Here is a 55,411-nt window from a genome sequence, read left to right on the forward strand (position 1 = left end):
GTCCATTGATGAAACTCCTCTGCGTTTGCTTGGCGGCTCACGCTCCGGAGTTTCATTGATGGACCGCCCGATACGTCGAACGTCTACTGCCTCCCCGGCAGAGCCGGGGGGTCTCCCATCGGACTAGAAGGACACAACGCACCGGGCAACGTACCTCGCCGTTCGCTCGTCATCTGCAACACGGTGGATCGCGTCACCTCCGTCTTCGACGCATTGTTTCGAAAGCAGGAAGAGGGAGAGCTTCAAGGCGTTGACGTGGTTTTGCTCCATTCCCGGTTTCGGCCAGCGGATCGAAATTCTCAGACAGCCCGACTGAAGCCGAAGTATCTTGAGAAGTATCCCAACGGGCAGATCGTCGTTTCCACGCAAGTCATCGAAGCCGGCGTGGACCTCTCCAGCGGCATTCTCTGGAGTGAAGTCGCTCCGCTCTCGTCCCTAGTGCAACGCCTGGGACGGCTCAACCGCACCGGGGAATTTGGATCGATTGGAACCGCATGCTTCGGGTGGGAACCTGTACCAATCTTTGTCGGCATCGCATTAGAGGCCCCGCCCCCGGCCGAGAAAGCTGAAGAACGCAAGAAGCGTGAAACAAAGAACGAACGTGCGTATCTTCCATACGACCGGCGCGTCTGCGACGAAGCATGGAACACGCTGCCCGAACTCAACTGTGACGCTTCCCCCGCCGCGCTTGAATCGATCCGCGATGCGATAGAGGCGTCCATCGAACGGTGCCCCTACTCCCTCCAGCGCCACGAGTTGCTGGACTTCTTCGACACCGACAGCAATCTTTCCCTGGGCTACACGGACGTATCCCCCTTTGTTCGAGGCCTGGACGAAGACACCGACGTTTATGTCCTGTGGCGGGAATGGACGGGCGATCCCAACGACCACTTCAGGGGGGATATTGGACGCGACGAATTGTGCGCGGTGCCAATCGGCCGCCTGACGGGAAAGGACAGCTTTAGCAACTGGCGGCAAGACGGCTGGCTATGGGTCCGGCAGGAACGCGAAGGAAAAGGCGGGTGGGTTTCAGCCGGGGGGCAGGGGATCTCTCCCGGAGCTACTCTTCTCCTGCGTACCAGCGCGGGAGGCTACGCTTTGAATCGCGGCTGGACCGGAAAGAGTGACGACAAGCCGGCCGACCTATATCAACCGACCGAGCATCCATCGGATGAAGATCAACTCTCCTGGCTGAACCACGGCTGGCGCTCGATTGCCCTCCATGTGCAGGATGTGCGCAACATGCTGCGCGACATCTTCGCGGCTCTGCCCGACGACGGCTTCATCACCTCTGTAGAAATGGAGGCCTGCCTTAAGGCCGCACTCTGGCACGACATCGGGAAGAACCATGAGGATTGGAAAAATGCTGCGATCAAGGCGCTAAAAGAGGCCGGAATCGAGCCTTCCACGAACGACATGCCGCTTGCCAAATTCTCGCTTTTTGATAGTCCCAGGCTCAAGGATGAAGAAGGCAATCAACTGACCGGGGACAAGCTGCGACGCGAAGTTTATCGCCTCAGAAACTTGTTCAGTCCCGGCATGGCCCACGAAGTGGCGTCCGCCCTCGCGCTGCGGCAGCGGCACATTCAAACCGCCGGCCATCTGCGCTCACTGGCTCCGGAGACGAAAGAGGACTACTTAGCTCAACTCCTTGCCGAATACCTCGTGATGAGCCACCACGGACAGGTCCGGAAGGTGCTGCGGGACGAAATCCCCAGGAATCCGAAGGAGGAGAAAGCCGCGGACACCGTGCGCGGTGTGACGGAAGGCGACCCGCTTCCGGCTATCACAGTCGAGGGCGAGGAAATCGGATGCGAAGCGCTAGCCGTGGATTGCCGCCGGATGGGGCGCGGGGCGGACGGCTGCGAAAGTTACACGCGCGGGGTTCTTCACTTGCTCGATCATTTCGGCCCTTTCCGTCTTGCCTACCTTGAGGCCTTGCTTCGCGCAGCCGACGCTCAGGCGTCAAAGGACGTAGCGCTGTGAATTATCGTGCCTTGGTTGAATCCATAGTTGCCTTGCATCAAGAGTCAAGCGGCCAGGCCGCGCTTGCCGTGAATCGGTGGCTCATCCTGCGCAATTGGATGATTGGCGCGCATCTGGTCGAATTTGAACAAAAAGGCGAAGACCGGGCCAAGTACGGAGCGAAGCTACTGGCGCAACTCGCTCACGACCTGAAGCATCGGTCTGTTTCCGGGAGCAGCGCCGAGATGCTGGGACGCATGCGGCTTTTCTATCGCGCCTTTCCCCAACTGCGCGCACAGATTCCGTCATCGGTGATGACGGAATCCGGCATCGTGCTTGTCCCGCCGGTCGGGCCGGACATTCTGTCACCGGCGATGACGAATTCTGCACCCGGACAGCCCCGTCCCTTGGTTGCCGAAAACATCCTGCGGCTCTCCTGGACTCACTGGATCGAGCTACTGCATCTCGACGACCCGTGGAAGCGCGCCTTTTACGAGAATGAATGCCTCAAGGGCAACTGGTCGGTGCGCCAACTTCAGCGCCAGATCGGCTCGCTCCTCTACGAGCGCACGGCCCTCTCCACGGACAAAACCGCCGTCATAGACCGGGCGCGGCAGCAGTCCACCGAAACACCCTCGCGAATGGCCGACCTGATTCGCGACCCTTACGTGCTGGAGTTCGTGGGCTTGGCGGAACGTCCCAGCTATACCGAAAACGAGCTCGAATCAGCGTTGCTCGATCATCTCCAGAAATTCCTGCTCGAACTCGGCGCCGGCTTCTGCTTCGAGGCGCGGCAAAAACGCATTACGGTCGGCAACGAGCACGACTACATCGATCTCGTTTTCTATCACCGTCGTTTACGTTGCCACCTCTTGATCGATCTCAAGGTACGCGTGTTCAAACACGGCGACGCTGGCCAGATGAACTTCTACCTCAACTACTGGAAGACGAACGAAGTCGGCGAAGGCGACAACCCGCCCGTCGGCCTGCTGCTGTGCAGCGCCAAGGATGCGACCAAGGTTGAATACGCAACGGCGGGCATGGATCAGCAACTCTTCGTTTCAAGATACTTGGTAGCTCTGCCCTCCACCGAACAACTGCGCAGCTTTGTCGAGGCCGATCGCGCCGCGCTTGAGTCTGTCAGGACAGCGCGACACGACGCGAAAGGCGAGGATAGTCCATGAACACAATTGCCATTCCGGGCTGCCGGCACGACATCCTTGGGCACAACCTGAAGGCAATCGGTCTTCTGCGCGTGCTCGCCAGTTGCGCTGAGCCGGAACATTGTGATCCTGAAGCGGAAGGCTGGTGGGATTTTGGCAATGCCTGCTTCCATCTGCGCTCAGCGAAGTATCCAGATGAGGCTGCGCTAACCCGGTTTTTCGCAGATCACTATCGGCCGACTCCGATTTTCTCACCATGGAATACCGGTGGAGGACTGGACGAGAAACAAGAGGTTGTAGTCACGTTCTCCAAGCTCAAGACCGATAAGAAGGGTGGTCCCAAGCTCGGAAAGCCAACCAAAAAGGAAACGGACACACTTGTTTACTTCGTCTTTCGGAACAGACGTACCTTGCGGGCAGCAGGACTGAAAGCTCGGGAGAAGATAAAGGCGCTACGAAAAAAAGTGCCATCCAAGGGCGAATTTTCGTTTGTCCTAAAAAAAGGAGAACTCGAACCGACATTCGCCAAATCCATGGACGAAGTAACGACTCGAACCCAAGTCAAGACTTCCGGCGAAAAGGCCACAATCGCGGTCGTTCAGAGCACGATGGCATCGCATGGTGACATCATCAAAGCGATTGTCGCTGGGCGCCACTTCTTTGCGGACTTCCAGGTGGCGGAGACTTCAGCGCGCACAAGGGAGCTTCTTGAATCGTTTCGAGACGAACTACCGGAACTGGGTGCTCTTGCAATGGACGCCGTTCTGACATCTCGAACGACTCGTGCCAGTGACAATCCGCTTTTTCTGAGGCGTGGTGAAGCGGGAAATAGCGAGATTTTCCGTGGCTTCTGGAGCTACTTCTTGTCGTTCAAAGATAAGCCTGCGGACTTGGTCAGGGCCTCGCTTTTCCCGCAGCAGTCCAGCCTTTGGGATAAGGAGAAATCCCCTGGCACGCCTTTCTTTCCCGATGCCATAAAAACGTACAACAACGGCCTGGGGTGGGTAGTGGATAGCTTTCCATTCAACGCGCTCGACTATCTTCTGGCCGTCGAAGGAGCGCTCGCCTTGCGGGGAGCAGCGTCGCGTGCACTGGCAGCCAACAGCCGGCGATTCGCAGCGTTTCCTTTCGTCTTCGACTCGGGCGAGGATCTCGTAGACGACAGCAACGAGGTGAAGGGTACGGCTTCCTCCATCTGGCTGCCGCTGTGGGATCGCCCGGCCACTTTTGCGGAACTGTCATCATTCATTTGCGACGCTCAGGCACGACTGCCCGGAAAGGAAGCTCGATTCTCCGCCGAATTCGCGCGCGCCTTGCGTGCCCAGGGCGTAGACGCCGGCTTTTCAGGCTGGCAGGAGTTCCGCTTCAAGATGAAGGCGAGCCGCGTACCGTGGGTGTGTACCGGGCGCTACCTGGGCGCTACTTCCGACCGGCACTCAATACCCCTCAACGATGCGCTGGCGCCGCTGGATGAAAGCGGATTTCTCGATCAATTTGAACCGCAATACAAAGGGAGCAAGATCGATTCGCGCAGCCCTCATCCGATTCGAGCATCGATCGGCGCGGCCATCGAAGATGCCGTTGTTCAGCCGACACCGGACAATGCGATGGAAATACTTCTCAGGCTCTACCCGGCCTGCGGGAAACTGGCGCAATCTAAATCGTTTCGTGAAACGCTCCGCCAGCGCGCCACCTTCTTCGCCCCACTGCCAATGAAGCAGTGGGAAGACTTATTGGATGGATTCGATACATCGGAATTCAGGATCGCCCGAGCGTTGGCTTCCATTGCAGGATTTTCCAAGCAGTCAAATGGCAAATTCTCAAAAGCGCAGCCCTTCCTGGGCTCGCTGTTGCCATTGAACCTTGAATACGGGCACTGCCGGCTTGAAGAGAATTCCAAGCAGGCTGTCTGGAGCGGCGCCGACCTTTGCCACGACCTCGCCCGCGTGCTGTCGCGGCGCTATCTCGATTCGCTCGATGATGTGCGCCCAGCACTCCTGGCGCCTCGTTCGGCTCCATTGCACGACATCCTCGCGTTTTTGAACGGCGGACTCGATGACTATCGCATCGCACGCTGGACCGAGGCGCTGAGTCTTGTCGGCTGGCATTTCGAACATGGGGAAGGAAATCCCCATTCTTCTCCCCACAATGAGGACAAATCACCAGAAGACGAGCGGCAGAACTTCCCGGCCATTCCTCTCCCGTACGCTGCACTTCGTGCGCTGCTCGAAATAGAGTGCGAACGACAAGGAGCGGATGCTTCGTTGTGGAAGAAGCGCCGTTCCAACCGCCCGATTGCCCTGCTGTGCCAGCGCGCGCCGTCGTCGCTAGCGCTTACCGTTGAAGACGCTCTCCGCTGGCTAGCGATCTGGGGTGTCCCGAACTGTTGGGGCGAACCCGCCCGCCTTGAAAAGCGTCGCCTAGGTGGGCGAGACCTCATCCGCGCCGATCAACGCGAACTCAAATTCGGCGAAGCCCAATCGCGCCTCGTCACCCGCCTTGCCGCCGCCGTTCTCATCCCACTCGATTGGCGTGATCGCGGGAAGCTCTACCGTGCTGTCACCCTTCCACAATCCGTCAAACACTGAAATCAAAAGAAGGAACTCCCATGAGCAACAACACCTCAACTGGCATTTCGCTGCTTGAATTCGACGACTTCACGGTTCCCGCCGGCTGCCGGCGAATTTTCATCACCGCCGAACTGGAACCTTCAAATGGCGATCCACGTATCCAGCCCACGGGCTTCCCCGACATTGGCCCAGTGATGTATCCCGATCCGTCGGGGCAACACGGACTCATCTGCCTGGTCGAATCAGAAGCCTCTATGGCCAATCGACTAGAGGATGTGTGCCTTTCCGATAAATACACGGGCGCACTCAAACCCGCGCTGGGGGGATTGCCGTATATCAAGCTGACGGAGAATGGTGAAGCCAACGGAGTCTTCAAGACGAGTTCCTCAATTGACGGGCACCGCTTTGCGTCGGAATACATCATGGGCGCGAAAGGCCGCGTCGATGGAATAGGAAGCAGCGCGGAAATGAAGTCGTTTCAGGCGCCAGCCAACCAGAACAGGGAAATGGTCGAGTTGGTGAAGGCCCGATTGGGAATGCCAGCGGGCGACACCTGTCCGGCTGCCAACGTCCCAGAGATTTTCCGCCTGGCGATGGAATACGACCCGCTGTCGCTGATTCATGGCTTCCAGATTTCCGTCAAGAATAAGCTGACCTTTGTTGGTTTGCGATCACCGCGCGCCTTGACCGCGAGCATTGTCGGTTTGAATTGCGAACGAGTGAGTGTTCCCGGCATTCGCTTCGATCCGATTGGAACCGGTGACGCTGGCCAAGCCATCTTCCAAAAGCAGCGCATCACGGCCAAGACAATCGAGGCTCGCTTTTCCATTGATGTTGGTCTGCTTGCCTCGCTGCGCCTTGACACTCCACAGAATGGGATTCCAGGTCAACGCCAAAACGCGAGGTTTCAACTCTTGCTGGCCATTGCGCTGTGGAAGGTAGCCGTGTTCCTCGATCTCTTGCGGATTGAACTGAGCTTGCGGTCTGAATGCAAGCTGCGGTTGAAAGATAAGGCACAACCGCAGTTCAAGGCAGAAGGTGGATCTCCTACCGCAAGCGGCGACTTTCCGTATTCCTCTATCGCAAACGGCTCTCTCACGAGAGAAGGCGGATTGATTGCAGGTGCGCAACTGCCTGCCGGCCGGCATCCGCTCGTTCTGGCGTTTGCCTGAATCGTCATGCTCACCCTTCGACTCACCTTCCCCTGGGGCCGCTACTACGCCCATCCTTGGGGACTCAACCCGACGCGGTTGCGCGAAGCCGAATGGCCGCCAAGCTCGTGGCGTTTGCTGCGAGCGCTGACCTCCGGCTGGTTCCGTGCGAATAGCGGTCATGCGCCAACGTCAGAGCTGCTCTCGCTTCTCGAAAAGCTGGGGAGAGAATTGCCGGATATCGCCGTCGGCCCAGTCGCGTTTTCCCAGACGGTTCACTGGCAACCGAATTTCGGGGCGGCGGACAAGGATGCCAGAGCTGCCGCAACCTATAAGCGCACCCGCCACGAAAACCATTTTGCCGCGACCGCAAGCCCGGTGGTTTTCTGTTGGAAGAATCTCGCGCTTGATGAGCGGCAGCGTTCTCTGCTTGGAGACATCCTCCCGCACGTCAGCTACTTCGGCCGTGCAGAATCACTGTGCAATCTGGAACTGACGGATGGCGACAACTTTCCCGGTGTCGGCTGGTGCCGGCCTTGTCTGAGCAATGGAGAGCCCATCCGCCGCATCGCTGAAAACTGCCGCGATGTGTTCTGCCCCGATCCACGGAACTTCCAGGCGGCTGATCTGTGGTCCCGCCGCTCCCGTCGCGACGGACTCGATCCTAGCGCCGCGCCGCCCCATCTTGTCGAAGACCTGCTGGCGCACCAGCCCCTGCCCGATGGCGGGCGATGGGTATCGTACGAAATGTCAGCAGGATGGCCAGGCCGATGGGTCGTGCGCATCGCCAAGTCCGCGCGCCCCAAGGCATCACGATCTCCGGCGCCCCGTATCGCTCACTACCTCCGGTTTTCTCTTCAGTGCCGCATCCCCGTGCCACTCAAGTTCACCGTGCCTCTGGCGGATATGTTCAGAGAGCGCGCACTCGCTCATCATCGGAGCGCCAATAGCGACAGCAACTCTTTCGCGCTATCAGGACACAACCGGCCGGAAGATGTTGAAGGTGAACACCAGCATGCTTTCTATCTTCCGCTTGGGACGGACCGGGTTCGTTCGGATTCGCTGAACGAACTTCATGTCTGGTGTCCCTACGGCTTCACCCAGGCTGAAGTCGAAGCCTTGATGCGCGTTCACCGTCTCGATTGGGGAAGCGGAAAGCATCCCCTCAAACCGGTTCTCATGGCGATTGGCAATACGGTTGCTGAGGGTTGCCCGATTTCCATCGGGCAGAACTCGAGCCGCATCTGGCGCAACAGTACACCGTTCGTTCCTCCGCGCTACTTCTACACGGGAAATCTGCACGGCGCGAAACTCAAGGCCAAAGACTCGCCGGAACAGCAGCTGGTTCTATGCCTACGGCAGGCAGGAATCAACTCGACCGGCGAAATTCGCCGTCTGACACCCAGCGGACAGGCTCAAAAATCCACTCCGCCCATGTCGGACTGGGCTATTGTTCGGGCACCGGAAGGCGAAGAAGAAATCTCGACTGGGGGCGTTCTTACCGCGGTCCACGTTCCATCAGCGTCAGCCAAGACAGAAAAGACTCGCCGAATTGGCTTGTTCTTCGAGCTTACGTTTGACGCCCCCGTTGCTTTTCCAACGCCTGCTCTAGGCCACTCCTGTCACTACGGGCTCGGCCTGTTCGTCCCTTGGAACATATGAGACCGGTGGGCCGAAGCTGCACTTCAGGCAAACACATTCATCATAACCACTCCAATAAAATCCTTACCAGGTATTACAAGCAGACCAGCCATGCCCACAACCTTTGTCACCAGCAAAGGACAAGTCACGATCCCCAAGCGCGTTCGCAAGGCTTTGGGGATCACGGCGGGGAGCAAGGTCGAGTTCGATCTGGAAGCAGGCAGCGCGCGTATCCGACTGGTGAGAGCGGGCACGCAGTCTTCTATCGAGGCGGTGCCGGCGATCCTGAACTACTCGGGGCCGCGCATCCCGGTCAGTGAGATGCGGGGCGGTGTTGCAATGAAGAAGGCTGCTTCCCGTGCGCGCCGTTGATACCAAGGTGCTGTCACGCCACTACCGGCAGGATGCCTCGAAGCAATCACGCGTCGCTACGTCGGTGCTTGCTGCAGTCGACGTGTTTGAACCGAAGACCGTGATGCTGCAACTCGAATGGGTACTGCGCTCGGTTGCCGAGCAGCCTGCTAACCGGGACATCACGCGGATCGCGGCCGACCCAAATCAGACGCGATACGGCACCAGCACGTCCGGCGTTCCGCCCGTGCTGAAGTCGCGCGTGTTGCGCGTCACCAGTGTCAGACCGTGGTGCGTGGCGATGGCGGCTTGTAGTGCGTCGGGCAGTTTCCAGCGCTGGGTTCGCCTCAAGGCTGCCGCCAGATCGGCGACCTCGGCCGTCACCGGAAGCGCCGCAAACACATTGAGCAACTCCAGCGCCAGGGGTTCGGTTTCGCCGGTGAAGCCCACGAGCACTTCGGCGCGGGTAATCACCGATATTGCGCACTGGCTACCGTGTTCAGCGATGAAGGCTGTCGCTGCCTCGATGCCGTTGAAATGGTCGATCAGGACGACGGAATCCAGCAGATACTTCAAGCCGAGCGATCCCACTCGTCACGCATCCGCTGCTGCCACGCAAGTCCGTCGCCGTGCCGCCAGATGCCGGCGGTTCTCGCCAACGCATCCTGCAGCGCCGGCCTGCCTTGACTTTCCTCGCGCACGCGGTAACTGCGGATCGCCTGACGAACCAGCTCGGTCATCGGCAGATGACGCTTTCGAGCCTCGCGATCAAGCCAGTGCTTGTCGTCGGGGTCGAGATTGATCAGGGTCCTGGCCATAGGCAGGGATGATATCACTGCCGACGTTAAACGATATCGCGCCTGTGCCGGCCGGCAAAGCGCAGGTTGGCGTAGCAGCATGCTGTCAATTGGACATGGCGTTTTTCAGTCGATGCCTCGGAGCCGCGGTTCATGAAGATTGGACGCAACGATAGGATATGCATGACGGCGCAGCCGTTAACCGAGTCACTACTGAAGAAGTAACTCTGGTGGAAAACGTCCGCCGAAGCTGCGGCGCATCCCGATCTCCTGATCGCTCAGATTATGAACCTGGGCACCTGGGATGATGTGGCGACGCTCGAAGCTGCCGTTCCCTCCGAGCGTCTGCGGCAAGTGCTGACGCACGCCGAAGCAGGGCAGTTTTCGGAGAAGTCCTGGCACTTCTGGCATCTGCGTCTACATGTAGCGGAGCTGGGCTCAATACCGCCGTTGCCGCAGAGGAAGTTCGAATGAAGATCTTCGATCCACTTCTTTCCACGCTACGGCTTCGGCGCGCGTCGTGGATTCCCTCAGGCGCCAATCCCCAAAATCGCCAGCAGGATTTTATCCAACTGGCGCATCTCATCTTCGGTCAGGCTCGCCAGCGGGCCTTCTCCAAAGCGTTCCCGGTCCAGGGATCGTGTTTATTCCACGGCGACGTACGAGGTTTGGTTCAAGCGCCCGCGAGGCGGAACTTCGATACGCAGGGCTTTTTCCTCCGGCCGCAACTGTGTGGTGAGCGGCGCGGCGATCACCGTTTGCAAACGGCGATTGAACGCTTCGATCTGCAACACCACGGCGGGCCGGACTTTGCCGAACTCGGCGCCGCGATTGGGCTTCATTCGCGCCATCCAGATAAGGCATCCCGTTCCTGGCGGCGAAAGGCGTCGGCAATCAAATCACGAACGAATTCGGAGCGGTTTTTCTTGGCGGCCCTGGCGGCACGCGCGAGCTGCTTTTCGAGGTCATCTGGCAGCCGGATCGTCAATGCCCTCATGTCATCCACCTCGTCCGATGGGACTTACTCAGCGACAGCTGGGCAGTTTACGTCGAGACTTATGTGTGAGCGACGCCATTCTTCCACCACACCCACCGATAAACACCGACGCCTAAATCCATGAATTCAGCTCCGAAACCCGGACGCAACGATCCCTGCCCCTGTGGCAGCGGCAAGAAGTACAAGCAATGCTGCCTGGCGGCGTCCATCAGCGCCGCGCAGGACCCGGCCCAGCTGCTGTGGCAGCGTATCCGACGGGCGACCGCTGATTTTCCGGCGCGAATGGCGAGGTTCATCCTGGAGACTTATGGCGTGGTCGCGCTGGATGAGGCCTGGGGCGAATTCACGCTGTGGGACGGCTCCAGCTTCGATTCGAGAACACCCTACCTGCAGATGTTTCAGCCCTGGATGTATCACCGCTGGTCGCCCGACCCGGCAGAAACCGCGGTCGCGGACAGGGCGCTGCACGGCGTGACGCCGACGCGGGCTTTTCTGGATCGGAAAGGCCGCAGTCTCGATCCGCTACTGCGCCAGACTCTGGAAGCCTGCCTGGCTTCGCGGTTCAGCTTCTTTGATATCGAGCACTGTGAGCCGGGACACGGCTTCCGGGCTCACGATATTTTTACCGGAGAGCAGCACCATGTGCTGGAGCGCAGCGCGTCGCAGACGATGAGCAACGGCGATCTGCTTTACGGTCAGATCGCCAGCGTGGGTGGCATCAGCTTGCTCGAAGCCTGCAGTCCGCGCGCCATTCCGCCGATTCACAAGATCGAGGTCGTCGAACTCCGCAAGCAACTCCGGCCCGAGCGCGAGCTGATTACGCATGATCTGATCCTGGACCAGGAAGACAAGCTGCGGCGGCTGTATCTCGACTTCATGGAGCGGCTGCTTGACCCGCAGCTGCCCTTGCTCCGAAACACCGATGGCGAAGATGTGGTGGTGCAGCGCCTGGTGTTCGACATCGATTCGGCGCAGGTGGCTTTCGACGCACTCAAGCACCTGGACTTCGAGAGCACCGAAGCCGGGCTGCTCGAAGGCGCCGAGCGTGATGAACAAGGCCAGCTGCGCCGCGTCCGGTTTGACTGGAAGAAACCCGGCAATCTGGTGCACAAGGGCTGGACCAACACGATTCTCGGCGCCATCGAAATCGACAATCAGCGGCTGTACGCGCAAGTGAACTCGAAAGAGCGCGCCGCGGATTTTCGCCGCGTCGTGGAGCAGGCACTGGGCAGGCGGGCGCGCTATCGCATGGCAGAGGTCCAGTCGGCTGACAAGCTGTTGGCGCAAGACGGAGCGACGATGATGCGGCCCGGGCAGCCAGATCTCGCGGAATTGCCCGAAATCAAAGCCCAGCTCGCCGAGATGATGGCCAGGCATTACGAGCATTGGGTGCATGAGGGAGTCCCGGCGCTCGGCGGCTGGACTCCGCTGGCGGCAATGCAGCAGCCCGATGGACGCGAGCAGGTCGAAGCCCTGGTCCGGCAGGCCGAACGGGATAGCCGGAGAATGAAACCATCGGTAGACCCGGCCGTTTTCGAAACGCTGCGCGCACGGCTCGGGCTACCGCCGTGAATCCGACGACCGCGCGCATGCCACTGATTCTCGACGACCGCGAGTGTCGTGGCCCGCTGCCGGATGCGCTCGCGGCAAGCGGCGCGTTTGATGTGGAGATACGGCGCCTTGCGCTCGGTGATTGCCTTGTCGATGGCGCACTGCTGTTTGAGCGCAAGACGCTGCCGGATCTGGCGGCCTCGATCAAGGAGGGTCGATTGTTCAGCCAGGCGTTGCGGCTGGCGCGGGCGCGCTGGCCTGCGGCGCTGGTGCTGGAAGGAACGGCCGGCGATCTGGCCCGCAGTGAAATGCGCTGGGAGGCGATCCAGGGCGCCTTGATCAACGTCTCCTTGTTCATCGGCCTGCCGATATTGCGCAGCCGCAGCGCCCTGGAAACCGCGCGCACGATGCTTTACGCCGCCGAGCAGAACCGCGCGGTCGTCATGGGTGGGCTAACCCGGCGCGGGCGGCGGCCCAAGGGCAAGGCCGCTTTGCAGAGCTATATCTTGCAGGGTCTGCCCGGCGTCGGTCCGGAACGAGCGGCGCAATTGCTGGCCCGGTTCGGCAGCGTGGAAGCCGTAGTGAGCGCAGACGCAGAGGTGTTGACGAGCGTAGCCGGCATCGGATCTCAAACAGCGCGCCGCTTGCGCTGGGCGCTTGGCGATACGCCCGGGAATGCTTCCGGCACCGGAATCAAACCCAGCAGTCCCTACAAAAACAGATCCGCCCGCACATGAAATCGCCGCGCCAAGCTCTTTGCAATCTCCTTGCTGATCGCGCGCCTGCCGCTAAGGATGTCGGAAATGCGGCTCTGCGCGGCGCAGTCGGTGAGATCGCCTTGGGACAGGCCCTGTTGATCCATCAGGAAGCGCAGCACTTCGCGCGGCTCGGCTTCCGGAATCGGGAAGTGTTCGTCTTCATATGCTTTGACTCGATCCGAGAGGTAGTCGAGCACTTCTGCCAGCGGGTGTTTCTCATCGCTGCCGATTTCTGCAAGCAAGACATCGATGGTCGCCTGTGCCCGCGCGTAGTCTTTCTTGGTGCGCACGGAAGTGACGCCGACAAGTTCCTTGAATGGCGTCCAGGCTTTGAGAATGGCCTTGGGCTCGGGAACAACCTTGATTGCATTGCCCATTACTTGTCCCTCTTCCAGTCTCCGCGGTCGTATTCCGCATGAGTGAGAACGGCTCGGATGTAGACCTTGCGCCGGTTGTAGTGGATGGCGGCAATCAGCCGGTACTTGTTGCCACCGATGTTAAACACCGTCAAGCCCTGCACATAATCTGCGCTGGCAAAAGTGGCTCTCAGATCGTTGAAATCGGTGAACACCTCGCTCTCCATGGTGCGATACCAAGCCTGGAGGGGCGCTGCTGCCTCTGGATGACGGGTCCAGAATGCAATCAGCGCCGGTTTCGCGATAACGTGCATGACCGATATTTTATACCAAAACGGTATCGATCAGCCATCCCCTTGCATCGGCGCCGCCCACAGCCGCTCGCCAAACCGCAGCGTCTGCTCGCCGCCATACAGCACCACGCCACAGCGGAAGCGCGCACCCAGCGCCGCTTGCAGATCTTTCAGCCCGTTGAAGTGACGCTCGCCCAGGCTGCTGCTGGCTTTGACTTCGATGCCGACACAGTCGCCCGCAGCGTTCTCGATGACGATGTCCACTTCCACGCCGCCGGCACTGCGGTAGTGGTAGATCTTGTGTGGACTGGGCAGCGCGCTATTTTCCCGGCGCAGTTCGCCCAATACATAGGTTTCGAGCAAGGCACCGTAGTGCGGGGCGCTACCGAGGCTGGTGGCGTCGATGCCGGACAGAGCGCAGGCCAGGCCGCTGTCGAGCAGGTAAGCCTTAGGCGCCTTGATCAGCCGCTTGCCGAGGTTGGCGTGCCAGGCCGGCAGCGGCTGGTACAGAAAGCTGGCTTCGAGCAGCGCGACGTAGCGATGCAAGGTGGCCTGCGGCACGCCGGAAGCGCGGGCGAGCTCCGCCACGTTGGCGAGCGCGCCGCTGCGCACCGCGAGCAGGCTCAACAATCTCGGCAGCGCCGTCAGATCGCTGATGTTCGACAGCTCGCGGATATCACGCTGCGTGATGGTGGTGACGTAGGCGTCGAACCAGGCGCGGCGGCGATCGGCGCGCTTGCGCGTCAGCGCTTCGGGGAAACCGCCGGCGACGATTCTCGCTGCAAGGCCCTCGCCCTGGCCGCTGCCGGATGCAGGGAGGAAGCTGATCGACTGGTTGGCGAACAGGCTCTGGATAAAGCCCGGCGTCGCGCCGCCGATCTCGCCTTGCGCGAGTGGATGCAGGGTCAGCACTTCCATGCGCCCGGCAAGCGACTCCGCGGCGCCCGGCAGCATGAAGATATCGGCCGAACCCGTCAGCAGAAAGCGCCCGGGGCGACGGTCCTTATCGACGCTGCGCTTGATCGCCGCGAACAGCCCGGGCGCTTTCTGGACTTCGTCGATGACCAGCAGATCCTTCGCGCCAGCGATGAAGCTGGCGGGGTCGGCGGTGGCCGCTGCGAGCGCGGTGGGGTCGTCAAGCGTCAGGTATCGGCCCGATCGAGCAGCGGCAATCGCCTGGACCACGGTGCTTTTGCCGGTCTGGCGGGCGCCGTTGATCAGCACAACGGGCGTGTCGGCCAGCGCGTCGGCTAGGCGATGCTCCAACCATCTTGGATGATAATCACTCATGTCATGGATGATAATCTCTCACGGTCAGGATGACTATCCGCCTGCAAAGCCTAATAAAGCCTGACTAGGAGCCCTGACCGATGGATGGCCAACAGCACGAACTCGCTCTGCCCTTCCCGGAACTCACCGCCGACCAGCCGCTGTTGCCGGCGCGGATGATCAATGAGTACGTGTACTGCCCGCGCCTGGCGTACCTGGAATGGGTGCAGGGCGAATGGGCGGACTCGGGCGATACGGTCGACGGACGCTACAAGCATCGCCGCGTCGATGTAGCCGGCGGCGATCTGCCCGCCGCCGATGAAATCGAATCGGGCGAACGCATCCATGCACGCTCGGTCACGATCTCGTCGAACCGCCTCGGCCTGATCGCCAAGCTGGACCTGATCGAGGGCAGCGACGGCCAGGTACAGCCTGTCGACTACAAACGCGGCAAGCGGCCACACGTAGCACATGGGGCGTACGACCCCGAACGCGTGCAACTCTGCATCCAGGGCCTGATTCTCGAAGACCAGGGTTATCAGTGCGAATCCGGCGTTCTGTACTTCAGCGAATCGCGCGAGCGCGTGCCAGTGGTATTCGACGCGGAGTTGCGCGATCTCACGCTGTCGGCGATTCACGGCCTGCGCGGCATTGCGCTCGGCGGGCGTATCCCGCCGCCGCTGGAGGATTCGCCCAAATGCCCGCGCTGCTCGCTGGTGAGTATCTGCCTGCCGGACGAGATCAACTTTCTACAGAAGCAGGACACGCCACCGCGCCCGCTCGCGGTCGGCATTTCGGAATCACTGCCGATGTATGTGCAGGCCCACAAGGCCAAGATTGCAAAGTCCGGCGATAACCTGGAGGTCACCATCGACGACAAGCTGGTGGCGAAACCGCGGCTGGCCGAAATCTCGCAGGTGATCCTGCAGGGCAACGTCTACATGACGACGCCAACCTTGCACGAGCTGATGCGCCGCGAGGTGCCCGTGGTGTGGCAAACCTACGGCGGCTGGTTTCTCGGCTACACCGCCGGCATGGGCCACAAGAACGTGGAGTTGCGGATTGCCCAGCATCGCGGTGCCGAGGACGAGAGTGTGTGCCTGGCGCTGGCCAAGGGTTGGGTTAGGGCCAAGCTGGTCAACAGCCGCGTGATGCTGCGCCGGAACTGGCGCGGCGAATCATCAGTGGATGCGCCGCTCGCACAGATCGAGCATTCCATCAAAACCGTGGCAAGGGCGCGGAATCTGGCCGAACTGCTGGGGATCGAAGGCAACGGCGCGGCGGTGTACTTCGGCGCATTCGCCGATCTGCTGAAACGCGATAAAGAGAGCGCGAACTTCTCTTTCGACTTCACGCACCGCAACCGCCGGCCGCCGGCCGATCCGGTCAATGCCCTGCTGTCGTTCTCCTACGCGATGCTGACGAGGACGTTTGCGATTGCTGCCACATCGGTCGGCTTCGATGGCTACCGCGGCTTTTACCATCAGCCCCGCTATGGCCGGCCCGCGCTGGCGCTGGATCTGATGGAGCCCTTCCGTCCGCTGATCGCGGATTCCGCCGTCCTCCAGGCCATCAACAACGGCGAGGTCCGGCCGACGGACTTCGTAGGCGGCGCGGGTCGGGTTAATCTGTCGGAGGAAGGACGCAAGCGATTCATCGCCACGTTTGAACGGCGGCTCTCGCACGAGATCACGCATCCGCTGTTCGGATACAAGATCAGCTATCGGCGATTGATCGAGCTGCAATGCCGCCTTCTGGGCCGGTTCTTGCTCGGTGAATTGCGAGAAAACCCCAACTTCACAACGCGATGAAGACCGAAGAGCATCTCTACATTGTCAGCTACGACATCGGCGATCAGAAACGCTGGCGCCGGGTCTTCAGGCTCATGAACGGCTTCGGCGAGTGGTTGCAGCTTTCGGTCTTCCAATGCCGCCTTTCCTACAAGCGCCATGCGGAACTGGTGGGGCTCATCAACGGCCTGATCGTGGACGGGCTGGATCACGTCGTGATGCTGGACCTGGGGCCGGCTGACGCGGTCAAGCCCCGGGTGGTCAGCTTGGGCAAGTCGTTCGACGCCGTAAAGCGCGAACCGACTATCGTGTGACCCGTGACCCGACACTCGCCCTTGGGTCACCTCTTGCCTCGCCGGCGCGAGCGCTCCAGTGGCGACGAATTCCCTAGGGAGCGCTCGCGGCGCTCTATGCTCTTTAACAATAGATACTTAGCTATCCGCTCCATTGCCTTTGCTCCTTGCGTGAATGTCCAGGCTCCCTCAAAATCGCCAGCGCTCGCATTCTTGGCTTTTAAAGCTGTCAGTTCAGGGGCTTGGGATGGGACTGTTTTCTGCGGCAGGAATGCCGCGGCCTCATTGAAGCTTCTTGGCCAAACTTCGCGATCCAGGCATCGCGCAGTTTTCTGCGGCAGGAATGCCGCGGCCTCATTGAAGCAGGGGATCGCGAAGGCGAAGGCGATCGACGGCAGCATGTTTTCTGCGGCAGGAATGCCGCGGCCTCATTGAAGCAAGCTCGGCGCGTATGTTGTTGACATCCGTCTTGCTCGTTTTCTGCGGCAGGAATGCCGCGGCCTCATTGAAGCCGAGACGCGATTCAAGCTGTCCACCGGATTCAGCGTTGTTTTCTGCGGCAGGAATGCCGCGGCCTCATTGAAGCGTGAAATGTCATCGCTCTTGCTCCCTTGTCCATGTAGTTTTCTGCGGCAGGAATGCCGCGGCCTCATTGAAGCCGGGATCTGCTGCGCCTTCAAGCCGGCGGCCCAATAGTTTTCTGCGGCAGGAATGCCGCGGCCTCATTGAAGCAACCTCATCAAGCGTTCTTTCGGTTTTTCCCTGCTGTCGTTTTCTGCGGCAGGAATGCCGCGGCCTCATTGAAGCACACAGGATATCGAGACGATTCTGGCGCGCGGCGTGCTGTTTTCTGCGGCAGGAATGCCGCGGCCTCATTGAAGCGCTCAACAGAAACATACGAAGAGTTCGAGCAACGCGTTTTCTGCGGCAGGAATGCCGCGGCCTCATTGAAGCGAGGGCTCCTCCTGAGTGGGTCAAGCCTGGCACGCTGCGTTTTCTGCGGCAGGAATGCCGCGGCCTCATTGAAGCGATGGCAATCTCCGTTATCGGAAGCCCGCTCCATACATGTTTTCTGCGGCAGGAATGCCGCGGCCTCATTGAAGCACCCGCTGAGCCTGCGCGCCGGCGCATTGCTTGCCGGCGGTTTTCTGCGGCAGGAATGCCGCGGCCTCATTGAAGCCAGCAAACTCGGGATGGGGTATAGGGTCGCGACGATGTTTTCTGCGGCAGGAATGCCGCGGCCTCATTGAAGCGCAGGATGGCTCCTAACACAATCTTTCTATAGAAAGCGTTTTCTGCGGCAGGAATGCCGCGGCCTCATTGAAGCAGCAAAACCTTCGTCCACTTCGGCGCTAGGCTCATTGTTTTCTGCGGCAGGAATGCCGCGGCCTCATTGAAGCTGAGTGATAGGCGCAAGGCGGATCACAGAGCACCTCGTTTTCTGCGGCAGGAATGCCGCGGCCTCATTGAAGCGGACTCAGCAGCTGATTGATGCTTTCGGCTTAAGGCTGTTTTCTGCGGCAGGAATGCCGCGGCCTCATTGAAGCGGCTTGCACAAGCCCGTCGCGTGGAACCGGACCAGCCGTTTTCTGCGGCAGGAATGCCGCGGCCTCATTGAAGCTCCACACACCGCAGATGCGGCAGCCAGTAGCGCGGACCGTTTTCTGCGGCAGGAATGCCGCGGCCTCATTGAAGCGAGGCCGGCGCGGTCGTAGTTCTTGGGCGCCGGCCGCTGGTCGTTTTCTGCGGCAGGAATGCCGCGGCCTCATTGAAGCGGCCCGACGTGATAGATCAGTCGTGGTGGCGATGAGTGTTTTCTGCGGCAGGAATGCCGCGGCCTCATTGAAGCCAGACCATCAAATAGGTGGCACCGTCGAAGGCGTCATCTGGTTTTCTGCGGCAGGAATGCCGCGGCCTCATTGAAGCGGTGACGCGCGCCTGGAACGCGCCATCCGACATCCCCGTTTTCTGCGGCAGGAATGCCGCGGCCTCATTGAAGCGGAGCGCGGCCGAACTCTTCGACGCTCGCGCTTATCTCGTTTTCTGCGGCAGGAATGCCGCGGCCTCATTGAAGCGCTTGGAACGCATCAGCTGCCGCCCTTCACATCTGGGGTTTTCTGCGGCAGGAATGCCGCGGCCTCATTGAAGCTCCGTCCTTGTCTTTCGTTCCATTGTCCACCATGACAAGGTTTTCTGCGGCAGGAATGCCGCGGCCTCATTGAAGCGTCCACACATTCGGGTTGAACAGCGACAGCGTCTCGGTTTTCTGCGGCAGGAATGCCGCAGCCTCATTGAATCGGCGATCAGGGTCGGCCGCGAATGGCGCTTACCTAGCATGAAACATTCGTAGGTCGGCAATCCTTTGCCGACGGCGGCAGCCGATGCGCAAACACCAGGCATGTCGGCAAAGGATTGCCGACCTACAATTCGACTCAGCTTTCGTTTCATCATCGGGGGCGGCGAAAGCGACATGTCCGCCGTGCGTCGTCATCTCCGCGAATGCGGGGATCCAGAATCGCCTGACGTTGGCTGCTCGCTCGCCCCCTGGATTCCCGCCTTCGCGGGAATGACGAAGCAGGCTGTAGCGCTTAAGCACCTGCCATTCGCATCTACTTCGGAGACGGCCATGCTCTTGATCGGATTTGCGTCAAAACTTCTGGCGAAGCTTAACCAGAACTACCTGCCGAACGATCAGCGCAGGTAATCGAACAGGCTCAGGCTCTGGATCTTCAGATAGCTCTGCTGCGCCGCCTGTAGCGTGGTCGTGGTCTGCGACAGCTGCGCGGCAGCCGAGGTGTAGTCGATCTCGCGCAGCCCGGACAGCGTCTCCTGCAGCTGCACCGAGCGCGCGTCGAGTTGCGCGCCGGCGTCGTCGAGTGCATTCAAACGCGCACCGACACCGCCGCGCACGTCGGTGATGTGGTCGATCGCCGTGTCCAGCGACTGCAGCGTGTTGTACATCGTGGTCTGGTCGCGGGATGTCTGCGCTGGCGTACGCCCGGAGCCCGAGACCACGTCGATCATGTTCTGCACCGTGGTGAACACGTCCTGCTGCTGGCTCGGCGCGATCGTGAACGTGTCGCCGTCGGACGGCGCGCCGTTGAGCGTGATCGACGCACCGCGCAGCGAAATTGCCTCGTTCGCAGTGTAGACGCCACTGGACACCAGGTTGCCGGCGGCGTCGAGCACGCTGTAATTGCCGGCGCTGAAGCCGATGCTGTAGGTGCCGCCGTCCCACAGGCTGGAGTCGCTGAAACCCAGGTTCTGCACGATCGTCGAGCCCTGGTTGCCGCTGCCTGCGGAGACCGCGATCTGGCCGTTGCCGGAGCCTATGCTCATGAACACGTCATTGCCGGCATCGCTCATCGAGATGTCGCGATTGGAGCCGATCGCCAGTTGCGACACCATCGTGTCGCCCTGATAAATGAAGCTGCTTCCGATCTTGTCGAACGGCCGCGATTGCGTGCGGCTGCCAGAGAAGATATAGCCGCCCTGCCCGTCCCGCGCATTGGCCTGGGACATCAACTGGCTGAGGCGCTCGGTCATTTCCTGCGCGATCGATTTGCGGTCGCTGTCGGTGGCGGTGCCGCTGTTGGCCATCACTGCGAGTTCGCGGATCCGCGACAGCGCGTCGGTGGCGCCGGACAGCGCCCCCTCTTCCAGATTCAGGCGGTCCTGGGCGCTGCCGATGTTGCTCGTCCACTGCGCCGCATCGGCCAGCGCCTTGTCGACGTTGAGCGCGCGCGCCGCCGCCACCGGGTCTTCGCCGGCGCGGGTATAGCGCATGTTGGTGGCCATCTGCGACTGCAGCTTGGCCAGCGCCTGGCTCTGCGCCTGCATCGATGCAACGCCCTGCTGGAACAGTCCTGCCGTGGTGACTCGCAAGCTCATAGCCGCTCTCCGCTGGTATTTCTGCTACTGCGCCCTGATCAGCTGTGCATCAGCCGCGCACGGCCGACAGCAAGGAATCGAACAAGGTGTTGGCTGCCGACACGATCTGCGCGGCGGCCTGGTAAGCCTGCTGGAAGCGAATCAGGTCGGCCGCCTCCTCGTCCAGATTCACACCGGACACCGAATCGCGTTCGGCCTGGGTCTGCGTGCTCAGCGAGGTCTGCGCATCGAGCTGGGTGCTCGCCTGCGAAGCCTGGCTGCCGACCGCGGACACCAGCGCGCTGTTGGCCGCTGCCAGGGTGTTGCGGCCGCCGGACAACAGGCCCTGGTTGGCGACCGCGGCCAGCGCCAGCGCATTGCTGTTGTCGCCGGAGGCACCGTCATTGCGGCTCAGCGTGAAGCTGTCGCCGCTCGCCGGGATGCCGCCGAGCTTCGCGCTCCAGCCGTTGACCGCGATCGCGCCGTCGCTGGCTAGCGTGTAGCTGCCGCTGCCGTTGATCGTGTAGGTGCTGGCCGAAGTGAAGGCGATGGTCGTCGTCTGCAGCAGGTTCGGGTTGCCGGCATCGAGCACTTCAGGCGCGCCGATGCTGGACAGGCCGCTGTTGCCGGTACCGGCGCTGGTGCGCAGCGGGCTCGCCGCGGCAAGGCGCGCCGGATCGCTGATCGCCAGCTTGAACTGGCCGGCGGCATTGCGTGTCGGCTGCACCAGAAACTGGTCGCCGGCCTGCGCCGATCCGCCGAGCACCAGCTTCACACCATTGGCCACCAGTGGATCGGCCGCGGTGCCGCTGCCGCTCAGCGCGACCGGCGCGCCGGTGCCGGCGTCGCTCATCTTCCAGCTCGCGCCGTCGTAGCTGAGCGTGTAGTCCTGCGAGGTCAGCGCGCCGATATCGCCGATGCTGGCGCTGAGGGTTGCGGTGCCGGTGTTGGTGCGCGCCGGCGTCGTCGTCCCGGTCGGCACCGTGAATAGCGCGCCGCCCATCTCGCCGTATTGATCCATGCCCTCGGCATGCTGCGCGTTGATCGCGCTCGACAGCGCGGAGGCGATGGTGCCGAGCTGGTTCATCGCCGGCTCCAGCACTTCGCGGCGAAAATCGAGCAGGCCGCCGAGCGTGCCGCCGGAAACCTGCTGCGTCACCGTCACCGGTGCGCCGCCGCCGTTGAGCACCAGCGCACGCGGCCGGCCGTAGGCGTCGGCGACGACGTCGAGCGTGGCGGCGCGCGTACCCAGCACCAGTGCCTGGCCGCTGCCGAGCGTGACGTTGACCGAGCCGTCGTCGGTGGTGGTGGTGCTGATCCCGACCTGGGTCGCCAACGAGCGCAGCGCGATATCACGCTGGTCCATCAGCTCGTTCGGCAGCTCGCCGGCATTGGCCGCGGTCGCCTGCGCGATTCGCTCGTTGAGCGTCGCGACCTGTTTGGCGAGCAGGTTGACCTGGCTGGTGGTATCGGCGAGCCGCGCATCCACATCGCCGTCGGCCGCGTTGAAGTTGTTCTGCAGATCGTTGAAGCGCGAACTCAGCGCCGCGGCGCCGCTGAGCACGACCTGGCGCGTCGCCGACGAAGACGCACTCGAGCCCAGGCTGTTGACCGAATCGAAGAAGCCCTGCATCGAGCTGGACAGGCCGGTGTTGGTGCCTGACAGCCAGCTGTCGACGCTCGTCGCCTGCGCAGAAAAGGTGCTGATGCGCGCCAGGCTGCTGTCCTGGCTGACCATCCGGCTGAACACGAACTGGTCGCTCAAGCGCTGGATCGATCGCACCGAAACACCGTCGCCGTTGGCGACCGCGCCGCCCGACAGGCTGCGCGCCGCGAGGTCGATGCGCTGGCGGCTGTAGCCCGCGGTGTTGGCGTTGGCGATGTTCTGGCCGACCACGTTCAGCGCGGACCGATACGCGAGTAGCGCGCTGCTGCCGATGCCGAGTAGGTCTGACATGTGCGGTTTCCTAGACGCTGTAGCGAGCGCGCGCCGACGACAGCGCAGCGCTCATGTTGGAGCCATTGGCGACGTCGACGATCTTGCCGGCGTAGCCCGGGTCGGTTGCATATCCGGCCTTCTGCAAGCCCTGTGCGAAGCCCTGCACGGTGTCGGCGCGCAGCGCCTGCAGATAGCGCGGGTTGTCCTTCAGGAAGCTGACGTAGTCGTCGAAAGAATCCGCCAGCGAGTCATAGGAGCGGAACGCGGCCTGCTCGCTGCCGAAGCTGCCGCGGCGGTATTCCTGGGTCGAGGTCTGCACGCTGTCACCGCTCCAGCTCTTGTTCGCCTTGATGCCAAACAGGTTGTAGCTGGCGCTGCCATCGCTATCGCGGGACATGTGTTTGCCCCAGCCGGTTTCGAGCGCGGCCTGCGCCATGATCGCGCGCGCCGGTACGCCCAGCGCCTGCGCCGCTTTCTCGGCGTGCGGGCGGATCTTGTCGATGAAATCCTGCGCGTCGACCGGCGGCCAGTCGGCGGTCGACGCCGCCTGTGGGTCGGGCTTCAGCCCGACGCTTTGAACGGGAGGAGGCGTCGGGCTGAAGTCCGATCCAACCGGCTCTGCCGTCGCCACCGCCGACCGCGCCTGCGTCAGCTGCTGCACCAGCAGATCGGCGAGCCCCATGCCCTTGCCGCTGGACAGGCTCAGCGACAGCTGCTGGTCGTACATGCCCTGGTAGAAGTCGCCCTGCTCGCCCATCGTCGAATCGCCCGGCAGCGCATCGCGCATGCTCTTGAGCATCATCTGCGTGAACAGCGCCTCGAACTGCTGGGCGCTTTTTTTCAGCGCCGTGCTGTCGTCCGCGCGCACCGAGGCACGCAGACTCTGCAGCTGGCCGAGATCAAGTGCGTTGAGCTGTGGCGCGGAGCTGATCATGGAGACCCCAACCACGGCCCGTGTAGGAGCGGGTCATACCCGCGACTGTGCCGTTCAGGGCCTGAGTCGCGGGTATGACCCGCTCCTACAGGTGCAGCTCGTGTTCGGATGCTGTTGTCCACTAGATCACCACCAGCTCGGCGCGCAGCGCGCCGGCCTGTTTCAGCGCTTCCAGAATCGCGACCAAATCACCCGGCGATGCGCCGATCTGGTTGACCGCGCGGACGATCTCGTCGAGATCCACGCCGGCCGGGAACTTGAACATCTGCCCGCCGCTCTGCGTGACTTCGATCGACGACTGCGGCACGACCGCGGTTTCGCCTTTCGAGAACGGCAGTGGCTGGCTGACTTGCGGACGCTCGGTGATCGTCACCGACAGGCTGCCGTGGGCGACCGCGGCCGGCATCACCTCGACCTTGCTGCTGATGACGACGGTGCCGGTGCGCGAGTTGATGATCACGCGCGCCGGTGCTTCACCCGGCGTCACGTCGATACTCTCCAGCTCGGCCATGAACATCACGCGCTGATTGCTGTCCTGCGGCGCCTGCACTGCGACGGTGACCGAATCGATCGCGCGGGCGACTTGCGATTTCAGCGCCGCATTGATGCCCTGGGCCAGACGCGTCGCGGTGGTGAAATCGGCGGTGTGAAGGTTCAGCAGCAGATCGCCGCCGGCGTCGAAGGCGCTGGGCACCGAGCGCTCGACCGATGCGCCGCCCGGGATGCGGCCGGCGCTCGGGATGTTGACCGTCACACGCGAACCGTCCTTGCCGGACACGCCAAGCCCACCGACGATGACGTTGCCCTGCGCGATCGCATAGATCTGCCCGTCGGCTCCTTTCAGCGGCGCCATCAGCAGCGAGCCGCCGCGCAGCGAACCGGAGTTGCCGATCGAGGCGACGGTGATGTCGATCATCTGGCCGGGCTTGGCGAACGGCGGCAGCTCGGCGTGGATGGCGACGGCGGCGACATTCTTCAGCTGCGGATTGACATTGGCCGGTACGGTGACGCCGAGCTGCGCGAGCATACTCTTCAGGCTCTGCACCGTGAACGGCGCCTGCGTGGTCTGGTCGCCGCTGCCGTCGAGCCCGACGACCAGGCCATAACCGACCAACGCATTGGTACGCACACCCTGCACCGACGCCAGATCCTTGACGCGTTCCGCGCGCACAGGTGCTGCGAAGCTCAGCGATATCGCCAGCGCAATGCCGATCGAAAAGGTCTTCATCAGAACGGCATCCAGGGAGAATTGAAGAAGCGCGACACCCAGCCCTGCGAGTTGGAATCCGCAAGCGCGCCACGCCCTGCGTAAGTCACGCGCGCATTGCCGACACGATCCGAGGAGATCGTATTGCTGGTGCTGATGTCGGCCGAGCGCACGAGTCCTTCGAGCTTGACCACTTCCGATCCCTGATTGAGCTCCAGCAGTTTCTCGCCGCGTACCAGCAGATTGCCGTTGGCGTAGCGTTGCACGACGGTGACGGTGACGCTGCCCGACAGCGAGTTGCTCTGGCTGGTGTCGCCCTTGCCGTCGAACGTGCGGTCGCCGGAGAAGCCGACGCCGTAGGTGAGTTTCTTGCCGAAGGCGCTGATGTCGCCCAGGCTGGTGTCCTGCTTCTTGCTGGTCGAGGTCGCAGCGGATTTCTTCGCCTGCGTGCTCTCCACCAGCACCACGGTCAGCAGGTCGCCGACGTTGCGCGCGCGGTTGTCCTCGAACAGGCTGATGCTGCCGCCTTCGGCGTAGATCGCGCCGGGCTGTGGCAGCGCCTGCGGCATCGGCGGCACCAGCGCGGCGTCGGCCGGCTTCGGCGATGCGCCCGGCATCGCGCAGCCGGCCAGGGAAATCAGCGCGAAAAATGAGAGTAGCGCGCGCGTCTTCATTACAGGTTCTGCGTCAGGAACTGCAGCATCTGGTCGGTGGTCGAGATCGCTTTCGAATTCATCTCGTAGGCGCGCTGGGTCTCGATCATGTTGACCATCTCCTCGACGACATTGACGTTCGAGGCCTCCAGCGAACCCTGCACCAGCGCACCCAGGCCGTTGAGGCCCGGTGTGCCGCTCTGCGGCGAACCGCTGGCGGCGGTTTCGCTATAGAGGTTTTCGCCGCGTGCTTGCAGGCCCGCGGGATTGATGAAGTCGGCGATCGTCAGCGTACCGATCTGCTGCGGCGTGGTCTGCCCGGACAGCGTCACCGAGACGATGCCGTCGCCGGAAATTGTCATGTTTTGTGCGCCGGTGGGGATCTGCAATCCTGGCTGCACCGCATAGCCCTTGTCGGTGACGATCTGCCCCTGGCTGTCGACCTGGAAGCTGCCGTCGCGCGTATAGGCGATGGTACCGTCGGGCTGCAGCACCTGGAAGAAGCCGCGGCCGTTGATCGCGACGTCCATCGAGTTATTGGTCAGCGACATGTTGCCCTGGGTGAACAACTTCTCGGTCGCGCCGATGCGCACACCGGTGCCGAGCGAAAGCCCCGAAGGCGACTGCGTCTGCGTGCTGGTCTGTGCGCCGGCAGTCTGCACGTTCTGGTAGAGCAGATCCTGAAAATTGGCGCGGCCGCGCTTGAAGCCTGTGGTGTTGACGTTGGCGAGGTTGTTGGACACGACGGCCATGCGCGTCTGCTGCGCATCGAGACCGGTCTTGGCGACCCACAGTGCTGAATTCATCGTGTTGCTCCGACGCCGGAGGTTTGGCGTTTGGAGCTTCTATACAAGCCGTGGGCCAGGGGAATTGTGGGCTTTGGTGTCGGGTTTTCGGCGCGCGAGTTTAGGGGGCTTCGTTCGTGGCTGCTGCTAGCCAGGCGATTCACCGCCCCATCTTGATCGTCACGGCCTGCGGCGCGCCCATTACGTAATAGTTGCTGTCGTAACTGAGCACCGTGCCGCTGGCCGTGGCCGCACCGACCGCAAAGCCCGAGGGAGCTCCGATGTCCAAGGTCACGTCGCCGCCGGACGCGCCGCAGGACGCTGTGCCGGACCCCGAAGCCTTGAGGCTGCCCTGGGTGATCGCGATCGTCACGCTGGCCGAGGCCACGTTGCTGGAGCAGGTAATATGCGCAGTGGCCTTCAGCGTGGTGTTCACGCCGCAACCCAGGTCGGGGAAGCAGTAGGGCTTGCGGCGCAGCGTCACCGACGAGTCAATGCTCACGCTGCCCGTAATCGGCGGCGGCGAGGGCTGCAGCGCCAGCTGTGCGGCGGCGTGGCCGGCGTTGTCGGCGCCGCCGGCCAGCTCGATCATGTACGTGGTGCCCGCCACCGGCGTGAAGCGCGCGCCGCCGGCCTTGGCATTGCCCAGCGCACTGCAGCCCACGGCGTGCAGCGTGTCCAGGTTGCCCGTGAACACGCCGATGTAGCCCGGCGTGCCATCCTCGGTATAGAGCACGTCGAGCTGCTGCGCCGAGGTGGCGGTGTAGCGATACCAGATGGTGTCGCCGAGCACGTACTGAATGCCGTCGTCGGGATCGTCCGTGCAGCTCAGCGGATCGAAGCTGGAATCGCTATTGGCGGGGCCAGCGTCCACAGTGGTGGCGTAGGGCACGGAGGGCGCGGTCACCGCGTACCAGAACAGGTCGTTGGGCGGCGGCGCAACGTTCTGCCCCTCGGGGAAATAAGCCAGCGGGTTGAAGTTGAGATTCAAAAAGCTGAGCGCACCGGCAACGGGCGACGAGACCTCCAGGTAATAAGTGGTCCCGGCGGTGGCCTGAAACTCCACGGCGTGCGCATCGGGATTGCACTGCGCCACGCTCAGCGCGCCCGGCGCGCCCGTCCAGATCGACATGCGCGGCCGCTGCGAGGTGGAGCCGCTGGTGAGCTGCAGATGGGCCTCGATGAACTGGTCCACCGGCGAGGTATAGCGATACCAGACGCTCTGGTAGGGCGTGGTGCCGCAGCTGGGATCGCTGGCAACGGTGGTGGCATCGGTCAGCGTCACGGTGGCCGCCGTACCGGAGTCGGCGATCACGATGGCGTGGCTGATGTCATCGTTCGCCGGAGGCGCCGCGTGCGCGGGCAAGTTTGCGGCCAGCAGTATAAAAAACGCTGCGACGAGTCGCAGGCCGGTTGGTTTCGCGATCATGTGATTTCCCTTTCCAAGATCCAGCCGTTACAGCCCCGGCGACAAGTTGCCTAGGGAGCAGACGCTTGTCATGAGGAAAGTCCCTTGGAGCTAATGCGGATGCAATCGGCCACAAGCCAGCGCGACGCCGTTGCCTGCGTGCAAGCGGGTCGTTCAAAAGCGCGGCGATCCAGCGCCGAAATGTGATGCGTGGATCTCAGCTTTCTCGCCGTGACAATGCTGATTTGGACCAGCGATCCCCCAACAGCGAAAAGCCCCTCACCCGGCGCTGCGCGCCACCCTCTCCCGCAAGCGGGAGAGGGGAAAAGCTTCTCGCGAGGCGAAGCGAGTCTGTTGCCTTTGATTTGCCGGGTTCCCTTGAAAGTCGCCGATTGTTGGGGCGCGCGCAGGGGGCAAGCGGCCACGGATGGCCGCTTGAGAGCGAAATGAGACAGGATGTCGAATTCGCTCGACCCCGAGCACGTCCCAACAATCGGGTACCGGCGCCAGCCGGCGACTTTCCAGGGCGTGCTTTCTTTGGTGACTTTCTTTGCACGAGCAAAGAAAGTCACGCCCGCCGGCGAGGCTGAAAACTCGCAGAGCACGACAGGCCAAGAGCGAGCAGCCCCAAACGAAACCCCTACCCGCCCATCTTCATAATCGAACTCGAGGCCTGCGCATTCTCATCCGCACTCTTCATCAACTTCGTCTGCAACTCGAACTGCCGCGCCAGCGAAATCATGTTCACCATGCTTTCCGCCAGATTCACATTGGAGCTTTCCAGCGCACCCGAGGTCACGACCGAGCCAGCGGCAGACGACAACTGCACACCCGCAGACGCGCGCATCAGCCCATCGGCACCGCGCAGCAATTGCGAAGGCTCGGCCGTGACCACTTTCAGCCGCCCGACCACTGCCTGCGCCGCCGCGCTCTGCCCCTGCGGCACGATCGAGATCGTGCCGTCCGACGCGATGCTCACCGAACTCGCCGGCGGCACCGACAACGGCCCGCCCTCGCCCATCACCGCCTCGCCGCTGCCGGTCAGCAGCCGCCCGAGATTGTCGATCTGCAAATCGCCGCGGCGCGTATACGCCTCGCTGCCATCGGCAGTCTGCACGGCAAGCCAGTCCTTGTCCGCAAACGCCACGTCGAGATCGCGATTGGTCTGCTGCAGCGTGCCGGACGACGAGTCCCAGCCGCCGTCACTGCTGCGCACGTTGACGCGCGTCTGCAGGCTGTTGCCTTGAACGACGACGGCCTGCGCCTCGACCAGCTGGGCCTTGAAGCCGAGCGTGCTGGCGTTGGCGAGGTTGTGGCTGTTGACGGCCTGCGCCAGCATCGTCTGCGTAGCGCCGCTCATGCCGACATAGAGCGCACGATCCATGGACGAATCTCCTTAAAAAAAAGCGTGGACGACTAGCGCAGATTCATGATCGTCTGCAGCATCTCGTCGGCCGTGGAAATGACCTGCGAGTTCGCCTGGTAATTGCGCTGCGCGGTCATCATGTTGACCAGCTGCTCGGTCAGGTCGACGTTGCTGGCCTCGAGCGCGCCCGACTGCACGGCGCCGAAGTTGGCGCTGCCGGCGGTGCCGGCGATTGGCTGGCCGGACACGAAGGTCTCGGCCCAGGTTGCCGAGCCCAGCTGCTGAAGACCTTGCTGATCCGGAAACAGCGTCATCATGATCTGGCCCAGCGGGGTCAGCTGGCCATTGCTGTAGCGCGCCTGCACGACGCCGGCGTCGGTGATCGTCAGGCCGCTGAGTTCACCGGCCGCATAACCGTCCTGGGACAGCGTGCCGACCGTGAAGCTATCGCCGTACTGCGTGCTGTCGGCAACATCGAGCGTCAGCGCCAGCGGCGCCGAGCCGTTGGGCAGCGTCAGTGGATTGAGCGTGATCTGGCCACTGGCCGGCGATGTCAGCGTGCCGGAGGTGTCGAAGCTCACCGCGGTACCGGTGCCGACCTCGGTGCCGTCAACTGTCGTATGCAGGGTCCATTCACCGGCGGTCGCGGTCTTGGCGTAGTACAGCGACGCGGTGTGCGGCGTACCGAGCGAGTCGTAGACCGTCAGCGACGTGGTCTTGTTGTAGCTGCTGGCATCGCTCGCGGAGAACGGCGTCGTCGTCGGCACGGCCGCACTCGCGGGCAGGTTTACCGAGGCCGTGATCGCTTTCGACGCCGCGGGCGGATTGGTGCTGCCGGAGATATGCAGATCCACCGGCGCGGCGGTGTTGAACGTCCCGCTCGTGCCGCTGGGCGGATACACCTGCAGGCGCGCACCGCCGCTGCTGACCACATAGCCGTTGCGATCGGTAGAGAACGCCCCGGCGCGCGTATACACGCGCGTGCCCTTGTCGGACATCGTGAAGAAGCCGTCGCCGCTGATCGCAAGGTCCAGCGACTTGCCGGTGTTGTTGATCGTGCCTTGAGCGAACTGCTGCGCGATGCGATCCACGCGTACGCCGAAGCCGCTGTTGGTCGCCGACAGATCGAAGGATGACTCGCGGTAGAAATCGCCGAACTCGGCGCGCGAGCCCTTGAAACCGACGGTGTTCGCGTTGGCAATGTTGTTGGACAGCGTGGCGAGATCCGTGTTGGCGGCGTTGAGCCCGGAGAGAGCGACGTTGAAGGACATGTTGGACTCCGTTGCGCAGCTTGCAGGGCTGCAGTGACAAGATGAGCGAAAGAGAGGTTTACTGGATGCGGGTGACGTCGCTGAAAGCGACTTCGCCGAGATTGACCATCTCGATATTCAGGCCGCCGCTGCTGCCGATCGAAACGCTGCCGACCTGGTCGAGTGCGTAGGTCGTCGCGGCGGTGGACGCGCTGCCGCTCTGCACCGTCGCCGATATCTTGTACAGGCCCTGCGACAGCGCGTCGCCGTCGGAATCGGTGCCGTCCCAGCGGAACGCGACTTGGCCCGCCGGCTGCGTGCCGAGGTCGAGCGTGCGCACCAGCACGCCGCTGCCGTCGCGCACTTCCAGGCGCACGTCGCCGCTGGACGGCACGTCGACCGCACCGCCCATGCCGGTGTCGTAGAGCACGCCGACGCTGCTGGGCACCAGCACGTCGTGGCCGATCAGCGCGGCCGCCTGCAGCGACTGGCTTGAGCTCAGCTGCGTCGCCAGGTCGCTGAACGAGCCCTGCAGCTTGTCGATACCGGACACGGTCGAGAACTGTGCGATCTGGCTGAAGAACTCGGTGTTTTCCATCGGCTTCATCGGGTCCTGATTCTGGATCTGCACTGTCATCAGCTTCAGGAAATCGTCCTGGCCCAGCGACTGCTTGGTGCTCGTCGTGCTCGAACCGAGGCCGAGTGCGGAATAGATGCTGTCATTGCTTGAGACCGGCGTGGTCATGGTTTTAGCGTCCCAGTGAAAGCGTGCGGATCGTCAGATCCTTGGCGGTGTTCATCATCTCGACATTGCTCTGATAGGCACGCGAGGCGGAGATCATGTCGACCATCTGCTCGACGACATTGATCTTCGGCGCATAGACGTAGCCGTCGGCGTCGGCCAGCGGATGCCCGGGTTCGTAGCGTTTGTCGGGTTCGGCGGTGCTCTGCAGCACGTCGGTGACCTTGACGCCCGGCATGTCTTCGCCGCCGGCTTCTGCGGAGGCCTCGAACACCGGCATATGCGCGCGGTAAACCTTGCTCGGATCGCCGACGACGCTGTCGGCATTCGCCAGGTTGCTGGCGACGGTGTTGAGACGCGTGGACTGCGCGGACAGCGCGGAGCCGGCGATATCGAAGATGCGGAAGGACGACATGCGTGTGTTCCTTATTGGCCGGTTATGGCGGTGAGCATGCCTTTCACGCGGCCGTCGACGAAGTTCAGGCTCGCCTGGTAGTGCAGCGCGGCGTCGGCGAATTTGGCTTGCTCGATCTGTGCGTCGACGGTATTGCCGTCGACGCTGTTCTGAGTCGGTACGCGCCAGACCAGGCCGGGAATCGACTCGCCCGAGACCGTGCCAGTCGCCAGCGAAGTACCGCTGCGGGTCGCGGCCATCTCAAGCCGGCCGCCGGCCGATGTGGACTGACCCAGCGCCTGCTGCAGCGTGGCGGCAAAGTCGACATCGCGCGCCTTGAAGTTGGGGGTGTCGCTGTTCGCCAGGTTGCCGGCGAGCACGTCCATGCGCTTGCGCTGCACGGCCAGTGCATCGGCATGCAGGCCAAAGAGGGGATCGAGTGCCATCGGGTTATCCGGATCGTGAGCTGACGAACCGGTACCTCCAAGCGCTGTGCCAGCAGAACAAAGGTCAATCCCGGAACTGTAGGAGCGGTCCTTGACCGCGATTGAGGCCGCACCGGCACAATCGCGGTCAAGGACCGCTCCTACAGGTGATGAATCACGCCGCCTGCTGCAGATTCAGCTGATCCAGCACCGCGCGCGCGAGTTCGTCGGCATTGAGCTTGGCCAGGAAACGGTCGGCGCCGACCTTCTTGACCATCGCCTGGTTGAAGATGCCCGACAGCGAGGAATGCAGCAGCACGTACAGGCCGGCCATGCGCGGATCGCGCCGGATTTCCGTCGTCAGCCGGTAGCCATCCATGTCCGGCATCTCGACGTCGGAGATCAGCATCAGCAGCTCTTTTTCGATGGCACCGGGCTGCATCGCCAGCTTCTGCAGATAGCTCAGCGCCTGGCGGCCGTCGTTGAGCATGATCGCCGGGATGCCGAGCTGGTCGAGCACGCGCTGGATGTGGCCGCGCGCGACGCGCGAATCGTCGGCCACCAGCACGCTGCGGCCGGCCAGCGCGCGCTGCACCGACGCCAGGTCGGCCACCGTGTCTTCGAGCGCCGGCATCTCACCGACGATCTCCGACAGTATCCGCTCTACATCAATGATTTCAACGGTCTGCTGTCCGACTTCGGTGACCGCGGTCAGATAGCTCGGGCCCTGCTCGGCTGCCGGCGGCGGGCGCACGCGATCGACATCGACATGGATAATGCGGTCGACCGAACGCACCAGGAAGGCCTGGGTGCTGCGGCTGAATTCGGAGACGATCAGGTGCGCCGAACTCGAGTCGCCGTCGCGGTCCAGAGCCTTCCACATATCGATCACCGGCATCACCTGGCCGCGGATCTCGGCGATGCCGGCGACGAAGGGATGCGCGCTCGGCATGTGCGTCAGCGCGGGCCGCTTTTGCACGGCCACGACCTTCAGCACGTTGATGCCAAAGATTTGACGCTCGTCGAGCCGGAACAGCAGCAAGGCGAGCCGGTTGAAACCGGCCAGCTGAGTCTGGGCTTCGATGCGTTCCAACAGGCCGGCCATGGCTTGATCTCGAAAGATGTCACTGCGCTATCGGCAAAGCCCGGCGCAACTGTAGGTCGGCAATCCCTTGCCGACATGTAAAGCCCGATACGCAACCGAGGCCTCACGTCGGCAAGGGATTGCCGACCTACGGCGGGCATGCGGCTTGCCATGGTAGATCGCTCTCTTTCGTTCAAATGAAGCCCCGCCATGTCCCTGAAACTGCATACCGCACTCGTGATCCTGCTGCTGGCCCTGCCCTACGCCGCGGTCTGGGCCGATGACGCGCAGGCAGTCGAAAGCCTGCGACGCGCGGCCGAAGGCTACGTGCAAGCCCAGGCTCCGGCCGGCGCGCAGATCAGCGCCGACGCGATCGACGCGCGCATGCGGCTGCCGGCCTGCGGCTCGCCGCTGACCGCGGCCAGCGGCGCCGGCGGTGGCGGCCAGCGCTGGACCGTGGCGGTGAACTGCGCCGGCCCGCAGGCCTGGACGGTGTACGTGCCGGTGAAAGTCGCCAGTGTCGCCGACGTGGTCGTCGCCGCACGCAACCTGCCGGCCGGCAGCCAGATCGCGCCCGGCGACGTACGGGTCGAGAAACGCGATACCTCGGTTCTGGCACAGGGTTATCTGGCCGACGCCGCGCTCGCCGTCGGCCAGATGCTGAGCCGGCCGCTGGCCGCTGGCGCGGTGCTGACGCCGCCGGGGCTGGCGCGCCCTAGCGTCGTGCGCCGCGGTGATCTGGTCACTCTGGTCAGCCGCAGCGGTGGCTTCGAGGTGCGGACTCAGGGAAAGGCGCTGGCCAACGGCGCGCTGGGCGAGCGCCTGGCGGTCGAGAACAGCAGCTCGCGTCGCGTGGTCCAGGGCCAGGTCGCGGCCGACGGCACGGTCGAGATCGCGCTGTAGGCCGGGTCGAGACCCGCCGTTTTTCTGTCTGAGTGTGACAAAACGGCGGGTCCAGACCCGCCCTACGCTGGCTATGCACCCGGCGAGTGACAGCTTACCGTCCGTCGGCCCCGCAAAAACTGCAAAAAGTTGCGTCTAAAGTTTGACGCAAGGCCGCCGATACCTCGTCCATGAGGGCAATCCGCCCGACCGATGTGAGTACCTAGGTCATGAGCACGAAGATCGATTCGTCCCCGAGCCTGCCGCTGAAGCTGCCCTCCATGGACAAGCTGGCCTCGGCCAAACTGGCCAAGGCCGCCTACGATTCCAAGCCGACCGGCGCCAGCAGCCCCAGCAGCCGCGGCGACGACACCGTGCAGATCACGGGGGACGCCATGAAGATGCAGAACCTCGAAAAATCGCTGGCCAGCAGCCGCTCGTTCGACGCCGAGCGCGTCGCGGCCGTGCGCCAGGCCATGGCCGACGGAAGCTACAAGATCGACCCCGAGCGCATCGCCTCGCGCCTGATGGCCAGCGACGCCCAGCTGGGCTGATCGCTATGAAATCCTCGGGGACGGACGCACAGGCCGATCTGCTGACCGCGCTGATCGAGCGCTCGACGCTGAGCCTGCGCGGCATGGTCGGGCTGCTGGACGCCGAACACAGCGCGCTGCGCAACGGCGACGTGATGGCGGTCAAGCATCTGAGTCAGGAAAAATCCGCCGGCCTGCTGTCGCTGTCGGCGCTGCTGGCGCAGCTGCGCCTGCGGCCCTGGCCGGCGCACCTGCCGGCAAACGAGCTGCTAAGCCTGCTCGACCGCTGCCAGGAGCAGAACCGCGCCAACGGCTTGCTGATGAACCTGCAGGCCGCGCGGCACCAGGCCGGCCATACCAGTCTCGGCCTGGCCAGCGACGGCTACGGCCGCCACGGCTCGACGCCGCTGCGCGCCGAAATCCGGACGCTCGCGAGCTGCTGACGCGCTTCGCGTTTCGTAGGTGGGAGGTAGGTTGGGGTGAGCGCAGCGAACCCCAACAGTTGTCCCGCGCCGATGTTGGGGTCCGCTTACGCTCACCCCAACCTACGGCCACGGCTCTCTCATTTGACCGTTTGAAGCCCGGGATTTCAGCGCCTATACTACTGCGAATAATTCTCAGTTACGAAATGGCGCGTCGCTCTTTATGGCTTCCGTTGCTGCCGCTGCTCCTGTCCCTTATCGCCCGCTCAAGGCCGCCTCGATGCTCGGCGTCGTCACTGCGCACGTGGCGGCGCTGGGCCTGGCGCTGGTCTGGGCTCACGAGTCGGTGACGCCGCCCGAGCCGGCGGTGATGTCGGTCAGCTTCGTCACCCCGGCCGCGCCGGTGAAACCGCCGGAGCCGCTGCCGCCGGCGCCGCCCGAGCCGCTGCTCAAGCCCAAAACGAGGCCGGTGATCGCCAGTACGCGCACCACGCCGGTCGAAGACGCCATCGTGGCGCCGCCGGTAACCGAGCCCGAGCCGGAGCCGGCCGTGCCGGTCGCCGCCTACTCCGCCGCCGCCGAACCCTCGCCGCCGGGCCAGCCGGAGCCGCCGCGTTTCGACATGGCCTACCTGAGCAACCCCCAGCCCGGCTTCCCGGCGATGTCGAAGAAGCTGCACGAAGAAGGTACCGTGGTACTGCGCGTGCATGTCAGTGCCGCGGGCGAGGCGCTGACGGTGGACGTCGCCCGGTCCAGCGGCTACGGCCGGCTCGACGACGCGGCGCTGCGTGCGGTGCGCAAATGGAAGTTCGTGCCGTCGAAGCGCGGCGACACGCCGGTCGACGGCATCGCGATGGTGCCGATGGTTTTCTCGTTGAAAAAAACCGCCTGATCCGGCGCCCGAAGCTTTTCGTCCCGTATCACCACAGCACAACCGAAGGAATCGCCGCCGCATGGAAACGCAGAGTCTGGGTATCGGTCACTTCATCGGGCAGGCGGATGGCGTCGCGCATTTTCTGCTCGGCTTCCTGCTGCTGATGTCGATCGCGAGCTGGTATCTGATCGTCAGCAAGAGCATCCGCAACGCGATCGAGCGCCGCCGCAGCACACAGTTCCTGGATTTTTTCTGGAACGCGAAAGACCTGATCGAAGTGCAGGAGCGCGTCGTCAGGGAGCACCCGGAAGAGCCGTTCTCGCACCTGGCGCATCACGCGATCTTTGCCCGCGAACATCACGCACGCTTCGGCGTGAGCCGTCTTGAAGATGCTGGCAGCGCGGCGGAATTCCTGACGCGCACGATCCGCAAAGTCATCGACGAAGAAACCGCGAAAGTCGAGAACGGCCTGACGATCCTGGCCTCGGTCGGCTCCACCGCACCGTTCCTGGGTCTGTTCGGCACGGTCTGGGGCATCTACCACGCGCTGGTTGCGATCGGCATGTCCGGCAGCGGCTCGCTGGACAAAGTAGCGGGGCCGGTCGGCGAGTCGCTGATCATGACGGCCGTGGGTCTGGCAGTCGCGATTCCGGCGGTGCTTGGCTACAACTTTCTGGTGCGCTCCAATCGTGTGCTGCTGGCGCGGCTCGACACCTTCGCGCATGACCTCTACGCCTTCCTGACCACCGGCACGCAATTCGCCGCGACGCCGGTCGTGCGCGCCGTCAACAAGGGAGCCTGACATGGCCTTCGGCAGCTTCGGGCACAAGCCCAATGCGACACCGATGACCGAGATCAACATGGTGCCCTTGATCGACGTGATGCTGGTGCTGCTGGTGATCTTCATCATCACCGCGCCGCTGCTGACCAATTCGGTGAAGATCAATCTGCCGCAGGCAAGCTCGGAACCAACCCAGGTCGAGCCCGACAAGATCGACTTCGCGATCGACGACAAGGGCCAGATCTTCTGGAACGGCGAGGCGATCACGATGGCGGTCGCGACGACGCGCCTGCAGGAAGCCGGCAAGAAAGAACCGACGCCGGAGCTGCATGTGCGCGCCGATCGCGAGACGCGCTACCAGGTGCTGGCGCAGGTGATGGCGGAGGCGGCGAAGGCCGGCGTCACCAAGCTCGGCTTCGTATCCGATCCGGCGGCGGCCAAGCCGTAGTTCCAATCTGCAACGGTAGGAGCGGGTCATACCCGCGACTGTGCCGGTGGGGCCTCAGTCGCGGGTATGACCCGCTCCTACAGCCGTAGGTCGGCAATCCCTTGCCGACGTGAGGCCTCGAATACACGTTGACCGTACACCTCGGCAACGGGATTGCCGACCTACGGGGCCGATCAATACACGTCACGACGATAACGCCCCGACTCGCGCAGATGCTCGACGCCCGCTGCCCCCAGTATCTCGTGCAGTGCATCGTCGACACCGGTTGCCATGCCTTGCGCGCTGCCGCAGACGTAGATCGCGGCGCCTCGCTCGAGCCATTCACGCAGCGCAGGCGCGCGAGCGCGGAGGCGATCCTGCACGTACTCGTGGCGCTCGCCGTCGCGCGAGAACACCAGGTCGAGCTGCTTCAGCGCGCCTTGGCCGTGCCAGGCCAACAACTCTTCGCGGTAATAGAAATCGTGCTCGGCGTTGCGCTCGCCGAAGATCAGCCAGTTGTCGTGAGCGCCACTCGCGATGCGTGATTTCAGCAACGCGCGCAGCCCCGCAAGCCCGGTGCCGTTGCCGATCAGAATCACCGGACGCGCATCGTCCGGCGCGTGGAAGCTGCTGTTCGAGCGCAGCAGCGCCGGCAGCGTGCCGCCGATCTCGCCGCTCTGCGTCAGCCAGCTCGAGCCGACGCCGAGACTGCCATCGGCGCGGCGTGTCTGACGGACCAGCAGGTGCACGCCACCGTCGGATGGCAGCGAGGCGATCGAGTAATCGCGCAGTACCGGCGGATCGCCCGGCAGCTGCAGCGCGAGCACGTCGCCCGCTTCCCAGCCGGCCTCCCAGCCGGAGTTTCCCGATACCGGCGCCAGCGCGATGTGAAAGCACGGCGCGCCCGCACTCCCGGGGTTGAGCAACCGACGTTCGATCAGCTGCCATTGCCGAACCTCTGGCTGCCGCCAGTGATCCAGTGCATGGCCGGCGAATACGCCGAGCTGGCTGCGCCATAGCGCCAGCGCCGCCGGGTCCGCGTTGTTGACATCGATACGAGCGAACAACGGCTTTGCGCCCTGCTCCTGCAGCCACTCGTCGAGCCGACGGCCCCAGGCGCAGAACTGCGAATACTCGCGATCACCCAGCGCCAGCAGCGCGTAGCGCAGCTCGCCGAGTTCCGGCGCCTCCATCATCACCTGGCGGATGAAGCGTAGCGCGGCGTCCGGCGGATCGCCCTCGCCGGTGGTGCTGGCGATGAACAGCGCACGCCGCGCAGTGCCCAGCATCGCCGCATCGAGCAGCTCGAGCGCGACCAGCTGGGCAGGAACGTTCACCGCCTGCAGCGCATCGGCGGTCTGCCGGGCGATCTGTTCGGCGTGCCCGGTCTGGCTCGAATGAATCACCAGAACCGCATCGCCGGCCTGCGAGTTGCGCTGCCGATCGCGTCGCGAACGACGCCAGCCCAGCAGCCCGAACAGCATCAGGTAAAACGTCACGCTGCCTGCGGTGACCAGCAACCGCCGGCTCCCCGGATCGCGCCATTCAAAACGAGCGGGCTGCAGCGAGAACAGCAGCACCGCGATCACGGCGAGCATCGCCAGCAACAGGCCGGTCACCGCCGCGACCCAGGCGCCCGATCGCTTCATGACTTCAGGAATCGAGCAGTGCGAGCCAGGCGCTGCTGGCAAATTCGTCGGTGTTCGCAACATCCTGGCGACGCCGGACGACGAACAACGCGGCGATGCCGTGACGCTCGGCGAATGCCATTCCGTCCTGCAAGCCGAGCACGGTCAAGGCGGTGGCCAGCGCGTCGGCCTGCATGCACTGCGCATGCAGCACAGTCACCGATGCCGGCGCCGCGCGCACCGGCCGGCCGTTGCGCGGGTCCAGCGTATGCGCGTAGCGCCGCGAGTCGCGCTCGAAATAGCGGCGGTAATCGCCCGAGGTGGCGATCGACAGGCCGTCGAGTCCGACGATCCAGCGGCCGGCATCCGATTCAGTATCGGGCACGCTTTCGACCTCGACCCACCACGGCGATCCGTCGGGCTTGCAGCCCTGGCCGCGAAGCTCGCCGCCGACTTCGACCAGATAATGATGAACCCCGGCACGCTCGACACAGGCGGCAACGCGGTCGACGCCGTAGCCTTTGGCGATCGAGGACAGATCCAGATACAGGCCGCCGGGCTGCAGCGCGATGCGGCGCTCGGCGTCGATCAGCAGCCGCGACCAGCCGACACGCTGCAATGCGGAGCGGATTTCGACGTCGGACGGAAGCTCGTCGCGCGGCTCGCCCGGACCAAAGCCCCAGCAATTCACCAGCGCGCCCGCGGTGATGTCGTAGGCGCCCGCCGTTTGCTGCGCCAGATCCTGCGCGCAGTTCAGCACCGTGAACATGCCTTCGGGCAAGGCGAGCCAGCTGCCTGCCTCCGCCGCGTTGAAACGCGACAGATCCGAGCCCGCATCCCAGGTGCTCATCTGCGCGACGACTTCATCGAGCGCGGCCTGGACCGAGCGCTGCAGCGATACCAGATCGACACGATCGTCCAACGCGCAGCGCAGACTCCAGCTCGTGCCCATGGTCTGGCCCTGCAGAGCGTACAGGCGCGTGCCGCTCCCGGGCCCGGCTTCCGCCGCAGCACTGAACTGCAGCGGCAGCAGAACACGGTTTGGACTAGGGCCTGTTGACATGGAATCGGTCGCTGCGCCGGCCCCAAAGAGGCTGCAGTCGTAGGTCGGCAATCCCTTGCCGACGTGAGACCAAAATTGCGCATTGACCGTACATGTCGGCAAGGGATTGCCGACCTACGAGACGCTGCCCCACTGGTTTCATCATCGGTGCGGCTGCGGCAGACTTGCTCAGGGCGCCAGCACCTCGAAAATGCCGGTATAGCTGGAGCGGCGTTCCTTGGCGGGCTTGTCGGCCTTGCTGTCGGTGACCGACGCCGACAGCCAGTAAAGGCCGGGACTCGGCCACTGGATGCTGAGCTGGCCCTTGTCGTCGCTCTTCAGCTCGATCGCATCGACGGCGTCGCGATACTGCCTGCGATCGGCGATGACTTCGACGTCGACACTCTTCGCCGGCTTGCCGTCGATCAGCAGCTGGAACACCGCGGCTTCACCGGCATACAGGTCATTGAACGCGGTGACCGGCACCAGCTCCAGACCCTTGCCGCTCGGCTTGCATGCGCCATCGCTGGGTTTGCCGGCCGTGACGTAGGTTTCCAGCCGGCCGATCGACTGGCTGACTTTCAGATCCTTGGCCTTCGCCGGCACTTCCTTGGCAAAACCTTCGGCCGTGAACGGCTGGCCGCGCGGCGGCCAGCGCCGGGTCTGGCCGTTGTCGTCCCAGCTCGCCATCGTGCCGCTGTTGAGCACCGCGATCTTGTAGGTGCCGGCCTGCGTCAGCTGCAGATCGAACACGCTGCGCAGCTTGCCGGTGGCGGCGTTCTCGGGCTGCACGGTGCTGCCGTCCGGCGCAGTGATCAGCAGATTGTCGAGCCGGAGCGGGTTGTGATCCTTGATGAAAGGATCGGTCGAGGTGGCGGCGTCGAATGTCACCCACTGACCGACCGCGAGCACCGTCTTGGACGGCTCGATCCAACCTTTGTGGGCCTCTGCGGCCAAGGGCATCAGCAGCGCGATCACAGCGCCGACGGCGGTAGTTTTCATAGTGCGGCTACACATGGAGATCATCGTACTTGTCCTGTTCGGCATCATGGTTTCAGCAGCAGGCTGACGCCGCCGAGTTCGCTCTTGCCTTGCGTTTTCAGCGGCGTTTCCGCTGCAACCGGCCATTCGAACGGGATATCGACGAGTTCGCGGCCGCCGTCTTCACGCGCCGCCTCGACCAGCAGCTTGTACTTGCCGGGCGCGAGTTCGGCCAGCGGCGCCTTGCCGACCGTGAAGCTGAACTTCTGCTCACCGACCGGGCGCGTCGCGCCGCTGACGCCGTCGATCGGCACACTGATTTCGCGGCCGCTGCGGCGCCACCATTGGCGCAGATCCGGCAGCCACTTGGTGCCGCCTTCACCACCCGCCATCGACTTGTTTTCGGCTGGCTTGCCAGCGTCCGCCGGCGGAGCACCGCCCGGGCCGGGACCGCCGCCGCGCTTCTGCGAGTACCACAGCGCCAGATTGCCGGCGACACTGTGATCTTCACGCTCCAGCCAGACCGCGACGTAAGGGCGGTGATATTCGGCAACATCGAGCTGCGGAATCTGCACGCTGATATCGAGGTCGGCGGCCAGCACTGCCGGCGCCGCGGCGAAGCTGCAGATCGCCAGGAAAAATGGGGGGTGTTTCATCGTTGAAGGAACTCGATTGCGTTAGTGGATAAACAGCAACGCCAGCAGCAGCGGGATCAGCAGACCCAGGCCGGTCAACGGCCAGGTGCTCGGCCGCCGCGATGCGTGCAGTTGCAACAGGAACAGGCCAGTGACCGAGAAGATCAGGCAGGCCACCGCGAAAACGTCGATGAACCAGCTCCACATCAGGCCGGTGTTGCGGCCCTTGTGCAGATCGTTGAAATAGGAAATCCAGCCGCGATCGGTGCGCTCGTAAGTGGTCTCGCCGGTTTGCAGATCGACGCTCAGCCAGGCGTCGCCACCGGGCCGCGGCATCGACAGATACACCTCGTCTTCCGACCATTCCGGCGTGCCGTCGGCGCCCTGCAGCGACCACTGCGTCGCGAACCATTGCTGCACGTCGGCCGGCAAGGCACCCGCCGCTTTGGCCGATGGACTCGCGAGTTCGGCCAGCAGCGGCGCCGGCAGCTCGCCGCGATGCTGCGTGAGCTGTGGCCTGGCCTTGATCTGCGAGGCATGATTGAGCGTGATACCGGTGGCGGCGAACAGCAGCATGCCGACCAGGCACAGCGCCGCGCTGATCCAGTGCCATTGATGCAGCTGCTTGAGCCAGAACGCGCGGCGCTGTGCGACCGCGGCCGCGTCGGCCATCGATGCGCTCACAGCTCGGCCCAGCGTCTGAGCAGGTTGTGATAGACACCGGTGAGCCGGGTCATCGACGCATGCTCGGGCACGGCCTGGTTCAAGTCCTGAATCGATCGATCGAGCTCGTACAGCAAGGCACGCTGTGCATCGTCGCGAACCATGCTCTGAACCCAGAAGAACGCGCCCAGCCGGGCTCCGCGTGTAACCGGCCGGACCTCGTGCAGACTGCTGGAAGGATAAAGAATCAGGTGCCCGGCCGGCAGCTTGACGCTGTGCGTACCGTAGGTGTCCTCGACCAGCAGTTCGCCACCGTCATACTCATCGGACGCGGACAGAAACAGGGTTGCGGAGATATCGGTACGGACACGGTACGGTGCTTCGCGAGTCAGCCGCACCGCGGTATCGATGTGCTTGCCGAAATGCCCGCCGCTTTCATACCGGTTGAACAGCGGCGGGAAGACTTTCAAAGGCAGAGCCGCCGACGTGAACAGCGAGTTCTGCGCCAGCTGCTGCAGGATGATTTCGCCTAGCCGCCTGGCCAGCGGATGCGATTCGGTCAGCTGGCGATTGCGCTTGACCCTCGCCGCCTGGGCGCCGGCGGTAACGCGGCCGTCGTCCCAATCGGCGCCGTCGAGAGCAGCGCGCATCTGCACAAGCTGGTCGGCGTTCAGCAGCTCTGGAATCTGTACCAGCATGGGTTCTCTCTGAAACCTCAGGGTCCTCGCCAAGCTTTGACGAGGGCCCTTCTTATCATGCGGCGTTTAAAAGCGGACGTTCAAAGTCGCAAGGTATGAACGAGGCGTGCCCGGGTAGTAACGCAGCCCGGAGTTGTTGACGCTAGCGACATAGTCTTCGTCGGCGAGGTTGTAGACGTTGAGCTGCACGCCGAGATTCCGGGTGAGCTCGTACTTCGCCATCGCGTCGAACACGGTGTAGCTGCCGATGTCGAAAACGCCGGCGGTCAGAGTGCCTGGGCTGTTATTGACGGTGCGCGCCTGAGAGTCGACGTAGCGGACGCCGCCACCGATCTGCAGCCCGATCGGGAAGTCATAGGTGGTCCACAGCGTGGCGCTGTTCTTCGGCGAGAAGTTGATCGCGGCGCCGGTCTGAGTCGAGCTGCCGTCGGTTGCGATGGTGCCTGCGGTGACTTCGGTGTCCTGGAAGGTGTAGCCGGCGCTGATCTGCCAGGCCGTCGTCAGCTGGCCGACCAGGCCGAGTTCGACTCCCTTGACCTGCTTCTCGCCGTACTGGACGACGGTGTCTTCGCCCTGGCGCGCCAGATCGTTCTGGTTGGTGCTCTTGAACAGCGCCGCGGTTGCCGACAGGCGCCCTGCGAGGAAATCCCACTTGGTGCCGAACTCCAGGTTCCTGGCCTTCTGCGGTTCCAGCGCCGGGCTGTTGACGTTGGCCGCGGTCGCGCTCAGCGTGAAGTTGTCGCCACCCGGCGGACGCAGCGAGTTGGCGTAGGCAACGTAGACGCTGCCGTTGGCCAGAGGCTTGAACACCACACCGGTCTTCCAGCTCAGCAGATTGTCGGCGGCCTCGAGGTGGGCCGGAACCAGAGTACCGACCGGCAAGCTGGGATTGCTCGTGGCGGTTGCCAGCGAGACCGAGTCGGTCTTGGTCTCGTAACGCTCCCAGCGCAGGCCGCCGTTGAGCTGCCACTGCTCGGTCAGCTTGACGGTGTCGAACAGGTATACGGCGCCGGTCGTCGTATGGCCGTCGGCGTACGCACCGGTCGGCGCAACATCGGCCGCCGGGTCGCTGGGATTGGGGTTGTAGAGATTGGCGGGTGTCTGCGTCTGGCCGGTGACCAGGCCATAGCTCGGAGTGTCCTGCGACTCGTAGAGGAACTCGACGCCGCCGCTGAGCGTATGGCTGACCGGGCCGGTGGGCAGTTCGGCGGTGAAGCCGGTCTGATTGGTCAGGATCTGATTCTCGCGGAAGCTGCCCTGGCGCGAACGATTGACCGTCCACTGTGAGCTGTCCGGTTGCAGCACCGCCGGCGTGGCCGCGTCACCATCGTCGTCGTAAGTCAGGTTCGGCGCCTGCAAGGGTGCGGTCAGCACGCGCTTCTGCTCGCTCTTGCCGTAGCGCGACAGATTGCGGAACGTGAAACCGGGCCGCAGATCGTGCTCGATGCGCAGCGTGAACATGTTGGCGGTCAGATCCTCGTAGTCGGCATCCAGACCGTAGAAGTTCTTTTCATCGACCGTCTCGGCCGTGACACCGGCGGCGTCCAGCGTCGGGTTGCGATAACCGTCGAGACCGATCGCCGCTATGCCGCCGTCCGGCACGTTGTCCTGGCGGATGTGCTGGCTGAAAGCGTAGATCCGCGTATTGGTGCCCAGGCCGAACGCGATTGACGGCGCGATACCCCATTGTTCGCGCTGAATGAGGTCACGACCGGCGACCCCACCGTCCTGGCCGACCAGGTTGAGGCGCACGGCGGAGTGCTCGCCTATCGTCTGATTGAGGTCGGCAGTCACGCGGCGTCGCGCCTCGCTGCCGTAGCTGATCGAGCCGCTGTCGGCGTTCTCGGCAACCGGGACCTTGCTGACGAGGTTCACGTAACCCGAGGCCGCACCGCGGCCGTTATCCGCGCCGGCCGGACCTTTGACGATCTCGATCTGCTCGATGTTGAACACATCGCGCACTGCCGCGCCGAGGTCGCGGACGTTGTCGAGAAAAATACTGCCCTGGGAATCGAAGCCGCGCATGAAGATGCTGTCGCCGCTCTGCGTATTGCCGTTCTCGCCGAGCTGGAAGGTGATGCCGGGGACGTTGCGCAGCGCATCGCTGAGGCTGACGGCGCCCTGGTCGGCGATCAGCTCTTTCTTGATGACGGTGATCGTCTGCGGCGTATTCACCAGCGGCTGGGTGAACTTGGGCGAGGACACCGTATCGGCCTTGTAGCTGCCCTCGGTCTGGTCGATGACGCGAACCGCGGGTAGCGCCACGGCGCGTTCGCCGGTGGCCGAACTGCTTTCGATTGGGGGCGTCGTCGCGGCTGACGCCGGCTCGCCCTGCGTCATCCCCGGGCCGGCGTACACAGCCAAAACCGCCGCTGCCAGCGGCGTCATGCGCAACCTCGTCATTCGTGTCACTCCCTACTGCGGTATGGATTGACGGTGGCTAGCAGCAATCCATATCGGCGCCCTTCCCGGCGCGATCATGCTTTGGCTTCCGCACTGGTTAATTTTTTTTAATTAACTGAACGCGATTCTACATGAGAATCATTAACAAATAAAAGTGGCAAATGCCGAGCTGGATGAGCTTTGCGAAACCCGGTACTGCAGGGGAATGGCCCGGGGTTGGCGAAGCCCACCCCAGGCGGCATCTACTTTTCAGGATTGTCTGGCTTGCCGGCCGACGGCGCCTTGCGCGCCGCTTCGACGACTTCGAGCACGTCGCCAGCCCACTCGCCGACTTCGCGCGCGACATCGCGTACCGCGCCGGTGATCACCGTGGTGATCCGCCCGACGCGCTCGGCGCCGGATTCGACCGCGACCTGCAATACGTCTTTCAACATCTCCAGCTTGCTCGGCATTCCAGGTTCCTGGTTCAGGCGGCTACCGGCAGCATCGCAGAACGCGGCGGCAGCGCCAATTCGGCGATGCGCCTGAGTACGCTGCCAAACTGCCTGGCCAGCGAACCGGTGTTGTACGGCAGCCCGTAACGCCCGCAGATCTCGCGGACTTCGCTGGCAATTTCGGCGTAGCGGTGGCCAGGCAGATCGGGGAACAGATGATGCTCGATCTGGAAACTGAGATTGCCGCTCATGACATGGAACAGCTTGCCGCCCTCGATATTGGCGCTGCCGAGCAGTTGGCGAAGATACCAGTGGCCGCGGGTCTCGTTGGCTAGCTCGCTCTTGTCGAAGGTCTGCACATCGGCCGGGAAATGACCGCAGAAGATGATCGTGAACGACCAGAAATTGCGGATCAGGTTGGCGCTGGCGTTGCCGGCGAGCGTGAACCCGGCAAACGGGCCGGCCAGCAGCGGGAACAGCGCATAGTCCTTGAGCCACTGGCGGCGGACTTTCTTCCAGACGCCCTGCAGCACCGGCTTGGCATCACGCCAGGAGCGCTTGCCTGCGATGACACGGTCGAACTCGACATCGTGCAGTGCAACACCGTACTGGAACAACGCGGCCAGGCCGAAGGCCATCAGCGGATTGGCCAGGTATTGCGGGCGCCATGGCTGCTTTTCGTCCATGCGCAGCAGGCCGTAGCCGACGTCGCGATCGACGCCGAGCACGTTGGTGTAGGTGTGGTGCATCACGTTGTGCGAATGGCGCCACTGGTCGCCGGGGCAGGCGGTGTCCCAGTCGAAGTTCTTGGAGTTCAGCGCCGGGTCCTGCATCCAGTCGTACTGGCCATGCATGACGTTGTGGCCGATCTCCATGTTGTCGAGGATCTTCGACGTCGCCAGCGCGGCGACGCCGCCCAGCCAGGCAGGCGGCAGAAAACCAAACTGCAGCAGGCCGCGGCCGGCGATCTCGAGGCTGCGCTGCAGCTTGACGATGCGGCGGATGTAGGCGGCATCGCGCTCGCCGAGATCGGCCAGCACGCGCTCGCGCAGCGCGTCGAGTTCACGGCCAAAGGCTTCGATCTGGCTCGCGCTCAAGGCGGCGATCATCGGATTCGACGAGACGCTTGCGGCGGCCTTGCCCGGCAACTTCGAGCTCGGGTTGCGCGGTGTGCTCAGTGATTTGCTACGGGCCATATCAGACTCCGAATTCGTTTTGGTTTGCTTGCGCATCCCACGGTCAACGTCGGCAAAGGATTGCCGACCTACGGTTTGAGCGGGCTTTCGTTTCATCACGCTCAAATGTCGAGCGTCACGTCGCCGACGGCGGCGCTGACGCAGATCTGGATGTCTTCTTCGCCGCTGGACGACAGCCGGCCGCTGCGCAGGTCGCGCACCACGCCCGAAGTCTTGCGGCAGGTGCAGCTGTGGCAGATGCCCATGCGGCAGCCCGACTCCGGACGCAGGCCCGCGGCCTCGGCCTGATCGAGCAGGCTGCGGCCGTCGTTGGCGGCGTAGCGCTCGCTGCGGACGAAGCGGAGTTCGCCACTGATCGTGTCCGGGTCCGCCGGGGCCGAGGTCGATGTGGCGGTAAAGCGCTCCAGTCGCAGCCTGGATTCGCAGCCAAGTTCGGCGCACAGCGCGCTGACCGCATCGATCAGCGCGGCCGGCCCGCAGACGTAGATTTCGGCGGCGGCCAGATCCTGGACCAGGCCGTCGAGATGCGCGCGGCCGAAGCGGCTACCGCCGCTTTCGCGGGTGCGGATGACGCGCAGCTTCCATTCGGGCTGTGCTCCGAACAGCTCGATCAGCTCATCGGCGAAAATCGTGTCCGCCGCGTTGCGCACGTAGTACAACAGGCTCAGCACGCCAGCATGGCCACCGCGAGCCAGGGTCCGCAGCATCGCCATGATCGGGGTGATGCCGCTGCCGCCGGCGATCAGCATCAGCGGAGCCGACACCGCCTGCGGCAATACGAACTCGCCTTCGGCCTGCGACAGGCCGATCACCATGCCGACGCGGGCGTTGCGGTTCAGGTAGGCCGAGACCAGGCCCTCGTCCTGGGCCTTGACCGTGATCTCGATCAGGCCGTCGTGCGCCGCCTGCGCATCCGACAAGGAATAGCAGCGGCTGCGTCGCACGCCACCGATCTCGACCTGCACGCGGACATACTGGCCGGCCAGGAAACCCTTCCAATGCCGGTTCGGCCGCATCCTCAAGCTGACCGAATCAGCCGTGGGCCGGGTGATCGACTCGATGCGCGCCCTGATCTTGTCCACCGACCACATCGGATTGAACGGTTCCAGGAACCGGTCGACGCCATGTGGCGCGGTCAGTGCATTGACCAACCGTGAACCGAGGGCGCGGTTGAGACTGCCTGAGAGCATCGAATCGATCATGGAACCGGGCACCGGTTGGCGTGATGTGAACGTATGTACACATCCTAGGCAGCACCGATCCGGAATGTCAACACTTGTTCACATTCAGGTCTGCCGGTGCCGATGCCTGGGTATACTTCAGCATTAACCCTGTAGCCCCGTAGGCCATGCCCCCGGTCAGCGATTCGATCAGCGAGAAACTCGAGCAGGTGCAGGCCGGGCGCGAAAGCCGGGGCCAGCGCACGCGCCTCGGCCTGCAGGAAGCCGCGCTGCGTCTGCTGGGCCACGACAAGAGCTTCAGCAGCCTGAGTCTGCGCGAGGTCACCCGCGAAGCCGGTATCGTGCCGACCGCGTTCTACCGTCACTACCAGACGATGGAAGATCTGGGCCAGGACCTGGTCACGGACTCATTCCGGACCTTGCGCCGGATGATCCGCTCGGTGCGCAGCGAAGGCCTGCCCGACGGCAATGTCATCGGCCGCACCGTCGAAACCCTGGTCAAGCATGTGCACGCCAACCGCATGCACTTCCAGTTCATCGCGCGCGAGCGCTACGGCGGCTATTCGAGCCTGCGGGTTTCGATCCAGCAGGAAATCCGCGCCTTCGGTGCCGACCTTGCGACCGATCTGGCGCGCTTTCCGGTGCTGGATCGCTGGGACGCGGACAGCATGGAGATGCTGACCACGCTGATGGTCAACGCGATGGTATCGATCGCCGAGCAGATTCTGGATGCACCGCAGAACGATGCGGCCGCGGAAGCGGAAATCGTCCGCCGCGCGGAACGTCAGCTGGTTTTCATTTCACTGGCGGTACCGGCCTGGCGGCCGATCAAGGCGGCGAAATAGCCGTCGCAGACCGCGCCTTCACAAACGTGGCACGGGTTCGATTCAGCCACACGCGTTCACTTGGAGTCGTCAGGTGGTTCCATCCCCGGAGTTCTCCAGGGCATCGGCTGGCGGCGTCAGCTGCCCGCCTTCCAGCTCCGCGCCACCGCTGCCAACCCACTGCTTAGGCAACTGCTTGCTAGGTTTGACCCCGAGCTTCTTCAGCATTTCGGCCTGGCGGATCACATTTCCGCCTCCCTCACTGAGTTTTTTCTTGGCGTCGTGGTAGCTGGCCTGAGCCTGCTCGATCCGCTCGCCGACTTTGTTCAAGTCGGTGACGAAGCCGACCAGCTTGTCGTACAACTCGGCGCCTCGACTGGAGATCTCCTTGGCGTTGCGGCTCAAGTCTTCCTGACGCCACAGGTTGGCAACGGTGCGAATCACGAACAGCAAGGTGCTAGGGCTGACCAGCAGCACGTTCCGCTCCCAGGCCTGCTGGAACAATTCCCGATCGTGGGTCACCGCCATCATGAAGGCGGGCTCCAGGGGGATGAACATCACGACGAAATCCAGCGAGCGGAGGCCGTAAAGCGATTGGTAGTTCTTCTCCGACAGACCCTTGATGTGATTGCGGATGGCGGCCAGATGCCGCTTCAACGCGGCGAACCGCTCTTCGTCGGTGTCCGCCGACGCAAACGCGCGGTAGTCCGGCAATGTGAGCTTGGAGTCGACCACCAGATGGCGGTCGCCCGGCAGATTGATGATCACGTCGGGGATGAAATGGGTTTGTCCGTCGTCGGATTTGACGCTGCCCTGGCGCTGATAGTGCTGGTCGCGCAGCAGGCCCGCTTTCTCCAGCACGTCATCAAGGATGATCTCGCCCCAGTTGCCCTGAGCCTTGCGATCACCCTTCAGCGCCAGCGTCAGGTTGTTGGCATCCTGGCTCAGGGTTTGGTTCAACGTCATCAGCTGCTTGACCTGCTCGGTGAGCGCGCTGCGATCCTTTCCCTCGTTGACATAGACCTCTTCGACCTTGGACTTGAAGTCCGTGAGCTGCTGTTTCAACGGGCTGAGCAACTGGTCGAGGTTGGTCTGGTTCTGCTCGGTGAACTTGCGGCTCTTCTCATCCAGAATCTCGCTGGCCAGCGCCTTGAACTGATCCGACAGGGTCTGCCGGGCCTGCTCCAGAAGAGCGAGCTTGTCCTGCAGTTGAATACGCTCGGACGCCAGCTCCTGGCTCAAGGTGGCCACCGCGGTTTTGCTGCCGGCCAGTTCGTCGCTCAGTGTCTGCTTGTCGGCCAGCGCGGCTTTCAGATCGATCTCGATCTCCACAATGCGCCGCTGCTTCGCGGCGGTGTCCGCAGTGAGCTTGCCATTGGCTTCGCGCAGATCCGAAAACTGAGTGTTGAGTACCTGCAACGCAGTGGCGGCTTCTTTCTGCGCGGCCTCGAGCGTCTCGGCGGTTTGCTTCAACGCCGACTCCAGTTCGGGCACGCGTCTGGCGCGCGCGCCGGATTCGGCGGCTTCGCGGATGGAAACATCCAGCGCGGCCTGCAAGGTTCTGGCGCGAGCCTCCGCCTCGGTCAGCCGGGCATCGAGTTGGGCCAGGTCCTTTCTTGCCCCAGCGGCTTGTTCGGCCAGCGTGGCGCGCTCGACTTCGCTCCCGGCGGCCCCTTTCAGCTCGGCCAGCGACAGCCTGCTTTTCAATACGAGCCAGCTTGCCAAGACTCCGGCCAGAAGGCCGGCGATCAAGAAAACGACATGGATGGCAGCCAATTGCATGATGGTCTCGGTACGGTGAGTGGCGGTACGACAACAACGTCAGCGGCCGGCGGGAAAAACGGGGCTTGCTCCTCCAGCGACGATCAGCATCGCCTACTCGCCCACCCGCAGCAGCCCGTATTTGCGCAGTTGCCCGCGATACTGGTGATAGGTCAGCCCGAGCAACTCGGCGGCGCGCTTCTGGTTGTAGCGCGCCGCGTCGAGTGCGCCTTTCAGCAGGCGCGTTTCGAAGTCGGCAACTTCGCGCTCGAACTCCAATGGATAGCACGGCTCGTCCACGACTGCGGCCGTCGCCGATACGGCAGCCGCGGTCGTGGCGACCATCGTCGGCAATACGTTTTGATCCTGACTGCCAGTCGGCAGCACGCCGCGCGGACGATACGGCGATGCGAACGGGTCCAGCTCCAACTGCTCGACCACACGCCTGGCATTTTCGAGCCGGTAAACCGAGCGCTCGACGACGTTGCGCAGCTCGCGCACGTTGCCGGGCCAGTCGTGTGCCAGCAGCTGACGCTCGGCCGCCGGCGAGAAGCCGGCGAAATATTCACGGCCCAGCTCCTTGGCCATGTTCTCGGCAAACTTCTGCGCCAGCAGCACGATGTCCTCGAGCCGCTCACGCAGCGGCGGCACGGTGACGACGTCGAACGACAGGCGGTCCAGCAAGTCTTCGCGGAAGCGGCCGGCGCGCGCCAGCGAGGGCAGATCCTGGTTGGCCGCGCCGACCAGGCGCACGTCGACGCTGATGGTCTCGGAGGAGCCCAGGCGTTCGAATTCGCCGTACTCGATCACGCGCAGCAGCTTTTCCTGCAGCCGCAGACTCATGCTGGCGAGCTCGTCCAGAAACAGCGTGCCGCCGTTGGCCAGCTCGAAGCGCCCGATCCGCGCGCGGGTCGCGCCGGTGTAGGCGCCGGAGACGTGACCGAACAGCTCGGATTCCAGCAGCTCCTCGTTGAGCGCCGCGCAATTGAATTTGACGTAGGGCCGCTGCCAGCGCTCGGACAAAAAGTGCAGCCGCGCGGCGATCAGCTCCTTGCCGGAGCCGCGCTCGCCGACGATCAACACCGGCTTCACCAGCGGTGCGACGCGCGAAACTTTTTCGAGTACCGCCAGGAAGTTATCGGATTGGCCGATGATCGGATCGGGGATGTCGCGCTGGGCCATGGTGGCAGTTTTCGCTGATCAGCTCACTAGATGGCGTTTTCTACCATAACTTTGCGCACATCGCCGATCGGACAACGGAGCTGGATCGAGATAAAAATTTAAAGCCTTTAAATTTCAAATAGATAAGCCGTTTTTTCGAGTTGGCACAAGCCTGGCAATAAGACTGGGGCACAAGCGCCAACACAAGCAACGCAAGGAGAGACTCACCATGACCAACCGCCGCCCCCTCGCCCATGCAGTACTCGCAATCGCTTTGATCGGCGGCAGCGCCGGCGCGCAGGCTGCGGATGGCATGAGCAGCCGCGTCGCCTCCGGCCTCGGCCGCTGGATCGCCGCCCAGGGCAACGCCGCTCTCAGCGAGCTGAGCGAAGACCTGAAGCGCGATCTGGCCGAGCGCCTGCAGCCGCTGCTGCCGGCCAGCGATATGGTCGAAGCCGACCCTCTGCACAAGGTCGGCAACGAGCCGGGCGCCGCACCGAACACCGCCGCGCAGTCGATCTGATCGCCAGGCAGACCCGACACTTTTTCTCAACAACGTCACAATCACGTACTGACCGGAGCTACACCATGGGCATCTTTTCGCGCCTTTCCGACGTCATCAACTCCAATATCCACGCCATGCTCGACAAGGCGGAAGATCCGGAGAAGATGGTCCGCCTGATCATCCAGGAAATGGAAGACACGCTCGTCGAAGTGCGTTCCACCAGCGTGCGCACCATCGCCCGCAAGAAGGAACTGCAGCGTCTGCTGAACCAGCTGCAGGCCGAGACCGCCGACTGGGCGGCCAAGGCCGAGCTGGCGTTGAGCAAGGATCGCGAAGACCTCGCCCGCGGCGCGCTGGCGGCGAAGAACCGCGCGCTCGAGCAGTTCTCGATGTACGAGAAAGAGCTGTTCCATGTCGTGGACGAGATCGGCAAGCTGGACGAAGACACCGGCAAGCTGAAGGCCAAGCTGGCCGATGCGCGCCAGCGCCAGAAGGTGATCGTGCTGCGTTCTCAGTCACTGACGTCTCGTCTGCGGGTCAAGTCGACGATCCACGATACGAAGATGGCCGACGCCATGCTTAAAATGGAGCAGTACGAGGGCAAGATCGATCGCATGGAGGCCGAACTCGAAGCCTACGACCTGGGTACGCGTTCGCTGTCAGACGAGTTCGCTCAGCTGGCCGCCAATGAAAAGGTCGAGGACGAGCTCAGCCAGCTGCGCGCCAAGCTCGGCAAGACCGCTCCCGCGAGCGAGCCGAGCAAGCAATAGCCCGGGCGCGTGTCCTTGCGGACTCGCATTTGTTTTCTTGAGAGGTCGAAGGGGATCCTTTCGTGGAAGAACTGGTTCCGCTCATAGCAATCGTCTGCCTGTTCGTGATCCTGCCCGGCATGGGCATGTGGTTCGCGGACCGTCAGCGACGCTGGAAAGCGCAGCAGGGCGAAGCATCACAGCTTGCGGACGCGGATCTGCTGCGGCTGGCTGATCGCCTGGAAAAGCGTGTCGAGGCGCTTGAAAAAATCCTCGACTCCGAAGCACCGAATTGGAGGGCGCGTCATCATGGCTAAGCTGTCTTCCCTGCACTCGTCACGCTTTCGCCGCTATCCGGACGAAGGCTATATCGGCGGCGTCTGCGCCGGTATCTCCGAGTTCCTGGGCTGGAACGTGCGGATGATCCGGGCGCTGGCGGTGCTGAGCTTCATCTTCGGCGGCTTCTTCCCGATCGTGCTGGTCTACGGCCTGCTGTGGTACGTGATGGAGGAAACACGCGGCACTTCAGCATCGCCGGATCGTGGCTATGAGAGCTCCGGTCCCGGCGATCTCGGCGGCGGTTCCGGCAGTGGCGCTTACGCCAGCCGCTCTTATGGCGGCAGCAGCGACATCGGCGGCCGCCCCACGACGAGCGCGGATCTGAAGAGTCGCTTCTCGCGCCTGGAACAACGCCTCAGCAGCATGGAAGACTGCGTCACGTCCAACGACTACGAACTGCGCCGCGAGCTGCGCAAGCTCGAGACCTGAGATCGAAGAAACCTGGGTTGGCGTAGGTTGGGGTGAGCGCAGCGAACCCCAACGTTCGATCCGCGATGATGTTGGGGTTCGCGCACCCCAACCTACCCAGGCTCGCAGTGTGCCGCGTAGTTCACTTGCAGCACGCGCTTTTCCGCATCCAGCACCAACCAGACGCCCCGAGATGGATAAAGCCACAAGCTCGCGTTGCTCGGCGTGCTCGAACGAGCTTCGCAAGACCAGTTTGAATCCGCGATCTGCGGCGGCTCGTCGAATCGCCCCGTGGTCTCGAACCATTGGTCTATCGTCGGCGACGGCTCCGGAAACAGCCGCAGGCTGCTCAGCTGCGCCTGCTCGTCGTAGCGGAATTCCGCAGCGCCCTGAACTCCCGGCAGCTGCGCATAGCGCTCCACGCGTTGCGCATCGATCGAGGTCGGCGCGCCGTAGAGTGCGCGTACTTGCTCGCGCGCAGCCGTCGCCAGCGCAAGACCCTGGAAGCTTGCGGGCTGCCATGCAGCCGCTGGCGCCGCCGGTTCGTAGGAGCTGAAAGCCATGCCCTGCGGCGCGAATGCAGCGGTATTTTTTTGCGGTGCGGTATCGAATGGCGATGTCGGTGGTGGTGGCGGTGACGGCGGGGCCGCCGTCAAGGCGTGTGCGCTTTCGGCGCTGCGCTGCATCTGCTTGCGCACGGCGCTATCACGCTGGCGCGATTCCGACTCAAAGCGACGCTCGACCGGCTCTTCGGCACGGCGCGCCGCAACGGCATCCGCAGCGGCTCCCTTCGCGGCCGCTGGCGCACCGGCGACGGAGGCTTCGACCGGCGGTGCCGATGCTGGCAGCACGGCGGGTGCAGCCTGCGGCTGCGGCGCACGCACCAGCGGCTCGCGCCACAATTGCAGCACCACACCGACGCCCAGAGTCAGCACCGCGGCGAGCGCCAGCGGCGCCTGCCAGCGCCGCCTCGAACACACCGGCGCCTGGGCATCGCGCGCGAACTTCAATACGGCCTCATCGACCTGCGATGGCGGCTGCACCGACTTCGTCGTCGCCCAGGCGCGCGAAATTTCGTCCGCCTGGATCTCGGACGGCGACTTGTATTCAGAGGACATCGGCGAGCGCTCCCCGCAGGCGGCTCAGCGCGTAGCGCAGCCGGCTCTTGACCGTCTCGCGGCCGACGCCGGTGACTTCGGCGATCTGCTCCAGGCTCAAGCCGCCCTCCTCCTTCATCAGGAACGCCTCGCGTTGCTCGGACGGCAGCGCGCCGAGCGCCTGCAGCAGACGCCGCGAAGTCGATACCGACTGCGCCTGGGCTTCGGGCTCCAGATGCGCCGGCGCCGCGAGCTCGATGGTGTCATCCAATGGCTCCTGGCCCGCGCGCGCCGCGCGGTAGTGATCGATCAGGCGGTTGTGCGCCAGCTTGTACAGCCAGGTCGCGAAGCGCGCCTTCACCTCGTAGCGCGACCGTGAACGCACGACACTCGCCCACACGTCCTGGAACAGTTCGGCCGCGATATCCTCGTTGCCGCAGCCGCGCAGCAGGTAGCGGTAGCTGCCGCCGCGATGGCGTCGATACAGCTGCTCGAAAGCCGCCAGTTCGCCTCGCTGATAACGCAGCATCAGGGCTTCGTCCGAAGGGCCGCCAACAACAGCCGGGCCTTCCGCAGGCTCGGCCGTCCCGGCTTCCGACGATGGCGCAACCGCTGCTTCCAGAATCAGCCTCCGTGGTTCTCGACCGGCGTTTTCAGCGCAGCGCTGTCGAGGCTGCGCGCGAGCTGCACCAGTTGCAGGAATTCACCCGCCTCGCCGTTGTCGTCACGGCCGCGCGAACTGCGCGCAAGGTTCATCACCGCAGTGTAGTCGAAGGCATCGAGGT

56 protein-coding genes, 1 pseudogene and 1 CRISPR repeat array (1 of these 58 cut by a window edge) are annotated in these 55,411 nt (G+C 63.4%); of the genes and pseudogenes, 22 read left to right on the forward strand and 35 right to left on the reverse strand.

Going from position 1 to position 55,411, the window contains the following annotated elements:
- Positions 1-117: 117 nt before the first annotated feature.
- From JWQ90_RS00100 to JWQ90_RS00125, 6 genes are all read left to right on the forward strand, one after another.
- Positions 118-1,986, forward strand: a complete 1,869-nt coding sequence (locus JWQ90_RS00100) for a helicase-related protein (RefSeq protein WP_299687965.1) — start codon at positions 118-120, stop codon at positions 1,984-1,986.
- Positions 1,983-3,149, forward strand: coding sequence for a PDDEXK nuclease domain-containing protein (locus JWQ90_RS00105; protein ID WP_299687485.1), 1,167 nt, complete (start codon positions 1,983-1,985; stop codon positions 3,147-3,149). The genes JWQ90_RS00100 and JWQ90_RS00105 overlap by 4 nt, the downstream gene beginning before the upstream one ends.
- Positions 3,146-5,716 carry a type I-U CRISPR-associated protein Csx17 gene (csx17, locus tag JWQ90_RS00110; RefSeq protein WP_299687488.1) on the forward strand — a complete coding sequence of 857 codons (2,571 nt, stop codon included), beginning with the start codon at positions 3,146-3,148 and terminating at the stop codon, positions 5,714-5,716. The genes JWQ90_RS00105 and csx17 overlap by 4 nt, the downstream gene beginning before the upstream one ends.
- A 20-nt stretch (positions 5,717-5,736) precedes the next feature.
- Positions 5,737-6,870 (forward strand): type I-U CRISPR-associated protein Cas7, encoded by a 1,134-nt coding sequence (locus JWQ90_RS00115; RefSeq protein WP_299687491.1) that lies wholly within the window; start codon positions 5,737-5,739, stop codon positions 6,868-6,870.
- Between the two features lie 6 nt (positions 6,871-6,876).
- Complete coding sequence (gene csb2, locus JWQ90_RS00120; protein WP_299687494.1) at positions 6,877-8,511, forward strand: type I-U CRISPR-associated protein Csb2; 1,635 nt, start codon at positions 6,877-6,879, stop codon at positions 8,509-8,511.
- 90 nt (positions 8,512-8,601) lie between these two features.
- A complete protein-coding gene (locus JWQ90_RS00125; protein ID WP_299687497.1) occupies positions 8,602-8,862 on the forward strand; it encodes an AbrB/MazE/SpoVT family DNA-binding domain-containing protein in 261 nt (86 codons plus the stop codon).
- A gap of 186 nt (positions 8,863-9,048) precedes the next feature.
- Here the strand turns inward: JWQ90_RS00125 and JWQ90_RS00130 are convergent, their stop codons facing one another.
- Both JWQ90_RS00130 and JWQ90_RS00135 read right to left on the reverse strand, forming a co-directional pair.
- Positions 9,049-9,417 (reverse strand): PIN domain-containing protein, encoded by a 369-nt coding sequence (locus tag JWQ90_RS00130; protein ID WP_299687500.1) that lies wholly within the window; start codon positions 9,415-9,417, stop codon positions 9,049-9,051.
- Positions 9,414-9,659, reverse strand: coding sequence for a ribbon-helix-helix domain-containing protein (locus tag JWQ90_RS00135; protein ID WP_299687503.1), 246 nt, complete (start codon positions 9,657-9,659; stop codon positions 9,414-9,416). The genes JWQ90_RS00130 and JWQ90_RS00135 overlap by 4 nt, the downstream gene beginning before the upstream one ends.
- A 264-nt stretch (positions 9,660-9,923) precedes the next feature.
- Between JWQ90_RS00135 and JWQ90_RS00140 the strand changes: the two genes are divergently transcribed.
- Positions 9,924-10,112: a hypothetical protein gene (locus tag JWQ90_RS00140; protein WP_299687506.1), complete on the forward strand. Its 189-nt coding sequence runs from the start codon at positions 9,924-9,926 to the stop codon at positions 10,110-10,112.
- A 170-nt stretch (positions 10,113-10,282) separates the two neighbouring features.
- Here the strand turns inward: JWQ90_RS00140 and JWQ90_RS00145 are convergent, their stop codons facing one another.
- Both JWQ90_RS00145 and JWQ90_RS00150 read right to left on the reverse strand, forming a co-directional pair.
- Positions 10,283-10,480, reverse strand: a complete 198-nt coding sequence (locus JWQ90_RS00145; RefSeq protein ID WP_299687509.1) for a type II toxin-antitoxin system PemK/MazF family toxin — start codon at positions 10,478-10,480, stop codon at positions 10,283-10,285.
- The gene (locus tag JWQ90_RS00150; RefSeq protein ID WP_299687512.1) at positions 10,477-10,635 is read right to left on the reverse strand and encodes a ribbon-helix-helix protein, CopG family; all 159 of its coding nucleotides are present in this window, start codon (positions 10,633-10,635) and stop codon (positions 10,477-10,479) included. The genes JWQ90_RS00145 and JWQ90_RS00150 overlap by 4 nt, the downstream gene beginning before the upstream one ends.
- A 135-nt stretch (positions 10,636-10,770) precedes the next feature.
- Here JWQ90_RS00150 and JWQ90_RS00155 point away from each other — a divergent pair.
- Both JWQ90_RS00155 and JWQ90_RS00160 read left to right on the forward strand, forming a co-directional pair.
- Positions 10,771-10,833 (forward strand): annotated as a pseudogene (locus tag JWQ90_RS00155) (SEC-C metal-binding domain-containing protein); the annotation flags it as partial.
- A 1,391-nt stretch (positions 10,834-12,224) separates the two neighbouring features.
- Complete coding sequence (locus JWQ90_RS00160) at positions 12,225-12,923, forward strand: ERCC4 domain-containing protein (RefSeq protein WP_299687515.1); 699 nt, start codon at positions 12,225-12,227, stop codon at positions 12,921-12,923.
- On the opposite strand, the gene JWQ90_RS00165 is transcribed toward JWQ90_RS00160, so the two are convergent.
- The 3 genes from JWQ90_RS00165 to JWQ90_RS00175 are packed head-to-tail and all read right to left on the reverse strand — an operon-like array spanning position 12,896 to position 14,883.
- Positions 12,896-13,321 carry a hypothetical protein gene (locus JWQ90_RS00165; RefSeq protein ID WP_299687518.1) on the reverse strand — a complete coding sequence of 142 codons (426 nt, stop codon included), beginning with the start codon at positions 13,319-13,321 and terminating at the stop codon, positions 12,896-12,898. The genes JWQ90_RS00160 and JWQ90_RS00165 overlap by 28 nt on opposite strands.
- Complete coding sequence (locus tag JWQ90_RS00170; RefSeq protein ID WP_299687521.1) at positions 13,321-13,614, reverse strand: type II toxin-antitoxin system HigB family toxin; 294 nt, start codon at positions 13,612-13,614, stop codon at positions 13,321-13,323. Before JWQ90_RS00170 ends, JWQ90_RS00165 begins: the two co-directional genes overlap by 1 nt.
- Positions 13,615-13,644: 30 nt before the next feature.
- A complete protein-coding gene (locus tag JWQ90_RS00175) occupies positions 13,645-14,883 on the reverse strand; it encodes an ATP-binding protein (RefSeq protein ID WP_299687525.1) in 1,239 nt (412 codons plus the stop codon).
- Between the two features lie 80 nt (positions 14,884-14,963).
- Between JWQ90_RS00175 and cas1 the strand changes: the two genes are divergently transcribed.
- Complete coding sequence (gene cas1, locus JWQ90_RS00180; RefSeq protein WP_299687527.1) at positions 14,964-16,673, forward strand: CRISPR-associated endonuclease Cas1; 1,710 nt, start codon at positions 14,964-14,966, stop codon at positions 16,671-16,673.
- A complete protein-coding gene (gene cas2 / locus JWQ90_RS00185) occupies positions 16,670-16,966 on the forward strand; it encodes a CRISPR-associated endonuclease Cas2 (protein WP_299687530.1) in 297 nt (98 codons plus the stop codon). The genes cas1 and cas2 overlap by 4 nt, the downstream gene beginning before the upstream one ends.
- Positions 16,967-17,200: 234 nt before the next feature.
- A CRISPR array of direct repeats spans positions 17,201-19,243; the repeat unit is 37 nt; unit sequence GTTTTCTGCGGCAGGAATGCCGCGGCCTCATTGAAGC.
- A gap of 393 nt (positions 19,244-19,636) precedes the next feature.
- Here cas2 and flgL read toward each other — a convergent pair.
- The 13 genes from flgL to JWQ90_RS00250 all read right to left on the reverse strand — a co-directional run bounded on the left by flgL (position 19,637) and on the right by JWQ90_RS00250 (position 33,023).
- Positions 19,637-20,836: a flagellar hook-associated protein FlgL gene (gene flgL, locus JWQ90_RS00190; RefSeq protein ID WP_299687534.1), complete on the reverse strand. Its 1,200-nt coding sequence runs from the start codon at positions 20,834-20,836 to the stop codon at positions 19,637-19,639.
- A 49-nt stretch (positions 20,837-20,885) separates the two neighbouring features.
- Positions 20,886-22,772, reverse strand: coding sequence for a flagellar hook-associated protein FlgK (flgK, locus tag JWQ90_RS00195; protein WP_299687538.1), 1,887 nt, complete (start codon positions 22,770-22,772; stop codon positions 20,886-20,888).
- Between the two features lie 10 nt (positions 22,773-22,782).
- Positions 22,783-23,688, reverse strand: coding sequence for a flagellar assembly peptidoglycan hydrolase FlgJ (gene flgJ / locus JWQ90_RS00200; protein ID WP_299687541.1), 906 nt, complete (start codon positions 23,686-23,688; stop codon positions 22,783-22,785).
- 121 nt (positions 23,689-23,809) lie between these two features.
- The gene (locus tag JWQ90_RS00205; protein WP_299687544.1) at positions 23,810-24,916 is read right to left on the reverse strand and encodes a flagellar basal body P-ring protein FlgI; all 1,107 of its coding nucleotides are present in this window, start codon (positions 24,914-24,916) and stop codon (positions 23,810-23,812) included.
- Positions 24,916-25,569, reverse strand: coding sequence for a flagellar basal body L-ring protein FlgH (flgH, locus tag JWQ90_RS00210; protein WP_299687547.1), 654 nt, complete (start codon positions 25,567-25,569; stop codon positions 24,916-24,918). Before flgH ends, JWQ90_RS00205 begins: the two co-directional genes overlap by 1 nt.
- Positions 25,569-26,354 (reverse strand): flagellar basal-body rod protein FlgG, encoded by a 786-nt coding sequence (flgG, locus tag JWQ90_RS00215; RefSeq protein WP_299687550.1) that lies wholly within the window; start codon positions 26,352-26,354, stop codon positions 25,569-25,571. Before flgG ends, flgH begins: the two co-directional genes overlap by 1 nt.
- Before the next feature lie 139 nt (positions 26,355-26,493).
- Positions 26,494-27,762, reverse strand: a complete 1,269-nt coding sequence (locus JWQ90_RS00220; protein ID WP_299687553.1) for a hypothetical protein — start codon at positions 27,760-27,762, stop codon at positions 26,494-26,496.
- 619 nt (positions 27,763-28,381) lie between these two features.
- Entirely contained in the window at positions 28,382-29,125 is a 744-nt protein-coding gene (locus tag JWQ90_RS00225; protein WP_299687556.1) for a flagellar basal body rod protein FlgF, read from the reverse strand.
- Positions 29,126-29,157: 32 nt separating this feature from the next.
- The gene (gene flgE / locus JWQ90_RS00230) at positions 29,158-30,378 is read right to left on the reverse strand and encodes a flagellar hook protein FlgE (RefSeq protein ID WP_299687559.1); all 1,221 of its coding nucleotides are present in this window, start codon (positions 30,376-30,378) and stop codon (positions 29,158-29,160) included.
- Positions 30,379-30,436: 58 nt separating this feature from the next.
- A complete protein-coding gene (locus JWQ90_RS00235; protein ID WP_299687562.1) occupies positions 30,437-31,102 on the reverse strand; it encodes a flagellar hook assembly protein FlgD in 666 nt (221 codons plus the stop codon).
- 4 nt (positions 31,103-31,106) lie between these two features.
- Positions 31,107-31,514, reverse strand: coding sequence for a flagellar basal body rod protein FlgC (gene flgC, locus JWQ90_RS00240; protein ID WP_299687565.1), 408 nt, complete (start codon positions 31,512-31,514; stop codon positions 31,107-31,109).
- An 11-nt stretch (positions 31,515-31,525) separates the two neighbouring features.
- Entirely contained in the window at positions 31,526-31,939 is a 414-nt protein-coding gene (gene flgB / locus JWQ90_RS00245; protein ID WP_299687567.1) for a flagellar basal body rod protein FlgB, read from the reverse strand.
- Between the two features lie 154 nt (positions 31,940-32,093).
- Positions 32,094-33,023, reverse strand: coding sequence for a chemotaxis protein CheV (locus JWQ90_RS00250; RefSeq protein ID WP_299687570.1), 930 nt, complete (start codon positions 33,021-33,023; stop codon positions 32,094-32,096).
- Between the two features lie 189 nt (positions 33,024-33,212).
- Here JWQ90_RS00250 and flgA point away from each other — a divergent pair, with 189 nt between their 5' ends.
- The 6 genes from flgA (at position 33,213) to JWQ90_RS00280 (ending at position 36,942) form a co-directional block, all read left to right on the forward strand.
- Positions 33,213-33,905 carry a flagellar basal body P-ring formation chaperone FlgA gene (flgA, locus tag JWQ90_RS00255; RefSeq protein ID WP_299687573.1) on the forward strand — a complete coding sequence of 231 codons (693 nt, stop codon included), beginning with the start codon at positions 33,213-33,215 and terminating at the stop codon, positions 33,903-33,905.
- Positions 33,906-34,114: 209 nt separating this feature from the next.
- Complete coding sequence (flgM, locus tag JWQ90_RS00260; RefSeq protein WP_299687576.1) at positions 34,115-34,438, forward strand: flagellar biosynthesis anti-sigma factor FlgM; 324 nt, start codon at positions 34,115-34,117, stop codon at positions 34,436-34,438.
- A 5-nt stretch (positions 34,439-34,443) separates the two neighbouring features.
- Complete coding sequence (locus JWQ90_RS00265) at positions 34,444-34,860, forward strand: hypothetical protein (RefSeq protein WP_299687579.1); 417 nt, start codon at positions 34,444-34,446, stop codon at positions 34,858-34,860.
- A gap of 202 nt (positions 34,861-35,062) precedes the next feature.
- Complete coding sequence (locus JWQ90_RS00270; protein WP_299687582.1) at positions 35,063-35,731, forward strand: energy transducer TonB; 669 nt, start codon at positions 35,063-35,065, stop codon at positions 35,729-35,731.
- Between the two features lie 61 nt (positions 35,732-35,792).
- Positions 35,793-36,515: a MotA/TolQ/ExbB proton channel family protein gene (locus tag JWQ90_RS00275; protein WP_299687585.1), complete on the forward strand. Its 723-nt coding sequence runs from the start codon at positions 35,793-35,795 to the stop codon at positions 36,513-36,515.
- A gap of 1 nt (position 36,516) precedes the next feature.
- Positions 36,517-36,942, forward strand: coding sequence for a biopolymer transporter ExbD (locus JWQ90_RS00280; protein ID WP_299687588.1), 426 nt, complete (start codon positions 36,517-36,519; stop codon positions 36,940-36,942).
- A 173-nt stretch (positions 36,943-37,115) separates the two neighbouring features.
- Here the strand turns inward: JWQ90_RS00280 and JWQ90_RS00285 are convergent, their stop codons facing one another.
- From JWQ90_RS00285 to JWQ90_RS00330, 10 genes are all read right to left on the reverse strand, one after another.
- Positions 37,116-38,570, reverse strand: coding sequence for a sulfite reductase subunit alpha (locus tag JWQ90_RS00285; protein WP_299687590.1), 1,455 nt, complete (start codon positions 38,568-38,570; stop codon positions 37,116-37,118).
- A 4-nt stretch (positions 38,571-38,574) separates the two neighbouring features.
- Positions 38,575-39,612, reverse strand: coding sequence for an FAD:protein FMN transferase (locus JWQ90_RS00290; protein WP_299687592.1), 1,038 nt, complete (start codon positions 39,610-39,612; stop codon positions 38,575-38,577).
- Positions 39,613-39,780: 168 nt separating this feature from the next.
- Positions 39,781-40,593, reverse strand: a complete 813-nt coding sequence (locus tag JWQ90_RS00295; protein ID WP_299687594.1) for a DUF4198 domain-containing protein — start codon at positions 40,591-40,593, stop codon at positions 39,781-39,783.
- Positions 40,594-40,637: 44 nt separating this feature from the next.
- Positions 40,638-41,228 (reverse strand): DUF2271 domain-containing protein, encoded by a 591-nt coding sequence (locus tag JWQ90_RS00300; protein WP_299687596.1) that lies wholly within the window; start codon positions 41,226-41,228, stop codon positions 40,638-40,640.
- A 21-nt stretch (positions 41,229-41,249) separates the two neighbouring features.
- Positions 41,250-41,879: a PepSY-associated TM helix domain-containing protein gene (locus JWQ90_RS00305; protein ID WP_299687598.1), complete on the reverse strand. Its 630-nt coding sequence runs from the start codon at positions 41,877-41,879 to the stop codon at positions 41,250-41,252.
- A gap of 8 nt (positions 41,880-41,887) precedes the next feature.
- On the reverse strand, positions 41,888-42,568 hold the full coding sequence (locus JWQ90_RS00310) for a Fe2+-dependent dioxygenase (RefSeq protein WP_299687600.1): 681 nt from the start codon (positions 42,566-42,568) through the stop codon (positions 41,888-41,890).
- A 66-nt stretch (positions 42,569-42,634) separates the two neighbouring features.
- Positions 42,635-44,956, reverse strand: coding sequence for a catecholate siderophore receptor Fiu (locus JWQ90_RS00315; RefSeq protein ID WP_299687602.1), 2,322 nt, complete (start codon positions 44,954-44,956; stop codon positions 42,635-42,637).
- A gap of 257 nt (positions 44,957-45,213) precedes the next feature.
- Entirely contained in the window at positions 45,214-45,423 is a 210-nt protein-coding gene (locus tag JWQ90_RS00320; RefSeq protein WP_299687604.1) for a hypothetical protein, read from the reverse strand.
- A gap of 14 nt (positions 45,424-45,437) precedes the next feature.
- On the reverse strand, positions 45,438-46,514 hold the full coding sequence (locus tag JWQ90_RS00325; protein WP_366919396.1) for an acyl-CoA desaturase: 1,077 nt from the start codon (positions 46,512-46,514) through the stop codon (positions 45,438-45,440).
- A gap of 188 nt (positions 46,515-46,702) precedes the next feature.
- Entirely contained in the window at positions 46,703-47,791 is a 1,089-nt protein-coding gene (locus tag JWQ90_RS00330; RefSeq protein ID WP_299687608.1) for a ferredoxin reductase, read from the reverse strand.
- Positions 47,792-47,949: 158 nt separating this feature from the next.
- On the opposite strand from JWQ90_RS00330, the gene JWQ90_RS00335 reads away from it, so the two are divergent.
- On the forward strand, positions 47,950-48,627 hold the full coding sequence (locus JWQ90_RS00335; RefSeq protein WP_299687609.1) for a TetR family transcriptional regulator: 678 nt from the start codon (positions 47,950-47,952) through the stop codon (positions 48,625-48,627).
- A 69-nt stretch (positions 48,628-48,696) separates the two neighbouring features.
- Here the strand turns inward: JWQ90_RS00335 and rmuC are convergent, their stop codons facing one another.
- A complete protein-coding gene (gene rmuC, locus JWQ90_RS00340; RefSeq protein ID WP_299687612.1) occupies positions 48,697-50,388 on the reverse strand; it encodes a DNA recombination protein RmuC in 1,692 nt (563 codons plus the stop codon).
- Between the two features lie 93 nt (positions 50,389-50,481).
- Entirely contained in the window at positions 50,482-51,549 is a 1,068-nt protein-coding gene (gene pspF, locus JWQ90_RS00345) for a phage shock protein operon transcriptional activator (protein ID WP_299687615.1), read from the reverse strand.
- Between the two features lie 208 nt (positions 51,550-51,757).
- Here pspF and JWQ90_RS00350 point away from each other — a divergent pair, with 208 nt between their 5' ends.
- The 4 genes from JWQ90_RS00350 (at position 51,758) to JWQ90_RS00365 (ending at position 53,550) form a co-directional block, all read left to right on the forward strand.
- Positions 51,758-52,051, forward strand: a complete 294-nt coding sequence (locus JWQ90_RS00350) for a hypothetical protein (protein WP_299687618.1) — start codon at positions 51,758-51,760, stop codon at positions 52,049-52,051.
- A 65-nt stretch (positions 52,052-52,116) separates the two neighbouring features.
- A complete protein-coding gene (gene pspA / locus JWQ90_RS00355) occupies positions 52,117-52,803 on the forward strand; it encodes a phage shock protein PspA (RefSeq protein ID WP_299687621.1) in 687 nt (228 codons plus the stop codon).
- A gap of 62 nt (positions 52,804-52,865) precedes the next feature.
- Positions 52,866-53,099 (forward strand): envelope stress response membrane protein PspB, encoded by a 234-nt coding sequence (gene pspB, locus JWQ90_RS00360; RefSeq protein WP_299687624.1) that lies wholly within the window; start codon positions 52,866-52,868, stop codon positions 53,097-53,099.
- Positions 53,092-53,550: a PspC domain-containing protein gene (locus JWQ90_RS00365; RefSeq protein WP_299687627.1), complete on the forward strand. Its 459-nt coding sequence runs from the start codon at positions 53,092-53,094 to the stop codon at positions 53,548-53,550. The genes pspB and JWQ90_RS00365 overlap by 8 nt, the downstream gene beginning before the upstream one ends.
- Before the next feature lie 92 nt (positions 53,551-53,642).
- Here JWQ90_RS00365 and JWQ90_RS00370 read toward each other — a convergent pair whose 3' ends face one another.
- The 3 genes from JWQ90_RS00370 to JWQ90_RS00380 form a co-directional block, all read right to left on the reverse strand.
- Positions 53,643-54,647, reverse strand: a complete 1,005-nt coding sequence (locus JWQ90_RS00370) for a hypothetical protein (protein WP_299687630.1) — start codon at positions 54,645-54,647, stop codon at positions 53,643-53,645.
- Positions 54,637-55,155: an RNA polymerase sigma factor gene (locus JWQ90_RS00375; protein ID WP_299687633.1), complete on the reverse strand. Its 519-nt coding sequence runs from the start codon at positions 55,153-55,155 to the stop codon at positions 54,637-54,639. Before JWQ90_RS00375 ends, JWQ90_RS00370 begins: the two co-directional genes overlap by 11 nt.
- Positions 55,156-55,250: 95 nt before the next feature.
- Positions 55,251-55,411 carry the end of a VWA domain-containing protein gene (locus JWQ90_RS00380; RefSeq protein WP_299687635.1) on the reverse strand. Its footprint extends 1,603 nt past the window's final position, so only the last 161 of its 1,764 coding nucleotides appear in the window; its start codon lies beyond the right edge, outside the window — the gene reads right to left on this strand; it ends in the stop codon at positions 55,251-55,253.

This window comes from Hydrocarboniphaga sp. (genome assembly GCF_028291725.1).
Taxonomy (GTDB): Bacteria; Pseudomonadota; Gammaproteobacteria; order Nevskiales; family Nevskiaceae; genus Hydrocarboniphaga.

Coding starts and splice junctions, on each gene's coding strand:
- JWQ90_RS00235 (WP_299687562.1), bottom strand. CDS start 31,102: ATGACCACGCCGGTCTCAAGCAATGACAGCATCTATTCCGCACTCGGC.
- JWQ90_RS00315 (WP_299687602.1), bottom strand. CDS start 44,956: ATGACGCCGCTGGCAGCGGCGGTTTTGGCTGTGTACGCCGGCCCGGGG.
- JWQ90_RS00305 (WP_299687598.1), bottom strand. CDS start 41,879: ATGGCCGACGCGGCCGCGGTCGCACAGCGCCGCGCGTTCTGGCTCAAG.
- flgH (WP_299687547.1), bottom strand. CDS start 25,569: ATGAAGACGCGCGCGCTACTCTCATTTTTCGCGCTGATTTCCCTGGCC.
- JWQ90_RS00365 (WP_299687627.1), top strand. CDS start 53,092: ATGGCTAAGCTGTCTTCCCTGCACTCGTCACGCTTTCGCCGCTATCCG.
- flgK (WP_299687538.1), bottom strand. CDS start 22,772: ATGTCAGACCTACTCGGCATCGGCAGCAGCGCGCTACTCGCGTATCGG.
- JWQ90_RS00270 (WP_299687582.1), top strand. CDS start 35,063: ATGGCTTCCGTTGCTGCCGCTGCTCCTGTCCCTTATCGCCCGCTCAAG.
- JWQ90_RS00290 (WP_299687592.1), bottom strand. CDS start 39,612: ATGTCAACAGGCCCTAGTCCAAACCGTGTTCTGCTGCCGCTGCAGTTC.
- flgJ (WP_299687541.1), bottom strand. CDS start 23,688: ATGATCAGCTCCGCGCCACAGCTCAACGCACTTGATCTCGGCCAGCTG.
- flgC (WP_299687565.1), bottom strand. CDS start 31,514: ATGTCGTCCTTCCGCATCTTCGATATCGCCGGCTCCGCGCTGTCCGCG.
- JWQ90_RS00285 (WP_299687590.1), bottom strand. CDS start 38,570: ATGAAGCGATCGGGCGCCTGGGTCGCGGCGGTGACCGGCCTGTTGCTG.
- JWQ90_RS00220 (WP_299687553.1), bottom strand. CDS start 27,762: ATGATCGCGAAACCAACCGGCCTGCGACTCGTCGCAGCGTTTTTTATA.
- rmuC (WP_299687612.1), bottom strand. CDS start 50,388: ATGCAATTGGCTGCCATCCATGTCGTTTTCTTGATCGCCGGCCTTCTG.
- cas1 (WP_299687527.1), top strand. CDS start 14,964: ATGGATGGCCAACAGCACGAACTCGCTCTGCCCTTCCCGGAACTCACC.
- flgB (WP_299687567.1), bottom strand. CDS start 31,939: ATGGCACTCGATCCCCTCTTTGGCCTGCATGCCGATGCACTGGCCGTG.
- JWQ90_RS00370 (WP_299687630.1), bottom strand. CDS start 54,647: ATGTCCTCTGAATACAAGTCGCCGTCCGAGATCCAGGCGGACGAAATT.
- cas2 (WP_299687530.1), top strand. CDS start 16,670: ATGAAGACCGAAGAGCATCTCTACATTGTCAGCTACGACATCGGCGAT.
- JWQ90_RS00330 (WP_299687608.1), bottom strand. CDS start 47,791: ATGCTCTCAGGCAGTCTCAACCGCGCCCTCGGTTCACGGTTGGTCAAT.
- JWQ90_RS00150 (WP_299687512.1), bottom strand. CDS start 10,635: ATGAGGGCATTGACGATCCGGCTGCCAGATGACCTCGAAAAGCAGCTC.
- JWQ90_RS00205 (WP_299687544.1), bottom strand. CDS start 24,916: ATGAAGACCTTTTCGATCGGCATTGCGCTGGCGATATCGCTGAGCTTC.
- JWQ90_RS00350 (WP_299687618.1), top strand. CDS start 51,758: ATGACCAACCGCCGCCCCCTCGCCCATGCAGTACTCGCAATCGCTTTG.
- flgA (WP_299687573.1), top strand. CDS start 33,213: ATGTCCCTGAAACTGCATACCGCACTCGTGATCCTGCTGCTGGCCCTG.
- JWQ90_RS00145 (WP_299687509.1), bottom strand. CDS start 10,480: ATGAAGCCCAATCGCGGCGCCGAGTTCGGCAAAGTCCGGCCCGCCGTG.
- JWQ90_RS00280 (WP_299687588.1), top strand. CDS start 36,517: ATGGCCTTCGGCAGCTTCGGGCACAAGCCCAATGCGACACCGATGACC.
- JWQ90_RS00310 (WP_299687600.1), bottom strand. CDS start 42,568: ATGCTGGTACAGATTCCAGAGCTGCTGAACGCCGACCAGCTTGTGCAG.
- JWQ90_RS00140 (WP_299687506.1), top strand. CDS start 9,924: ATGAACCTGGGCACCTGGGATGATGTGGCGACGCTCGAAGCTGCCGTT.
- JWQ90_RS00325 (WP_366919396.1), bottom strand. CDS start 46,514: ATGATCGCCGCCTTGAGCGCGAGCCAGATCGAAGCCTTTGGCCGTGAA.
- pspA (WP_299687621.1), top strand. CDS start 52,117: ATGGGCATCTTTTCGCGCCTTTCCGACGTCATCAACTCCAATATCCAC.
- JWQ90_RS00375 (WP_299687633.1), bottom strand. CDS start 55,155: ATGCTGCGTTATCAGCGAGGCGAACTGGCGGCTTTCGAGCAGCTGTAT.
- JWQ90_RS00225 (WP_299687556.1), bottom strand. CDS start 29,125: ATGGATCGTGCGCTCTATGTCGGCATGAGCGGCGCTACGCAGACGATG.
- JWQ90_RS00125 (WP_299687497.1), top strand. CDS start 8,602: ATGCCCACAACCTTTGTCACCAGCAAAGGACAAGTCACGATCCCCAAG.
- csx17 (WP_299687488.1), top strand. CDS start 3,146: ATGAACACAATTGCCATTCCGGGCTGCCGGCACGACATCCTTGGGCAC.
- JWQ90_RS00115 (WP_299687491.1), top strand. CDS start 5,737: ATGAGCAACAACACCTCAACTGGCATTTCGCTGCTTGAATTCGACGAC.
- JWQ90_RS00335 (WP_299687609.1), top strand. CDS start 47,950: ATGCCCCCGGTCAGCGATTCGATCAGCGAGAAACTCGAGCAGGTGCAG.
- flgG (WP_299687550.1), bottom strand. CDS start 26,354: ATGAATTCAGCACTGTGGGTCGCCAAGACCGGTCTCGATGCGCAGCAG.
- JWQ90_RS00175 (WP_299687525.1), bottom strand. CDS start 14,883: ATGAGTGATTATCATCCAAGATGGTTGGAGCATCGCCTAGCCGACGCG.
- pspF (WP_299687615.1), bottom strand. CDS start 51,549: ATGGCCCAGCGCGACATCCCCGATCCGATCATCGGCCAATCCGATAAC.
- JWQ90_RS00165 (WP_299687518.1), bottom strand. CDS start 13,321: ATGGGCAATGCAATCAAGGTTGTTCCCGAGCCCAAGGCCATTCTCAAA.
- JWQ90_RS00300 (WP_299687596.1), bottom strand. CDS start 41,228: ATGAAACACCCCCCATTTTTCCTGGCGATCTGCAGCTTCGCCGCGGCG.
- flgL (WP_299687534.1), bottom strand. CDS start 20,836: ATGAGCTTGCGAGTCACCACGGCAGGACTGTTCCAGCAGGGCGTTGCA.
- JWQ90_RS00295 (WP_299687594.1), bottom strand. CDS start 40,593: ATGAAAACTACCGCCGTCGGCGCTGTGATCGCGCTGCTGATGCCCTTG.
- flgE (WP_299687559.1), bottom strand. CDS start 30,378: ATGTCCTTCAACGTCGCTCTCTCCGGGCTCAACGCCGCCAACACGGAT.
- JWQ90_RS00250 (WP_299687570.1), bottom strand. CDS start 33,023: ATGGCCGGCCTGTTGGAACGCATCGAAGCCCAGACTCAGCTGGCCGGT.
- csb2 (WP_299687494.1), top strand. CDS start 6,877: ATGCTCACCCTTCGACTCACCTTCCCCTGGGGCCGCTACTACGCCCAT.
- JWQ90_RS00275 (WP_299687585.1), top strand. CDS start 35,793: ATGGAAACGCAGAGTCTGGGTATCGGTCACTTCATCGGGCAGGCGGAT.
- JWQ90_RS00160 (WP_299687515.1), top strand. CDS start 12,225: ATGCCACTGATTCTCGACGACCGCGAGTGTCGTGGCCCGCTGCCGGAT.
- JWQ90_RS00170 (WP_299687521.1), bottom strand. CDS start 13,614: ATGCACGTTATCGCGAAACCGGCGCTGATTGCATTCTGGACCCGTCAT.
- JWQ90_RS00265 (WP_299687579.1), top strand. CDS start 34,444: ATGAAATCCTCGGGGACGGACGCACAGGCCGATCTGCTGACCGCGCTG.
- flgM (WP_299687576.1), top strand. CDS start 34,115: ATGAGCACGAAGATCGATTCGTCCCCGAGCCTGCCGCTGAAGCTGCCC.
- JWQ90_RS00135 (WP_299687503.1), bottom strand. CDS start 9,659: ATGGCCAGGACCCTGATCAATCTCGACCCCGACGACAAGCACTGGCTT.
- JWQ90_RS00320 (WP_299687604.1), bottom strand. CDS start 45,423: ATGCCGAGCAAGCTGGAGATGTTGAAAGACGTATTGCAGGTCGCGGTC.